This window comes from Sphingobacterium chungjuense, from assembly GCF_011316935.1.
GTDB classification, from domain to species: Bacteria; Bacteroidota; Bacteroidia; order Sphingobacteriales; family Sphingobacteriaceae; genus Sphingobacterium; species Sphingobacterium chungjuense.
Genome location: NZ_WLYS01000001.1, coordinates 230,686 through 288,356, shown reverse-complemented (window position 1 = coordinate 288,356; position 57,671 = coordinate 230,686). Strand labels below are relative to the sequence as shown.

The following is a 57,671-nucleotide window of genomic DNA, read 5'->3' as shown; positions in this document are numbered from 1 at the left end:
ATCGACTTCATGGGGCGATTGGGCGTACTATTTTTATTGTTCTATCTCGGTCTAGAATTTTCTGTAGGCCGACTCATGAAGTCGGGTAAATCCATCGTATCCGGTGGATTATTCTACGTATTGCTCAACTTTTTCTCCGGTTTATTTATCGGATGGATGATGGAGCTGCCCTTCAAAGAGATGATGGTGCTCTGCGGTATCATGACGAGCTCTTCTACCGCGATCGTAGCCAAGGTATTGACCGATCTAAAGCGTACGGCGAATCCAGAAACAGAGGTGATCATGGGCATGATTATGTTCGATGATTTGTTCATCGCCATGCACATTTCCTTTTTGTCGGGATTGATCCTGACGGGATCTACGTCGATTTTGGCGGTTGCCGGAACTTCGGCATTGGCTTTGACGTTTATTCTTACTTTTTTGGTGCTGGGGCGTAAGTTAGTGCCAGCGATCGACAAAGTTTTACAGGACAAGACTTCGGAGCTTTTTGTGTTGATCATCTTTAGCTTATTATTTGTCATTGCGGGTTTCTCCGAAACTATTCACGTGGCCGAAGCGATCGGTGCGCTGATGGCAGGTTTGGTATTGGCCGATTCGAAATACATCAAAAAGATTGAGGGCATGGTATTGCCTTACAAGGACTTTTTCGGCGCGATGTTTTTCTTCAGTTTCGGACTGTCTATTGATATGTATTCTCTGAGCGGTGCAATCGGTTGGGGCGCAATAGCGGCCTTAATTACTGTGGTCGTGAATGTGGCTTCGGGATATTTTGCGACCAAATTCTCCGGATTGAAACCGAGGAATGCCGTGGATATTGGTTTCACATTGTCGGCGCGTGGCGAGTTTTCAATCATCATGGCCAACATTGGTAAAGCCGGTGGTTTGTTGCCGGTTGTACAATCCTTTGTAGTCGTGTATGTGCTATTGCTGTCTATCATTTCTCCATTACTTACCAAAGAATCGAAAAATATCTGGAATGCTTTAAGCGGTTCGTCGAAAGACGTGAAACCGGTTCGTAAAAAGTTGAGTGACCTCGAAGCACTTTCGGAGCTCAACAAAAACGCGCAATCATAGCTGTGACTAAAAGGCTATGATTGCGCGTGGATAAATGCGTTATATCGCGCTTAGATTAATCTTCGTAGCCGAACCGTTTTAGGTAATTCTTCTTACTTCTCCAATCGGGCAATACTTTCACGAATAATTCCAAGAATACTTTTCCGTCGATAAATTCTTCAATGTCTTGACGAGCGTAGGTACCTACTTTTTTGATCATAGCACCTGCGGTGCCGATGATAATGTTTTTCTGAGAATCTCTTTCTACAATAATCTCTGCTGCGATCTTGGTAATCCGTCCTTCTTCTTTGTAAGAAGTCACGACCACTTCTGTACTGTATGGGATTTCTTTATCGTATAATTTGAAAATCTTTTCCCGGATCATTTCCGAGACAAAGAAACGAACCGATTTATCGGTAAGCTCGTCTTTCTCGTAATAAGGTGGGTGTACAGGCATTTTCTCCTTGATGTAAGCCATGACACCGTCTACATTGTATTTGTGCAATGCAGAAAGGGCAAAGACCACGTCAGGGTTTATCTTTTCTTTCCAGTACGCTGCTTTCTCTTTAACCTCCTCTTCCGAAGATTTATCTACTTTGTTAATCAATACGGCGACTGGAGATTTTGTATTACGCAGTTTCTCCAATACATCCTCTTCGTCATAGCGCTCATGAATGTCGGTCACGAAAAGAATAACATCGGCGTCGATAATCGATCCTTGTACAAAACTCATCATCGATTCCTGCAAGGAATAGTTGGGTTTGATGATTCCCGGAGTGTCCGAAAAGACAATTTGATAATCCTCTTCATTCACAATACCAATAATTCTATGCCTAGTTGTTTGTGCTTTAGGAGTGATGATAGACATCTTTTCCCCCACTAACGCATTCATTAACGTTGATTTCCCCGCGTTCGGCTTACCTATTATACTTACGAATCCAGCTTTATGAGACATTTTTCATTTTTTATTTGCTTTTCAAAAGTACAAGTTATATCTTTGTGAAACAATTCAGGAAAGCAATATCTGCGAATAACACCAAATAAGCGCAGAATCTATAAAAATATATTGCGGGGTGGAGCAGTTGGTAGCTCGTCGGGCTCATAACCCGAAGGTCGCACGTTCGAGTCGTGTCCCCGCTACTAAGAGCCGTTCAGAGATGAACGGCTTTATTTTTTGTCTTTTTTCCAACTTCCTAGTACATATCTTGTTACAATTGATAGATTCCGCTCGCGCACCGATTTTTCGTTGTCGCGGAATCAATGTTGCGAGTATTGAGCCAATCTGAAGTTATGAAAGATGTAAACCAATTTAATTAGATCGGTTTCCCACGGTGATAGTCATTGTTCACGCAATGAACGATCCATTGCATTCTATTTTTACTTTTGGTTTATTTTTTGTTGCGGTATATCATTCATGGTCATATAGCCAATTTATTATGAGAAATTTCCATCAAAAAAATGTGTTAATTACGGGAGGAGCGTCTGGAATTGGCAAAATAATGGGCGGACTATTCTTAGATCGTGGTGCTCGGGTCATTATCTGGGATATAGATCCTAAATCGATAGTGGACGAATTTGTAGAGCGGGGAGAGATCTTTGGCTATTCCGTAGATATAGCAGATCAAACAAAGGTGCAGCAAGCTTTTGAAAAAGTAAAAGCAAACCACGGAGTAATTGATGTGTTAATAAACAATGCCGGTATCGTGGTTGGAAAGTATTTTCACGAACATACTGAGTTAGACATTAGGCGTTCTATGGATATTAATGCATTAGCACCTATGTATATTACCAGTTTATTCTTGCCGGATATGATCGCACAAAATAATGGCTCCATATGCAATATTGCCTCTTCGGCATCTTACATATCTAATCCGAAGATGTCTGTATATGTGGCAAGCAAATGGTCTATATTTGGCTGGTCGGATAGCTTGCGTATTGAGATGAAGTTATTGCAGAAAAATATACGTGTAACTACCGTCACGCCCTATTACATTAATACGGGTATGTTTGATGGTGTTCGATCTTTGGTACCGATCCTCCGCCCTGAAAAAGTAGCCAAAAAAATTTTACGTGGTATAGCTTCTGGTAAACCGATTGTCAGTATGCCGTGGAGCATTCATTTCGTGCGATTTTTTCAAGGGATATTCCCCATCCGGTTTTTTGATTGGTTTGTGGGCGGTGTATTGGGTATTTATAAAACAATGGACGATTTTAAAGGACGACAAAATACGTAGCGATGAAAGATTCGATCGAAAACCTAGTAAACGCACAGCGCGATTTTTTTTGGAGTGATGCCACTAAGCCAATTGACTTTAGATTGCAACAACTTAAGAAGCTTAAAAGTGTGATAAAAGCACATGAGGATGAAATGATTGCCGGTATTGCATTGGACTTCAAGAAATCCGAATTTGACACCTATACCAACGAATTGGCCTTGTTGTACCATGATTTGGATGAGGCGATTCGAAAATTAAAATCTTGGAGTCGAATCCGTCGTGTCGGTACAAATATGATCAATTTTCCAGCACGTAGTTACATCATTCCCGAGCCACTAGGTGTTGCTCTGGTTATCGGTGCTTGGAATTATCCCTATCAGCTTTCCCTTGCACCAATTATCCCGGCAATAGCCGCCGGCTGCACTGTGATCTTGAAACCCAGCGAATTGCCTAGCAATACGAGCCGCATCATGGCCAATATGATTGCCAATAATTTTGATCCAAACTATCTGGCAGTAGTAGAAGGAGATGTAGAAACAACGACCACCTTGTTGGAGCAGCGCTTTGACAAGATTTTTTTCACGGGAAGTACCACGGTTGGTCGTATTGTATACCAAGCGGCAGCAAAACATCTTACGCCTGTCACGCTAGAGTTAGGTGGGAAAAGTCCGGCCTTTATCACCGAAAGTTGCGACATGAAAATGTCGGTAAAGCGATTGGTATGGGCAAAGTTTCTAAATTCAGGACAAACCTGCATCGCACCGGATTATATTTTGGTACACCACAAGGTTAAGCAAGCATTCTTGGATGCTTTATCAGCAGAAATGAAAAAGAATGAGTTTAGCTTCGAAGCGGGGACCTTGGTACAGATTATTAATGATAAAAATGTGGATCGGTTGGCCAAGTTAATTGACCCGACGAAAGTATATGCTGGAGGCCGTGTGGATCGGGAAAGCCGCTATGTAGAACCGACAATCTTGAATGATGTGAGCTTTGATGATCCGGTAATGCAGGAAGAGATTTTCGGACCTATTTTGCCTATTATTATTTATGATGATCTTGCTGAAGCGATCCATCAGGTGAAGCGATTGCCAAAACCGCTATCTTGCTATGTATTTACCAATGATAGCAAGATCAAGAAACGAATTCTGCAAGAATTATCATTCGGTGGCGGTGCTGTGAATGATGCGGTCATGCATATCACGAATCCCAAACTGCCTTTTGGTGGCGTGGGCAATAGTGGCATGGGAGCCTACCATGGCGAAGCGGGCTTCAAAAGCTTCACACATTACAAAAGTGTGCTCGATAAACCCACTTGGATCGAATTTGGTTTTAAATATTATCCCCGAACAGCTTCAAAACTAAATATGATTAAGAGATTTTTTGGGTGAAATAGAAGATGCCGGATCGCTAGATATTATAAAAGTCAACATGGCTACAAAACGCAAAAGTATCCAAAACTCGCCGCTGACCGTAGTGGCACAACGGTAGTGCATCCCCTTGCTATTGCCAATCCGCTAAGACGGCATTTTATGAGTTGGAAGGATGGTGCTTTAACGAAGTATTATTTCATGACTAATGGATTTTACCGCCGACCTAGCGTTCAGACTGCATCGTGCCTCGCGACGGCTAAAAGAAAGTATATTTTATATAATCCTAGCAGTATAGCGGATTGATTTTTTTGCTTTGCTCAATTCATCTAGATTGATCGCGTTTCGGAACTCGTTGTCCGTTGTTGTTTGCGCAGCATCTACTTCCGTTTTGATTTTAGAACCGGTATCCGCATTAGTTACACCAGTTGTCGTGGCCTCATCCAAAGCGACTTTTATCTTTTCGGTATATTGTTCCGTGTAGCGGTTGTGCTTGCTGTATTGAAATTCCAACTGATTGATCAAACCCACAAATTCTTCTAAACGATTATTGGCATCCTTTAGGTCATTACCTTCATCGGTGATCAACATTTGATCATAGTTTACGCGGTTTCCGGAGCGATTTTTCTGCTCAAATTGAGAAAATAAGGTCACCATATAATTCTGATCTAAACGTAGAAAGAGTTTGTTTAGATATTCATCAACACTCTCCTTATCCCCTCTAGCTTCAGGTTCCAAGCCCACTTTCTCTGCAAAATAGCGAACCTGATCATACAGATTGCGTTGTAGTAAGCCCAACTCTTGCCGTTGTATATTGAGATTGTAATCAAATTCGGTATTGGCTTCGGCCAATAAGTTATAAAAGCGAATGTAACCATTCAACTCGTTCTCCATCTTGGCAATGGTTGCTTGATCGACATCATCGGTCATGATACTGGTGCTGCGCAAGAATCCCATCACGCTACTTGTTAACTGTGCCGCAGGCGATACCACCGGAATAGCACTCACGATCGGATTTTTGGCAATTGAAGTAACGCCGTCATAGATCTTGGAAGCCATATTTTTCTTTTTAGGCTTCACATTGTCCTCTACCAAAGACACGACTTTTTGATCAAATCGAAATCCCAGTTTGTCGCTTTCAGGATTACCCAATTCCTTGACCAATGGCTCGAACGAACGGCTTGATGGATAGTTTTTCATGACTTGGATCTTAGTATGTAAGAGGCGGTAAGCGTTCGTCGCGTTTTCCAGATTTTGACGTACGATCATGTACCGATTTTGGGCATCCAGATCCTTACTCGCCATCAACATATTGATGTTCTCGGTATTGTTCTTCAGCTCCCGCGTCATGCTTTCTACCTGCTTTGTGAGAAGTGCAATGGTCTGGGCATCTTCGCTTTGTGTAATCATGTTGCTATTTTGCAACAAGGTACTATCCTGTTCCTGACTTAGAGCCGAGAAACAAAACCCGCTCATGATCACTAATAAATAAAAATTCTTCATCATATCCCCATTGATTATGGCCAAAAAGTGGCGTAATTCATTGTATGTATTCCATTTACAACAAAATAAGTAGTGTGCTGTTTTAAACAGGGGCGTTTTATGATGGAGAAGCAGACAGTTAGCTGCACTTTTGGGGATTAAATGTTATTTTTACAACATGTCTACGATATTAATAAAGAATGCACAAGTCGTCAACGAAGGCGAAATCAAGGTATTAGATATATTTATAAAAGATGGCCGCATCGAGCAGATCGCGCCAACAATTGATAAAGCCGCTGCGCAAGAAATCAATGCAGAGGGATTGCACCTCTTGCCAGGATTGATCGACGATCAGGTTCATTTTCGCGAACCAGGGCTTACTTACAAAGCAGATATCGCTACCGAAAGTCGTGCAGCGGTAGCAGGTGGAACGACATCCTTTATGGAGATGCCAAACACGGTGCCCAATGCTTTGACACAAAAGTTGTTGCAGGATAAATATGATATTGGACAAGATAGCTCATTGGCCAACTACTCCTTCTTTATGGGAGCAGGCAATGATAACTTAGAAGAAGTGCTGAAAACCAATCCACGCGATGTATGTGGTATCAAAGTATTTATGGGATCTTCTACGGGGAATATGCTGGTGGACAACGAAACGGCGTTGGCCAATATTTTCCAGAATGCACCGACTCTTGTGGCAACACATTGCGAAGACGAAACTACCATTCGTAGGAACATGGCCGTTTACAAAGAAAAGTATGGCGAAGATGTTACCATTGATATGCACCCAGCCATTCGTTCGGAAGAAGCGTGTTACCTGTCTTCCTCCAAAGCGGTCGAATTAGCGTTAAAGTACGATACCAGATTGCACATCTTGCATATTTCGACCGGAAAAGAGACCCATCTTTTTAGTAAGGATATTCCGTTAGAGAAGAAACGCATAACTGCCGAAGCCTGCGTACATCATTTATGGTTTTCGGATGCAGATTATGCTACAAAAGGAAATTTCATTAAGTGGAATCCAGCGGTGAAAACAGCAGCCGATCGCGATGAAATCTGGCGAGCCGTATTGGATGGACGGATCGATGTCATCGCTACAGATCATGCGCCACACACTTTTGAAGAGAAATCGCAACCTTATTTACAAGCGCCCTCAGGCGGACCGTTGGTACAGCATGCAATGCAGGCCTTGTTGGATAAGGTCAAAGAAGGGCGATTGACATTGGAACAATTGGTGCAAAAAACAGCGCACAATACGGCACAATGTTTTCAGATCGAGCAACGCGGATTTATCCGCGAAGGATATTGGGCAGATTTGGTATTAGTGGATCTGAATAAACCTTATACCGTGACAAGAGAAAATATTTTGTCGAAATGTAAATGGTCTCCATTTGAAGGACACACCTTTAGCGCCAGTATCGAGCATACGATCGTGTCGGGAAATGTGGCCTATTCTAATGGAAAAATACAAGAAGTAGGATCAGGACATCGGATGCTTTTTGATCGTTAACAAAACGGGGAGTAATAAGCAAGATCTGACAGGCGTGCACGTGTTAACACATTATAATCATAAAAACCATGGGTAAAGTTATTTTGTATATCTGCCTGCTTGGGCTGCTGACAGTTAGTTGCCAGCAAGTAGATAAGACCGTCACATCGTTTAAAAAAGACTATTCATCGGCCATGACACTTACGACTTCCGAATGGGATTCGCTGTTTGCGACCTATCGCGAACCGGCGATTCAGCACCGACGATTCAAACATCAGGAGGTAGATTCGCTGGTGCAGCAGCACGCGCAGAAAGGCATTTTACAAGTAGAACGAATCGGTGCATCGGCCGCAGGCCGATCTATTTCCGAATTGACCTACGGAGAGGGAGATATTAAGGTGATGCTGTGGTCGCAGATGCATGGCGACGAACCAACCGCGACGATGGCATTGCTGGATATTTTTAATTTTCTCGAAGGCCAAGAAGATGATGGAGATTCCCTGCGCAATTTGTTGAAAAACAAACTGCAGATCCATTTTATTCCCATGTTAAACCCCGATGGAGCAGAGATCTACACTCGTCGGAATGCGCAAAGTGTGGATCTGAACCGGGATGCACGCGCGCAGCAGACGGTGGAAGGCAAGCTCTTGGCAGCACGTGCCGATGCTGTAAAACCTGCTTTTGGTTTCAATCTGCACGATCAGTCTATTTATTACCACGTGCCCGAAACCCAAAACCCAGTCACGATATCATTATTAGCACCAGCTTACAATCCGGAACGCGATATCAACGAAACGCGCGGCAATGCCATGAAGTTGATTGCAGGAATCCAACAAATGGTACAACAGTATATGCCTGATGCGGTGGCAAAATACGACGATACGCACTCGCCGCGAGGCTTTGGAGATAATTTTCAAAAATGGGGAGCATCTACGGTGCTCATCGAATCGGGTGGATTAAAGGGCGATGTAGAGAAGCAGCAAATTCGTAAGCTCAACTTTATTATTATCCTCAATGCTTTGATGCAGATCGCAGAAGGTAGTTATGAGCAATATGAAATTACGCAATATGACGATATCCCGTTTAACGGCTCTTCTTTATTGCACGATGTCTTTATTCACAACCTAGAAATTGGCTCAGATTCTATTCCACTCCGCACGGATATTGCCATCCGCCGAGCCGAGAATACCATCGGTCGTGATTACTTTGTGCGCGGTTGGGTGGAAGATTTAGGCGATCTGCAAGAATCATTTGGATACGATCAAGTAGATGCTTCATCATTGCATTTTGTGCAAGGTAAAGTGTCAGATAAGATGATTTCTTCGGTGAAGGAGTTGTCTAGATCGCAGGCATTTGCTTTACTAAAACAAGGATTTATGGCTGTTCGTTTAAATCCCGCAGCTGTGGGCAGCGCCGAACAATTTCATAACCTACCCATACATGTATTTAGTCAACCAACATTTTACACCACTTCACGAATCGACTTGGGTGGGACAGCTAACTTTTATTTGGCAGATGACGCCGGAACATTGCGGTATGCCGTGTTGAATGGTTATCTCATCGACTTAAGTCAACCCCTAAAAGAAACCTTTAAAAATCGAGTGCTCTAATTACTCGTTAAGCGATTTATTTTATATCTTAGGTTAGTCAACCTGACTATTTCTAATCTCGGGAATTACCCTTTTTTAGATTAATGTGAGCGGCTTACGCTTTGCGTGAAAGCAGCATTTGGCTACATACTAGAAAACCATTATTAATGAATCGTATTATCTTCCTTTATCTGGGCTTCGTGTCCTTATGTGGTATGACCGCTCAGGCACAAGCGCCGTCAGATTACAGCAACAAGCAGCAGCTGGCACAGCGCGTGAAAGCATTGGCATCGCGTTATTCTCAATTGGTAAAATTGACTTCTATGACTAAGACTTTGGGCGGCTCCGACATTTGGATGCTATCCATAGGTACGGGAAACTTGGAGCAGAAACCTGCTGTCGCTGTGGTTGGTGGCGTATCTGGAGATCACTTATTTGGTGTGGAATTGGCGGTTGGATTTGCTGAAAAATTGTTGGCCAATGCTTCGCAAGATAGCATTCGTACTTTGCTAGATCAGCAAACGTTTTACGTTTTTCCAAACATGAGCCCGGATGCTACGGAGCAATATTTTGCCAAATTGCAGTATGAACGTACGGGCAATGCACGCCCATTGGATTATGATCGCGATGGCCAAAAAGGGGAAGACGGGTACGACGACCTAAATGGCGATGGCAAGATCACTTGGATGCGTGTGCTTGATCCAAGTGGTACCTATTTGCCTAATCCAAAAGATCCAAGATCAATGATCTTAGCCGATCCGGCAAAAAATCAGCGCGGTCAATACCTAGTGCTTTCCGAAGGACTGGACAATGATAAGGACGGACAATTTAATGAAGATGGCGAAGAGGGTGTAGCTTTTAATAAAAACAACACTTATAATTATAAAAACTTCCAACCAGGAGCTGGAGAGCATGCCGTATCGGAGCTAGAGAATAGAGCTCTGTACGATTTCCTATACGATGCATTTAATGTATATGCAGTCGTGTCTTTTGGGTCGGAGAACAATCTTTCCACACCACAGCAAGCTGGGCGTGGAGGGGAATCGGCACCTTCTGGAAGTCGCCGGCCAGGTGGTCGCATGATCAATAGCTGGTCGGAGCGCGATGCGCAAGTTAATGGGGCTGTTTCGGACTTATATAATAATATAGTACAACTCGGGGACGCGCCAAAGCAAAAAGCTGGAAATGGCAACTTTGCTGATTGGGCATATTATCATTACGGGAGATTAAGCTTTTCTACGCCGGGATGGTGGCTGCCTGATACCGAGAAAGATCCAGTGGCTTCTTATTTCAAATGGGCAGATGCGCAAGGAATAACGGGCAATTACACACCGTGGAAAACTATTTCTCATCCTGATTTCCCGAACAAAACGGTAGAAGTAGGCGGTATTCATCCATTTGTACTTCATAATCCGCCTTATCAAATGGTCGATAGCTTGGTGGCCAAGCATACGGACTTTGTAATTAAGCTGACGGATATGGCGCCCATGATTGACATCGTGGACGTGAAGACGGAGAAATTGGATGGCGGACTTACACGCGTTTCGGTGAAGGTGCTGAATAAAGGTGCCTTCCCAACTTTGACGCAGGTGGGCGAGCGTAGTTATTTTCTGAAGCATGTGGCGGTTGAAGTCAAGACTGGTAGCGGACAGAAAGTAATCAGTGGAAAGAACCGACAAACCATCAACGCACTGGAAGGACATGGATTCACCGAATTGAGCTGGTTGATCCAAGGAAGTGGAAAGCTAGCCATAGAAGCAGGCAATGCTTCCAGTGGCAAAAAAACAGTAAACGTATCACTCTAATTAGCCGCAGAAATCATGAATTTATATAAGTATACTATCGTAATAAGCTTGGCGGTACTTTGTGCTACTCAGTCATTGGCTCAGAAAGCAGAAAATATATTAGCTGCGGCAGGTTCGCCGGCCAATCCAAAGGTATCGATCAGCTGGAATCGCTACCACGACAATACCGCTTTATTGGAGATCTATCGTAAGATGGCCTCCGCACATCCTGATTTGGTAAATTTGGAATCCATCGGCAAATCTGTCGAAGGGCGCGACCTGTGGTTGTTGACTATTTCTGATAAGAAAAAAGGAGAATCTGCGACCAAGCCGGCTACTTATATTGATGGTGGAATCCATGCCAATGAAGTGCAAACGGTGGAGTTTGCCTTGTATATTGCTTGGTACGTGACCGAGATGCACGCCTCAGGGAATCCATTCTTCCAACAATTATTGGCAGATAAAACCTTTTACATTGTGCCAAGCATTAGTCCAGATTCTCGTGATAACTTTATCCACGGGCCAAACACGCAACATTCTTCGCGTACGGGGCGCAAACCTTTGGATAATGATCGGGATGGTTTGGTGGACGAAGATGATTTTGATGATTTGAATGGTGATGGGCATATCACGCAGATGCGTAGAAAGAGTGATTATGGCCGTTTCATCACCGATCCGGCAGATCCACGTCGCCTTATACCAGCACCTGAAGGACAGCAAGGTGTTTACGAATTGCTGGGTTATGAAGGTTTGGATAATGATGGCGATGGTTTGGTGAATGAGGACGGTGTGGGCGGATATGACCCGAACCGCGATTGGGGCTGGAATTGGCAGCCGAATTATGTGCAGAGTGGCGCGTACAAATATCCATTTTCTTTGCCGGAGAATCGTGCCGTAGCCGACTTTATCATGGCGCATCCAAATATCGCAGCAGGGCAAAGTTTCCACAACTATGGTGGTATGATTTTGCGTGGACCTGGTGCACAGGATGATGAAGATAATTTCAGACCGGCAGATATTGCCGTCTACGATGCCTTGGGCAAAAAGGCGGAGTTGTTAATTCCTGGTTATCGTTACATCGTCACGTATAAAGATTTGTACTCGGTGTATGGTGGCGAATTTGACTGGATGCACAGTGCGCGAGGCATTTTTGCCATGAGCAATGAGCTGTGGATGGCCAACTATTATTTCCAAAAAACCGGACAACAGCCAAATGATTACGCGAGTGCGCAAAATGAACAATACATATTTGATCAATTTCTGCTCTTTGGCGATGGCTTTGTCGAGTGGACTCCCTACGAACATCCGCAATATGGCGCGATCGAAATTGGTGGATTTAAAAAGAACTACGGCCGTATGCATCCCGGATTTCTGATGGAAAGCGATGCGCATCGCAATGCTTCTTTTGTGATTTATCATGCATACCATACTCCAAAACTGGAAGTGTCTGAAATTTCCGTGAAGGATTTGGGAGCTGGTTTATCCGAAGTAACGGCGGTCATTAGAAATCAGCGGATTATTCCGACTCATTCATCGTTGGATGTGGCCAATAAAATTGAAGTACCTGATGTAGCTTCCTTGACTGGAGGAACAGTGGTTGCAGGTATGATTGTCAATGACCGAGATTTCGGAATGACAACTGAGCAGAAACGAGATGCAGCGAATATTCAAATACCAAACATTCCTGGTAACGGCACCGTGACGGTGCGTTGGATTGTGAAGGGAAATGGGAAATATACCGTAACCGTGAATAGTAAAAAAGGTGGGAAAGCAGCTAAGACAACTTAGCCGCTTTCCACTTTATTTCTTCTTTTTCTTGTCTTTGTACGACCCAATCAGATATGCATAAGGTTTCAGGCTGGGAACATGATCGAACACGATCAATAAAATGCCCAATAGCGGTATGGCAAGTACCATGCCGCCTACACCCCAAATTAATTCCCCGACGACGAGCCCAATAATCGTAAACAGCGGATTGATGCGCACTTCATTGCCTACGACCAATGGTTCTAACAAGTAGGTTTGAATAAATTGCACCAGCAGATATACACCAATAACACCAAGAATCATTTTGCTATCGCCACCTTGCACTGCGACCGCCAATACGGTGAAGGAGGTGCCCAGTAAGTTTCCTACAAAAGGAATGATCTCCATCAGTCCGCAAAATACCGCGAAAAAGATGGCGTTTTCTACGCCTAAAATCGAAAATCCTATACCATACATAATCCAAAGCGCGACGATCATCTTAGACATGCCACCTAGGTAATGTTGTGCCACGCTAGCCGATTCATGCAATACTTTGGTGGTTTTGTCGCGTTGATCTAATGGTACAAGCAACAATACAAAATTTTTGAGCTGTCTTCGGAAAGTGATGAAGAGAAAGGTATACACCATCACCAGTATGGTATCTACGGCTATACTCATCGTGCCCGAGGCGAAATCCATGAGCACGCTGCTAGTATTCCCTCCGGAAGAGGAGGGACTTTCTACTATTTTCTGTTGCTGCTGTTGATCTATTCCTAAGCTGTTTTGTAGCCAAGCGCGAAATTGCGCTATTACTTGGGTCGCTCTTTGCTGCAGCTCGTCCATATTTTCGGAGAATCCTGCTAGCTGCCAACCCAGCAAAGTCAATACACCAGCAAAAAGGAGTACAAATCCTACTAATGCGAGCAGTGCTGCGACACCACGCGGAATCTTGAATCGTTCTAGCCATTCACATACTTTCGTCAAAAGCATGGCTAAAAGACCGCCCAAGGCAAATGGAACTAAGAAAGGTTTTCCGAAATATAGGAGCGCGATGCTCAATCCAAATAAAGCAAGGATCAGAACCGCTCGCTCTAGCTTCGTTTGTTGTCTCATCTGCAAATTGCTCTGTTTTTCGTGTAGAAAGCTGCTCTATCACGAGCAGTCACAGATGAGAACAACTAATTATAAGATTAGTTTCGGATTATTTGATAGTAAGCGCGGTGCCTTCGAATCGTACGCCTTCCCAGCCATGCAGCATAAAAGCCCGAATATTCTGATGGTCATTTCCATTAGGATCATCTAATACAGCGCGGTAATGCTCGGCAAAGAGTTGCAAAGTGTCTTCCTCGCTTAGCGATTTGATTAAGGCGAATTGCAATACCTTGGCACTTCCCTGATTTTGCGTCGCTTCATTGTGGATCTCCCCGTTCCAAAACGCTGTTGGCGTATGATTGTAAGCAGACTCTATGTAAGCGATTACATCCGTAAAAATGAGTTTTCCGTCTTTCAGGTCTTGTAATAAAGTATTTTTCATGATAAATATGAGCAGTAAAATGGAGGTAGTCGTTATAATGCGACCTCGTTTTCTTCGATCCAAAGACCGTCTCCTTTGATGATGTTGATTAACTCGTCTAGTGCGTTGGCCGAAGATACATTTCGTTTAATGACTTCTTTGCCACGATAAAGCGTGATCTTGTCGGGGCCAGCACCGACATAACCATAATCGGCATCAGCCATTTCTCCCGGGCCATTCACAATACAGCCCATTATAGCTATTTTGAGGCCTTTTAAATGATTGGTTCGCTGGCGAATCATCTGCGTAGTATCTTGCAAATCAAATAGCGTACGTCCGCAGCTCGGGCAGGAGATGTACTCGGTTTTAGAAATTCGGGAGCGTGTAGCTTGCAAAATCCCGAAGGATAGCGAAGCTAATTTATCGACTGGCGTTGCTGGAGAATCGATCCAGATGCCGGATCCTAATCCATCGATCAACAGCGCACCAAAATCCGTGGCAGCATAAAGCTGAATTTTAGAAATAGGTTCTTCGGGATTCATAATGTCGCCGACCGGACCGCTGAAATCTTCCGCCGAGTAGCTGCGTTTTAGAATCACCGGGTTTGACAAACCTAATTCCTGCATATTAGCAAAGAACTGACGTTGGTCCGCCATACCATGCGTATAATCCGTTTCCAGAATAAATACCACCGTTTCATCTAGCGCCATGTCAGCAAAGCTATCCGTTGCTAGATCGCGATTGCTGATATACACCATATTCAGCACAGGGTCTTTATGGGTACCATGATTAAATTCTGAAAGCGTATAGATGGGATGGATATTTGCTCGTTCTTGAATGTTAAGCCAAGTTTGGTAGTTGTACAACTGTTTCAAATTGCCTGGCATGGCAAACGAAGGCAAAGCGTCTCCAAGAAATACAAAATCTACCGATTGATCACCCATATGAAACTTGTCCAGTAGCGCATCATAGCGGTATCCGACTTGGGTTAAGATAAATGGATCTTTCAGGTTTTGTTGAGATAGATCAATGATGACACGTGGCACTAATGATCCACCCACAAAGGTATTTACTTCGGACGCTTCGTACGGGTTTGTACGAGATTCTTCCTTCAAATGCAGAATCTCTCGCGGCGATTCTTGCGCGATCTGAGCCTCCCTTTTGCTGTACCGATTTACCAGCGCTCGCGCGACTGGTGCTTCCTTCTCTGGCTCTTCGGTGAGCGAGACACGAACAGTATCTCCCAAACCATCTTCCAGCAAAGTGCCGATACCGACTGCCGATTTTACACGGCCATCTTCACCATCGCCTGCTTCGGTAACGCCAAGGTGCAACGGATAATTCATGTTTTCGGCGACCATTTTCTCCACGAGTAAACGGTACGCTTGCACCATGACTTGTGGATTGGAAGATTTCATCGAAATCACTAGATTATAGTATTGTAAATCTTCGCAGATGCGAATGAATTCCATGGCTGACTCCACCATACCATCTGGTGTATCGCCATAGCGGCTCATGATACGGTCGGAGAGAGAGCCATGATTTGTACCAATACGCATAGCCGTACCATACTCTTTGCAAATCCCGACCAGAGGTGCAAATTTCTTGTAAATCCGCTCCAGCTCGGCTTGATATGCCGCATCGGTGAAGTCAATTTGATCAAATTTCTTTTTGTCGGCATAGTTTCCGGGGTTCACCCGTACTTTTTCGACTATGCGAGCAGCAACTTCTGCAGCGTTTGGTGTAAAGTGTATATCTGCCACCAAAGGGACTTCATAACCTCTGGCACGTAGTTCTTTCTTGATATTTTGCAGGTTTTCGGCTTCCTTCATACTTGGCGCCGTAATACGAACATATTCACAGCCTGCATCAACCATTTTGATGGTTTGCTCAACCGATCCGATCGTATCCATGGTGTCGATCGTAGTCATACTTTGGATACGGATCGGATTATCCGCGCCCATCGGTATGTTGCCTACAAAAACCTCGCGCGTCCGAAACCGGCTGTACGCCAATTTGGTATTACAATATCCTCCAGTCAATCGAGTTGAATTTGGTGCTTCCATCTGGCACCAAAGTTAGCTATTTTTAAAACTAATAGGTGTTAATAGAACATGAATTTGCAGCGCCATTCAGTTCGATGTCGTACTTCAATGAGGCGGATTGATAATTCTCGGTTTCATAGACGCCCTTGCTCACCTTCTCTGCACCTTCATATCGCGTTGACGACATTACGTTTTTGCCAGTCACGCGGTAAGCAGCACCTTTTGGTACGCGTAAGCTTAAATTGGAGGCTCCGGTATTGATTTCTATTTTGGTATATTCTAATGAAGGTTCTCCAAAAGTAAGCCCAATATTACTTGCCCCAGCATTGATAGCCAAAGTCTGAAAACGATATATAGAAAAATCAGCTTTGAAATTGACAGCACCTACATTCAATTCTAAATCCCACACTGGCGCGGGGTTTAAATAAAACTCTACCGTATTTTTCTTTGATCGGCTATCGTTGTGCTTCGCTTCAAAAACGATCTCTTTCTCCTTAGTTCCAGATTCATCGAGTCTAAGACCAACGCTAGGGCTATCCGTCCAAGCCGCGATTAGTTTAGTGGAATCTTCGGGACTTACCAATTTGAAATTAGCAGCACCGCCATTAAGATGTAATTTTACTTGTTCTATCTCTGTGCTATAATCTAGCGCGACACGCTGGCTTTGAGCTTGCGAATCTATGCCGGCTTCGCCGCTAGAGAAGTCGTGGTCGCTATTTGTAGTACCTTGATATACTAAAAAAGAACAGATCAGAACATTGCAAACGGTACTGATCAATACGCCATGAGGTCGATTTTGCAATAAAAGTGATATACCAACCGACACAATCGCCAGCGGCCAGTACTTGATGATCGCATAGAAATTGAAATGTATAATATCCATATTGTGGAGCAATATGATTGCTCCAATAAACACGAGCCAGATTCCAGTTGCAATTTTGTTGTTCATTTTTGTGATGTTTTGGTCTAATAGGATCAAACTTACGAGCTAAAATAGTGTAATAAGCCCTATATTAGGCTATGTTATTCAAATTTTCGGTAAAGCTCCGCGTTTTGTCGGTAAAGAAATAATAAACAAATTTGTATATTAATAGTATCGTTGAAACATTTTCTGTCAAATAGAGTTAGCTATTTACAGTATAAATTGTCCAAACACGTCATTTAAACAGCTGAATATGTTTTTCTATTATTTCGGGGAATATCTCCTATTGTTGCAACAAGTGTTTCGCAGACCGGAGAAATGGAAAATCTACCGGAAAGAGATTGTGCACGAAATGAACGAGATAGGCGTAGGATCGCTTGGGTTAATCGTTATTATTTCCAGTTTTATTGGAGCGGTAATGACGATGCAGATCGCCTTCCAATTGGCTTCTGATCTGATTCCTACCTCCGTAATTGGACAAATTAATCGCGATTCAAATATCTTAGAATTAGGTCCTACTATTTCGGCGCTTGTATTAATGGGAAAAGTTGGATCTGCGATCTCTTCTCAAATCGGATCTATGCGCGTCACCGAGCAAATTGATGCGTTAGAAATCATGGGAATTAATGCTGCGGGCTATCTTATTTTACCTAAAATAGTTGCGGGTATTATTATGGTGCCCGTGCTCGTCACGATTGCTATTGTCTGCGCTTTGGTGGGTGGACTAATCGGTGGAGCTCTTTCGGGAGCGGTATCTCCAAACGATTACATTCTTGGAATTCGAGATTCCTTTAATGGATTTACCGTCTCTGTCGCGATGGTCAAAGCCGTTGTTTTTGGGTTTATCATCACTTCCGTGCCAGCGCACAAAGGTTTCCATGTGCGCGGAGGCGCTTTGGAAGTAGGGCAAGCAGGTACGCGTGCTGTTGTGATTGGTTGTATCACTATCCTTGCTTGTGATTATATGATAACGGCCTTAATGTTATAATTAATACTATGATCGAAATTCAAAATATCAATAAATCCTTTGAGGATAATCACGTGCTGAAAGGCATTGATGCCATTTTTGAGCCCGGTAAGGTGAGCTTAATTATTGGAGGTTCAGGATCCGGAAAAAGTACCCTGCTCAAGTGTATAGTAGGTTTGCACACACCAGAGTCCGGAAAAGTATTTTTTGATAAGCAAGAATTTACTAAGCTTAGTTTCGAAGAAAGAGTGCCTATTCGAAAAGAGATCGGTATGTTATTTCAGAATTCTGCCTTGTTTGATTCGATGACGGTCGAGCAGAATATCGTGTTTGCTTTAGATATGTTTACCAATATGAGCCAAGCTGAAAAGCTAGATCGCGCAAATTTCTGTTTAGAAAGAGTGAATTTGGCGGGAAGAAACGCTTTATTTCCAGCGGAACTATCGGGTGGAATGAAAAAAAGGGTAGGAATTGCGCGTGCGATTAGCATGAATCCGAAATATTTATTTTGTGATGAACCCAATTCAGGCCTGGATCCTGCTACCTCCATATTGATCGATGAACTAATTCAAGAACTTACTGAAGAGTATAATTCTACTACCGTAGTGGTTACACACGATATGAATTCCGTTATGGGAATTGGGCAATATATTTTATTCTTGCATAAGGGACAAAAGTTCTGGGAGGGCTCTAGTCAAGATATGTTACAGGCAGATATACAAGAGTTGAATGACTTTGTATTTGCAAGTCCGCTGATGCGTTCTGCAAAAGACAGTTTAACAAGTCATTAGTGTGAATTTTCAGTATTATTTAGAAGGTGGTTTATTCTTAATATAACGCTTTACGTTTCCTGTTTTAAAATATTCTAACTCACCTTCTCTACAATATGCTGTAAGATATACGGAGAATTTGTTACTCACACTCGTGTCATAATCGAGTTCTTCCAACACTTCAGAAACACGTCTTGGTGTCGTGAAAAAATCTGATTCTGAGACAAGTCTATCAAGCTTAGTACGTAGATCAATTCGACTTTTGGCTTGTGGTGATATATTATATAACGGGGTAAGATCGATGTCTTCAGAAAAAAACTTACGCGGCTGAAAATTTAATGCTCGACATACTAATAAAAAGTTATGCATGGTTGATCCTGAGCCTCTTTCCATCGCGGCGATTGTGGTCATAGTGAGCCCCGTCATGCTGGCAACATCCCGTTGCGAATAGGATAAATATTCCCGACGAGATCGGAGCAGACCCCCGAGTTTCCTTAAAATTAATTTGTTTGATTCAGTCACGTTGCAAAATGAATAAATATTCTCGCAAAATGGGAATAAACAAAATCTATAATTATTTGCTTAGTCGAATATTTTGTTTACATTTGATTTCAAATAAAGAATAATAATTAATTTTAAAGAAATTTGAATAGAATTCGTAGGATTTCATGAATGGTTCGGTGAATATTAAGCCGTAAAATTTCCTGTTTATATCGTATAAGCGTTCCGGGATAGAACCAAAAAAAATAACTTAGATACACTTAAACAAAAGTGGAGGTTTCTTGTGATGCCGCAGGGTGAGGATTTTATTCGCTCACTGAGCAATTTTCAAGAATATTAATGGTCTCTCATTGATTGATTGGATATTGTACACAACAGCGTCCGCAGATTTTGTAATTCGGATTCTAATGAGTAATGTATTGACTTTTTTTGAAAGCTCAAATTTCGAACGGCGCGGCCAAGCGCGAAATCAAATAAGTTAATGGTAATATTATGAGCATAAAGCAAACGATGTATTCTTCGCAACAATATGTAAGCTTTCTGAATAATGGTGAGGAGAGAGCATTGGATTATTTTTACAAAAACTACTATAGTGATCTATTTGCCAAAGCACGGTTAGCTACTGGGGATGTAGATGTTAGCAAAACTTTTGTTCAGGAGGCTTTTTTTCGTTTGTGGCTTTTTCGCAAACATATTGATAGTGTGGACAACATGCAAAGTTTTTTAGAAGCCGAAATTAAACGGGCTACGAGAGAATACTATGGCAGTCCATCAGAGCAGTTCAGGCGTAATTTTGTGCCATTACAGCCCTTCCATACTGAAGGTAATTGTTTGTATATGTCGTTAGATTCGGAAATTGAAGGAGTGAGCGGTAGGCAAGATCCAGAAGATCGAATTTATATTAGAAAAATTAATGCGCTCATGCCTAATTTGCGACAAGATCAACAAATGCTTATTCGCCTATGCTTAGAATATAGCTTTAATTACGATCGTATTGCAGATTACCTCGGCGGGCGGTCGTCGCAAGAAGTGAAATATAAAGCAGAACAGGCAATTGCGCAAATGCGATCAGTATTTGAGAATACCGAAAAATTACAAGAATTTGAGAGAGATAGTACGCAAGATCAAGTAGCAAATTTGAATTCTGATGAAGCATTAGTTTTGTACTTGAGATGTAATCAACAGCAGACTTTTAACGAAATTGCCACCGCCTTGGATGTTGATCTAGCTGTAGCGAATAGTTTGTTTGTCCGTGCTTATCGCAAAACCAAATCATCCGCGTCTCGAAGTGAGCTTTTAACTATGTGGTAAAATGGCGAAGAAAAAAGTCATACTTACACGCAAGATCCAAATCTTATTGGATGAATCAGATCCAGAAAAGCGACGTGTCTATCAAAATCGACTTCATCAATGGCACGATCTGATTTTCAAAGCCTCCAATATTGCGATTTCTCATCAATTTATGCAGGAGAACATCAAAGATTTGCTTTACTTGAAAGAAGAAGCAAAAGTTAAATTGTTGGATGGTAAGCAGAATGCAGCAGGAATATTGACCACATCGCGCAGAAATACCACATATCAGCTACTATCCAAATATTTTAAAGGTAAGGTACATTCAAATATTATCACCAATTTGAATACATCCATCGTTAAAGCCTTTTTTACTGATCGTCAAGCGTATGCTAAAGGAGAGCATTCGCTTCGAAATTATCAGAAGAATATGCCTATACCATTTTCTGGAAAATTGCTGAAATGGATAGGTCTAGTGGAAGATCGGGATTTTAAATTCGTGTTGTTCAAATTACCTTTTCGGACATTCTTAGGGCGAGACAGTGGTCGCAAGAAGAAATTGATCCAGCAGATAATCGCAGGTGATATTAAAATTGTGCAATGTGCCATCAAGCGCGAAAAATCTGGTCTATTCCTATTTCTATGTTTTGAAAAACCAATTGACGAAATGGAGTTGAAGCAAGGTGTGGTAGCGGAAGCATCTTTGTCTCTTGAACATCCAGTTGTTGTACAGGTCGGTCACGATCTATATCGCATCGGTAATAAAGAAGAGTTTCTATACCGACGATTAGCAATACAAGCCGCTCGGCATCGAATTGAAGCTTCTTGTAGCTATAATAGTGGTGGGCATGGCAAGAAGAAGAAACTACATCGTTTGGAAACATTCAGGCAGAAAGAAAAGAATTACGTGCAAAGTAAGTTGCACCTTTATAGTCGGCAATTAATTGATTTTTGCATCCGCCATCAGGCAGGCACTTTGATATTAGTGAATCAAACCCCTAAAAATGTCGTGGCGCACGAAGATGTATTTTTGTTGCGTAATTGGGGTTATCATGGCCTGATAGAAAAGATTCGGTACAAGGCAGAATTGGCAGGAATACATCTGATTGTGGAATAGCTTGACCTGTGCATCGTAGGATGATGTGTAAATTGTTATCTTTGCCCAATAAAAGATACAATAATTTTGACGACAACCACAGATATACAGCTGCTTACACCGAAACACTGGAAAGACTACGAACTGATCGATTGCGGAGATTTCGAAAAACTAGAGCGATTCGGCGACATGATTTTGATCCGTCCTGAGCCTCAGGCCGTCTGGCCAAAAAGTTTGTCCAACGCCGAATGGGAGAAAAGATATCATATCAAATTCAAAGGAAGGTCGGCGACCAGTGGCGAATGGTTGAAGAAAAATCCTCGACTCGCTGACCGTTGGCATATTGCGTACCGCAATGAATCGGTAGAGATTCGTTTTCGTCTAGGACTTACGTCCTTCAAGCATGTGGGGATTTTTCCGGAGCAAGCCGTAAACTGGGATTATATATCCGAATCGGTCAAAGCGATTAAAAACCCGAAACCAAAATTCTTGAATCTATTTGCCTACACGGGTGGAGCATCTCTGATTGCGCGCGCCGCTGGAGCAGAGGTCACGCATGTAGATTCTATCAAGCAAGTGGTAACTTGGGCGAATGAAAATCAAGAGTTATCCGGACTGCAAGATATTCGTTGGATGGTAGAAGACGCCTTGAAATTTGTGCAACGTGAATTAAAGCGCGGCAATACCTATCACGGCATTATATTAGATCCGCCAGCGTATGGTCACGGACCAAAAGGGGAGAAGTGGAAGCTAGAAGATAATATCCGCGATATGATGCGTGACGTGGTCCAGTTGCTTGATCCAGAAGAGCATTTCCTAATCCTGAATACCTATTCACTCGGGTTTTCTTCTGTAATTGTGGAGAATCTGATTCGCACTTCTTTTCCTGCTGTGCAGAACTTGGAAGTAGGGGAATTATATCTACAAGCCACCGCTGGCACCAAATTACCATTGGGTGTTTTTGGGAAATTCAGAAAGTTTAAATAAGATAATAGTTACGGAATCGCCTTAAGCGTTTCCGTAACTATCTAAGAATTTCTTCAACTTCGGTGCCACTACTGCTTGGCAATATTGGTTTTCCGGATTGCGATTGAAATAGTTGACGTGATAATCTTCGGCTTTCCAAAAAGTCACTGCAGGCTCTACTGCCGTTACGATAGGATCTGCAAATACGCCTTGCGATGTCAACCCCTCGATAAATTGTACCGTTTGTAAGTGCTGCTCTTCGCTATGATAAAATACCACCGAGCGATATTGAGTGCCTACGTCAGCTCCCTGACGATTTAATGTAGTCGGGTTGTGTGTTCTAAAAAAGATGCCTAATAGATCGATAAAGGAAAGTTTCGTTTCGTCGAATTCGATCTGAATCACCTCCACATGGCCAGTTGCTCCACTGCAAACTTGCTCATAAGTTGGGTTTTCACGTTGTCCGCCCATATAACCAGGCAACACGGATACAATACCCTCTAGTTGTTGGAATATAACCTCTGTGCACCAGAAACAACCTCCTCCGAATGTCGCTAACATAATCGTATGATTTTAAATGAAAAAATGCGTGATCTGCATAGGTCAAATCACGATACAAAGATACGCACTAAAAAATATGTTTACCCTTTTCGAGGATATCCTGCTGCTCATTATGACATACGGCAAACGAAAAGCCAGACTGTAAGGCATACGATCCATATTCCCCCTTTTTATTAAGTGCCAGAAATCCCACTTGAATTTCTTTGGCGATCTCCGGTTTCTTTTTAACAATACGCTCAACGGCTTCTTTACATGCCGCCTCCGGCGAATAACCTTGCCGCATCAATTCTACCACGAGAAAACTGCCGACAGTACGAATCACCTCTTCACCAACACCGGTTGAAGTAGCCGCGCCAATTTCATTATCCACATACAAACCTGCACCAATTATCGGGCTATCGCCTACACGACCACGCATTTTAAAAGCCATACCACTAGTCGTGCACGCGCCCGAAAGATTTCCTGATGCATCCAATGCTAGCATACCAATCGTGTCGTGATTATACTGATTGCCAGGCAAACGTTCTGTATTGAAGGATTTGTTCTCAATATTCATAATCGGCTTGTATTGGCGTTCTTTCAGCCATTCTTGCCAAGCTTCTTTCGAAGAAGGGATCAATAAATCTTCTTTTTTAAATCCTTTCTCTAAAGCAAATTGCAGGGCGCCTTCGCCCACCAGCATTACATGCGGTGTGTCTTCCATCACTTTGCGTGCCACAGAGATTGGATGCGCAATATGTTCTAGTGCCGCGACCGATCCACAATTCCCTTCCGCATCCATGATGCATGCATCCAACGTCACATGGCCATCGCGATCAGGATAGCCGCCTTTGCCCACCGTAGGATTCGATAGATCCGACTCAGCGACTTTTACGCCTTCTTCCACGGCGTCCAATGCTGATCCGCCCGTTTGCAAGATTTTCCATGCAGCTTGATTCGCTGCTACACCGAAATCCCAAGTTGAGATGACGATTGGTTTTTTAGATGCGGTGTTTGCTGTATGTGACATAGCCAACGAAGTTGGAAGCGCGCTGGCCGATATGGCACCTATCATCGCCTTTTTTATGAAAATGCGTCGAGAATCTATCTTTTTATTCATGAATGTTGTTCTTTTTCTGTGCCGATTTATTCGTATTTTAGCTTACATCAAGTAGTGCTTTTTGCTAAGCTGGCTATCATTCCATCAGGTCTGTTAGCGATCGAATATAGCAGGGCTTAAAAGTAAATATTTGATAGCAAAAAAGGAAAACATTCAGCACGGTCATGCACAACGCTTCGGTTCCATGCAATTGGACAACGCATCAACAAGGTAAATTCCGAATACGGTATAGACCCTACACGTTACAGATGCATCACGTATTCACGGTCGCATCATTTAGCCGAAACACTACACCGGTCGTCTTATTGGAATTAGAGTTTGACGGTACTACTGGATATGGTGAAGCATCGATGCCGCCGTACTTGGGCGAATCGCAAGAAAGTGTATTTGCTTTTCTACATCAAGTAGATCTATCTCGGTTTTCTTCTCCATTCGAAACGGCTGATATATTGGCTTATGTAGATGCGATAGCCGCGAACAATACCGCTGCCAAAGCTGCGCTAGATATCGCCTTACATGATTTGCTGGGTAAGATCATGCAGCAGCCCTTTTACAAAATATGGGGATTGAATCCGCAGAAAATTCCACCCACTTCCTTTACTATTGGGATAGATACCGAAGCGATGATTCGGCAAAAAGTATCGGAAGCGAGTGCTTATCGCATGTTGAAAGTAAAATTAGGCCTGGAAACCGATAAAATGATTATTGAAACGATCCGATCCGTGACAGATGTGCCACTGTGTGCCGATGTCAATCAGGGCTGGAAAGACAAGCATTTGGCGGTGGATATGGCCGGTTGGCTAGCCGAAAAAAATGTGGTTTTTTTGGAACAACCGATGCCCAAAGATCGGCCGGAAGACAATGCTTGGCTGACAGAAAGATCACCTATTCCTACGATTGCGGATGAAGCCTGTCAGCGTTTGTCGGATGTTGCTGCGCTGAAAGATATTTATAGCGGCATCAACATAAAATTGATGAAATGTACCGGTATGCGCGAAGCAAAGCAAATGGCGGAGTTAGCGCGCACCTTACAGATGAAAGTGATGTTGGGTTGCATGACCGAGACCTCGTGCGCGATTTCCGCAGCAGCGCAATTAGCACCATTGGCAGATTGGGCAGATTTGGATGGTGCCTTACTGATCGATAATGATTTGTTCGAAGGCATGCGCGTAGAAATGGGATTATGTATTCTACCTGATCGTCCCGGTATCGGCCTTATTAAAAAGTCTGATTAAGGCGATTGCGCGAATTTTATTATTTTTGTATTCCGACCACCAAATACCTCCATATTACAATACATAGATACGCATGAGCACATATAATGAAGATAGTATACGATCACTGGATTGGAAAGAGCATATCAGGCTCCGTCCGGGGATGTACATCGGTAAGCTGGGCGACGGTTCGGCATATGATGATGGCATCTATGTATTGCTAAAAGAGGTGATGGATAACTCCATTGATGAGTTTGTGATGGGCGCAGGCCGATCCATTGATATCACAGTAAATGAAAATAAGGTGTCCATTCGCGATTATGGCCGAGGTATTCCGATTGGTTCTGTCGTAGATGTGGTCTCCAAGATCAACACCGGTGGTAAATATGATAGCAAAGCTTTCCAAAAATCAGTCGGACTGAATGGAGTAGGTACCAAGGCAGTTAATGCACTCTCTACACAATTCACGGTACAATCTTATCGCCAGAACGTGACGCGGATAGCGCAGTTTGCGCAAGGCGAATTGGTGTCGGATGAGAAAAAGGATACCACACAACGCAACGGTACTGCGGTTACATTTTATCCAGACAATAGCATTTTTAGAAACTACAAATACCGAATGGAATTTGTAGAAAACATGATCTGGAATTATGTTTTCCTGAATTCTGGTTTGACGATCAATTTCAACGGACAAAAGTTTGTTTCGGAGAATGGCTTGAAAGATTTGCTGGAGCGTAATATAGAAACAGAATCCATGCGCTACCCAATTATTCATCTCCGCGGAGAGGATATTGAGATTGCATTAACGCATGGACAGCAATACGGTGAGGAATATTATTCTTTCGTCAACGGTCAGCATACCACGCAAGGTGGTACACACCAAGCGGCATTCCGCGAAGCGGTGGTCAAAACCATTCGGGAGTTTTATAAGAAAGATTACGATGCTTCGGATATTCGGGCTTCTATTATCGGTGCGATTGCGATCAAAGTACAGGAGCCGGTTTTTGAGTCGCAAACGAAGACGAAGTTGGGTTCGCAAAATATTGGTCCTGATGGGCCAAGCGTGAGAACCTTCATCAATGATTTTCTGAAAAAGGCGCTGGACGATTATTTGCACCGCAATCCAGATACGGCAGATGCTTTGCAAAAAAGAATTTTGCAATCCGAGCGCGAGCGTAAGGATATTGCCGGAATCAAGAAATTGGCCAATGAACGCGCCAAAAAAGCCTCGGTGCACAATCGAAAGTTGAGAGATTGTAAATTGCATTTCTCCGACAAGCACGAACGTAACCTAGAAACGACTTTGTTTATTACCGAGGGTGATTCAGCCAGCGGTTCGATTACCAAATCCCGCGATGTAATGACGCAAGCGGTATTCAGTTTGAAAGGTAAGCCGCTCAACTCGTACGGCATGTCTAAAAAGATTGTGTATGAAAATGAAGAGTTTAACTTGTTGCAACATGCGCTAAATATAGAAGATGGCTTGGATGGATTGCGCTATAATAATATTGTCGTAGCTACGGATGCCGATGTGGATGGTATGCACATTCGCCTGTTGTTGCTGACGTTTTTCTTGCAGTTCTTCCCCGATTTGGTCAAAGCGGGACATGTCTCGATCTTGCAAACACCGTTATTTCGCGTGCGCAATAAGAAGGAAACGATTTACTGTTACTCCGAAGAAGAGAAGCAACAAGCTATAAAGAAATTGGGAGCAAAGCCAGAGATTACGCGATTTAAAGGGCTGGGAGAGATCTCTCCTTCCGAATTTGGCTTATTCATCGGGAAAGATATGCGCCTAGATCCAGTCATTCTTTCCAAAGAAAACAAGCTGTCGCATTTGTTAGAATACTATATGGGTAAGAATACGCCAGATCGACAAAAACACATCGTCAATAACTTGCGCGTCGAATTGGATACAGAAGATGAATTAACCCAAGTGGCCGGTTAGAAAGGATTGGACAGCGGCTATGCCGTTTTCCACGCGTTCTTCACCGTGCCCCGATATCAGGCTGTAGTTGGCGTTGAGCTGGTTTAGTTCTTTTTTCCAAACCTCCAAAAAATGCGGGCGCTGTTCTGGGAAATCGCGCAAAGGATCATCTTCCCAAGGTAAGTCAATATCCATCAGTAGGTAGAAATCATATTGGCGAAGCTTGATTTCTTTCAAGACCTCCTCGGGCGTATGCCCAAACAGATGATCGCTCCATATCTTTATGGTCATAATCGTTGTATCTGCTATTAAAAGCCCTTTACTCGCTAAAGGTATCAACGATTCTTCTAAAGCGATCTGCCCATAATACATGTTCACTTCGTCTTGCAGCGTATATTTATTGTCGAGGTTTTGGCAGTAATAGCGCGCATATTCCGGCACGCATACGGTTTGGTAGTGTTCGGCTAACTTTTTGGCCATAGTAGATTTGCCCGTAGATTCTGGGCCGACAACAGCAATTTTAAGAAGCGGGGGTACTTGCATGTTCTAATATGTTGGCTGAATATGTTCTTTTCCAATCCCGGTAACCATTCCAGGCAATTCCAGCAAATATAACATATAAAACGGCGGTCATGGCCAATTCTTTGTGCAGATACAATGGAATATAACACAGATTGACGGCTATCCATATCACCCAACTTTGTAGTATTTTGCGTGTCATGAGGAATTGCGCTACAAAACTCATGGCGGTGCACATCCCATCGGCAAAAGGTACGTCGGTATCGGTCCAATATCGCAAGGTAAATCCCAAGCTTAATCCTAATACCACAATCGCTGCGATGGTGAGTGCTATGTGTGTTAAGGAAAGAGAACTGATTGGTTTTTCGTCGGAAAGGTCGCGCTTACGCCAATAATACCAACCGTAGATGGCGGTGAGAAGGAAGTAGATCTGCAAGATGCTATCGCCATACAAGCGATGTTGGTAAAATATGATCAGATAGCAACACACGCTCACGATGCTGATCGGCCAGTTCCAAATACGCTGCTTCGCAGCCAAATAGACACAGACTACACCAGTGACGGTTCCTATCCACTCCAGCTCCGAAGTACTCTTGAGCTGATGCAAAAAATCGAAAATAAATTGCGGCATGCGTGTCTGAGTAAGCAGGAATAAAGATACGTATTATCCCCGCAAAATCAGGCTTTGCATGAACTCTCGGTTTACTGTACGAGCTTGTTTGCGCAATTCGTACTAGCGAAGGATTCTGGTTTTGCCTTGAACATGAATCCCATTCCCATAATGTATCCCATCGCTTCTTTCAGCGCAGTATTCGATTGGAAATTTGGATTGGTGTTGATGTCCGCATGCACTTCCAGATCCACGTGATATTGCTCCAATAGCGGGCATACTTGATAAGCAATGTCGATCGAATGTTGCACTTCAATCAGCATGCGCTCTTTGATCGACATGTTGTGCGTCTTTCGGTCTTTGTGGATAAACATAAATCCACCTCGGTGCTCGCGCAGAAACACAATGACCGTCGCAAACTCGACGATGCCACGCTTTACTTGAGAGTCAGTGCCGATGTAGATTTTAAGTTTGTTTCCTAATTGATGCTCGCGAATGATGGTGTCTTCGACTGCTTGGATGATGGGTACGTGGAGTGTTTCTCCATTGAATTTTTGCCAATTCATAGTTAAGAGATTACGTATCTCTAAATTTACGAACTTGTATCTTATTTATTATTAAGTATTTATTAATTTTTTGGAATTTAACTTTTCCATCACAACTATTAATCTTTCGTGCCGTAAGACAGATCTCCTGCATCCCCCAGTCCAGGAACGATGTATGCTTTGCTCGTTAATTCTTTGTCTAGATCACCAATCCAAATCTTCGCTTCTGGCAAGAATGCACGTACGTGCTGCACGCCTACTTCCGAAGCAATAACGGTAGCGATGTGCATTTCCTTGATATTGTAGTCAGCTAATAGTTCCTTACAGCAGAGTACCAAACTTTGGCCGGTGGCCAACATGGTATCGGCCACGATGACGATTTTATCATCTAGATTGGGTGTGTTTTGGTATTTTTTATGAATCTCAAATTCCCCACTTTTTTTCGTGTGGCGATACGCACCAATAAATCCGCTATCCGCTTCGTCAAAAGCATTTAAAAAACCTTGATGAAACGGTAATCCAGCCCGAATAATGGTGATGAGCACAGGTTGTTCGGACAGCACATTCGTTTCGGCCAAGCCCAAAGGCGTATCTACTTCGGCCGGTTGATAGGGCAAGACTTTACTAATTTCGTAGGCCATCATCTCACCGATGCGTTCCAGATTACGGCGAAAACGCATACGATCCTTTTGGATATCGGTATTTCTTAATTCTACCAAGTACTGGTTCACCAGACTATTTTGCTCTGTCAAGATCGTAATCATGTTTCTCCTGTTAGTTAAGGAGCTAAACAAATAGAGGCTAGAATAGTTTACAAAAACCCTTTTTCGAACGCCTTGTTATTTTAATAATAATCGCTTACATTGCTATCACATGAAATTCGAATTAACATCAGAATACCAACCTACCGGAGATCAACCGCAAGCTATTAAAGAGCTTGTGGCGGGCGTCAATGGCGGAGAAACTTATCAAACACTGTTGGGAGTAACGGGCTCTGGGAAAACGTTTACGGTAGCCAATGTGATCCAGCAAACGCAAAAGCCGACCTTGATCCTGAGCCACAATAAGACACTTGCAGCGCAGTTATATGGCGAGTTCAAGCAGTTTTTTCCGAATAATTCGGTGCAGTATTTTGTGAGTTATTACGATTATTACCAACCGGAGGCTTTTATTGCATCTACCAGTACCTATATTGAGAAGGATTTGCAGATCAATGAAGAGATTGAAAAGCTTCGTTTGGCGACGACCTCGGCCTTGATGTCTGGCCGACGCGATGTGATTGTGGTGTCGTCTGTATCCTGTATTTATGGTATGGGTAATCCAGAAGATTTTTCTAGGTCTATCTTTCGTTTTGGTGTCGGGATGACGGTATCGCGCAATGCCTTTTTGCATCGCTTGGTCGAGATTCTCTACGCGCGTACTACGAGCGATTTCAAACGCGGAACATTTCGTGTGAAAGGCGATACCGTAGATGTGTATCCGGCCTATTTGGATACGGCTTATCGTATTTCTTTCTTTGGTGATGAGATTGAAGAGTTGAGCACCATTGATCCGATATCGGGCAGTACATTGGAAAAACACGAGGACTTGGCACTTTTCCCAGCCAATTTATTCGTGACGCCAAAAGAGAAATTTACCGAATCTATTTGGCAGATTCAGGAAGAATTGACGCAGCGAAAAGCCCAATTAGAGGGCGATGGCTTATTGCTTGAGGCCAAACGTTTGGAAGAACGCGTTAATTATGATTTGGAGATGATGCGTGAATTGGGATATTGTTCGGGTATTGAGAATTATTCTCGTTTCTTCGATGGGCGTACACCCGGAATGCGACCATTCTGTTTGCTCGATTATTTTCCAGAAGATTATTTGTTGGTGATTGATGAAAGCCACGTGACGCTGCCGCAGGTGCGTGCCATGTATGGTGGTGACCGATCACGTAAGATTTCGCTCGTAGAGCACGGATTTCGTTTGCCAGCTGCGTTGGATAACCGACCACTGAACTTTCCAGAGTTTGAATCCTTGACCAATCAAACACTGTACGTATCGGCTACGCCGGGTGATTATGAATTGCAACAAACGGAAGGCGTGGTGGTAGAACAAGTAATCCGCCCAACAGGATTGCTGGATCCAGTAATCGAGGTTCGTCCGGCCGTCAACCAAGTCGATGATTTATTAGAAGAAGTCGATAAAACGATTAAAGAAGGTGGTCGCATCTTAGCTACTACGCTGACCAAGCGCATGGCTGAAGAGTTGACCAAATACATGAATCGCCTGAACATCAAAGTGCGGTACATTCACTCGGAAGTAAAGACATTAGAACGGGTGGAAATCCTGCGTGGCTTGCGTTTGGGTGAGTTTGATGTGTTAGTCGGGGTGAATTTGTTGCGCGAAGGCTTGGATCTTCCAGAAGTAACCTTGGTGGCGATCTTGGATGCGGATAAAGAAGGATTTTTACGGTCCGAAAGATCGTTGATCCAAACCATTGGTCGCGCTGCGCGGAATGATAAAGGCCGTGTAATTATGTATGCCGATCAGATGACACAGAGTATGAATGTCACAATTGAAGAAACCAATCGTCGTCGTGACAAGCAGATCGCGTATAATTTGAAGCACGGCATCACACCCCGAACGGTTGGAAAATCTCGTGAGGAGATCATGGAACAAACTTCCGTTGCTGATCTTAAAGTGGGTGAAGCAAAAGCTTATGTAGAGCCAGAAGCAGGCAGCATGGTTGCGGCAGATCCTTTAATCGAATACATGGGCGAGAAAGATCTGAGCAAAGCCATCGAAACGGTGCGCAAGCGCATGGAGAAGGCAGCCAAGAATATGGACTTCTTGGAAGCGGCGAAGCTGCGTGATGAAATGTTTAGCTTAGAAAATGCGTATAAAGAACGCTTCGGATAGTAATTATTCAGCAAGTCGATAGGTAGCAGCGCATTTCGCCGTTTCTTCGACCTTACAAAGAATCAATTTGGTATTAGTTCCAGCCAATTGTGCTGGTCCTACTACCTCCACCAAATATTGCGCGATATTTTCAGCGGTGGGATTGAATGGTACAGCAACTAAGCTTTCGCCGCTGAGCACTTGTAATTGCGGTAGCAACTCATCTTGCTCCCAAATCAAAAACTTGTGATCGTAATGTTCTTCTAACCACATGCAGAGTTTTTCTTTGATCACTGAGAAATCTAGCACCCGACCGATTTCATCAAGCTGCTCGCCAGCTACCACAAAGTGAATACGGTAATTGTGCCCGTGTAAAAACCGGCACTTGCCTTCGTGACCAACCACTCTATGGCCACAAGATATATCGTGATATCGCTCTGCTGTAATCATGCCGCAAAGATACAGAATTTTTGAACAGGCAGATATAGCCGTATGCTGTTGCCTACCGAATTAAACGTGTCGGGAAATCGCGCACCTTTTCCAAAGTCAATTGCTGCATCACCTGATAGAGTTGCGCTTTGAACATATTGATGGCATGATCCGCCCCTTCGTCGCCGAGTGCGCCCACACCATACATAAATGGCCGACCCATAAAATTAAATTCAGATCCCACCGCATGCGCTCTTGCTAGATCCACACCCGAGCGAATACCGCCGTCCATCATGATTTTTACTCTACCCGTATATTTCGGGTTGTTGGCTAGTTTTATCAGGGAAATCAACGAAGATTCACCCGCATCGATCTGACGACCGCCATGGTTCGAAATAATGACGCCATCTACACCTAGGCTGATCGCACCTTCCATATCCTCTTCGCTCGCTACGCCCTTCAATACCAATGGTCCAGGCCAAAGATCCCGAATGGCTTTTACTTTCTCCATATTCACCTTGCCAGTGAAAGTTTTATTCATAAATTGTCCAAGCTGACTAAGATCCAGTCCTTTTTCCATGTAAGGTTTCAAGGTTGCGAAAGATGGAATACCATGTTGCAACGTTTTGATTCCCCATTCTGGACAAACCATCGCTTGGAATATATTTTCAATATTCATCTTTGGCGGCATCGATAGCCCACTTTTAATTTCGCGATAGCGTAAACCGAAAGATGGTACATCGATTAGCACTACCAAGACTGGACAGGAAACTGCTTTCAATCGGTTGAGAATATCGTCGCGTAAGCGATCTTCGGTCGGGTGATATAATTGAAACCACGCTTTACCATCCGATACTTCTGCGATGCGTTCAATACTTGACGTAGATACCGTACTTAGCGTGTATGGAATATCATGTTTTGCGGCAGCTTTTGCCAAAATTTCTGGCGCATTGGGCCACATCAATCCTTGCAATCCGATGGGCGAAATACCAAATGGTGCACTATAGGTACGACCAAATAATTCGACTGACATATCGATCTCGCCACCGGTTTTCAAATAATGTGGTTTCAGATAGATATTGTCAAAATCCGATTCATTACGCCCCAGATTAAGTTCCTCGTTACAGCCTCCTTGCAGATAGTCGAACGCAAACTTAGGAATACGCCATTTGGCACGGCGTTTTAAATCGGCTACCGAAGGATATTTTGGGTTGTATGGGAAAAGTGGTTTCTTAATCATTGCCTGAATGCGTGAGTATTTATACTGTGCACAAATTTACTATTATAACGGAGAATTGCGCGGCCTAATTCAGTGTTTGATGAAAGAAAATCAGGGATAAAAGCCGGATCTTATGGAACGCGGAAGAAAGCTAATAGTAAATCGGGAAAAAGACCAAAAACTAACAATAAAACCGTGAAAAATACCGCAATTGCATAAATAGGACCGGAAATCCGGACAGTTACATCCGTTGTAGCGCCAGAAGGCGGTTGGCGAAGAAAACCGTAAAGGGGAATCTTTAGATAATAGAATAAAGAAATGACGGATGTCAATACACCAACGATCAGTAAATACAAATACAGCGATTGATCCAACGTCTGGTAGATATCGAAGATCGAAGTAAAGACCAAAAGCTTTCCAACGAAGCCTGCAGTCGGTGGAAGACCAACGAGCGATATGCCGGCAAATGTAAGCCCTGAGAACACGATGGGAAAGCGCTTGCCTAAGCCAGCATAATCGGATAGATTAGCAGATCCGGTTTGTTTCTCTAAAATCATGATGAAGCCAAAAACAGCTAAATTCATCAAGGTGTAGGTCGCCAAATAAAAGAAGAGCACTTCGGGCTCACGATGCACATAGCTCAAGACGGCAAGTAATAAGAAACCCGTATGTCCCACAGAAGAATAGGCCAACAATCGTTTGATGTTTTGCTGCCGCAAGGCGACCAAATTACCAATTAGCATGGTCACAATAGCTATAAAGCACAAGAAGTGCAAGGTCACTTCTCCAAAATAAAATGGACTTGCTGTCCAAGCTAATATCAGTCGACTAAATAACACGATGGCACCAACCTTTGGTACGGTGGCCAAGAAAGCTGTAATCGGAGTAGGAGCACCTTCGTACACATCGGGCGTCCAAACGTGAAAAGGCACGAAACCTAATTTAAAACCTATTCCTACAAATACAAATAGCAGCGCCACGGTACTTAACACCATTGGGGCAGCAATCATGCCTTTCATCTGCGCGATGCTGGTGAAGTCTAGTGAACCTGTGAATCCATACAATAACGACAGTCCGTACAGCATAAACGCGGCACAAGTAGATCCAAACAAGACGTATTTCATGGCTGCCTCAGACTCTTTTTTATTTTGCGCAAAGTAGGCGACAAGTACGTAAGAACCTATAGAAACCATTTCCACCGCAATAAATGTCATAATCCAATGCGTGGTCAAGGTGAGCAAATGCAAACCTAAGGTCGTGGCCAACAAAATAGAGTAGATATCGCCCAAGCGTTTTTGTGACAGTTGATAACTACCATATTGCTGAATGTATACACCAATAATGGCCACAGCAAACAGAATAATTAGCCGTGCATACTGAGAAAAAGCATCCACACGCAGCATGTCGAAGAATACCGGTATGCTTTCTGTGTTTTGGACATGAGTCAAATAAGCTGCGGACAGTAATCCGATTAGGAAAACGCTAAAAGAGGCTTGTTTCCAATACCGATCAGCAAACAAGCTACAAAATATCGTGCCTATAAAAGCAATGCTTATCGTGATCTCGGGTCGGAAAGAGCGCACGGAATCTATAATGTGGTCAATGATGGGCGTAATCTGAGGAGCAAATTCATACATAGCGAATACGACCTATAGAAATGATGAAACCACAGAAACTAGACGCATCACACTTTCATTTAGTGGCGTGAATACTAAGGAAGGCATGATACCCAGAATAATAGCCAATGCTAAAGCTGGATACAAGATGATTTGTTCGCGCATCGTTACGTCATTCAATGCCGTCGCCCACTCTTCACCACCTTTAAATCGGGTTTGTCCGAAAAACATGCGCTGCAAAGTCCACAAGAAATAAACCGCACTAAGCAGGATACCGATCGAACCTCCAACGGCCATCCAACGCGGCAGTCCCGTTCCCACCGATTCACTATTGAATGCGCCGATGATCACGAAGGCTTCGCCAATGAAAGCAGAAAAACCAGGAAGACCTAGCGAGGCAAAAAAGGCAATGGCAACAAACACGGTATAACGCGGCATATGACTTGCCAGACCGCGGAAATTGTAAATATCTCGATCGTGCACCCGATCGTAGATCACACCGACTAAGAAGAATAAGGCGGCGGATAGAAAACCGTGACTAATCATTTGGAACATTGCACCAGAAATACCTTCGGTAGTAAGCGTCGCGATACCCAACAACACAAAACCCATATGCGACACGGAAGAATAGGCAATCAAACGTTTTAAATCTTTTTGTGCCAACGCATTAAATGCGCCATACAAAATAGATATTACGCCAATTAAGCCTAACCACCAGTTGCTGAGTGCTGCCATATCTGGGAATATGCCAATACAGATGCGTAGAATACCGTATCCACCCACTTTGAGTAAAATCCCTGCCAGTATAATCGAAACCGGCGTAGGAGCTTCTACGTGTGCATCCGGAAGCCAAGTGTGCAATGGTACGATAGGAACTTTGATTGCGAAGGCGATAAATAAAATAGCAAAACCGATCAGTCGAGCTGGAATACCAAATATTTCGTGAAAATTACGCACCCAACCAAAGAAAGATTCCTCCCCATAATTAGCCGGATTCATCATGTGCAACATGTTGAAGGTGTTTGCACCTGTCGCTGGATTGGTAACCGAGAAATACAAACCGACGATCACCAATAGCATAAACACTGAACCTAATAGCGTATAGATAAAAAACTTGACGGCCGCATATTCGCGTCTTACGCCACCCCAGATTCCGATTAGGAAATAAAGAGGGAGTAGCATCACCTCATAAAATACGTAAAACAGGAAGAAGTCCAATGCGCAGAACACGCCCATCACTGCCGTGTTCAACAACATCAGCAAAGCGAAATAACCTTTGACACTTTTCGTGACATTCCACGACGCGCCAATAGCCATCAGCATCACGACCGCACTTAGCACAATCAGAGGCAGAGATAGCCCGTCTAATCCTAAGAAATAGTCAATTTCTAGAAGCTTATCTGCACCGATCTGTAAGCGAATCCAGGACAACTGCTCTACGTATTGGAAGCTATTGACATCATTGATGCCCGCTTGCGCGCTATCAAAATGCACATACAAATATCCGGTTAGCAATAGTTGCCCAGCTGTCGCGGCTAAAGCCAAATACTTAGCGCTCCCTGCCGCAGATTTGGGCAGAAGTAACATGACTAATGCTGCAAGTAAGGGAAGGAATATGAGTATAGATAAAAATCCCATGTTATCTTAAAACCAAATAAAGTATGCCAAATAAAACCATCGTAAACGCAAAACCCATATAGTTTTGTAAGCGTCCATTTTGCACCCAGCGTAGCAAATGACCAGCATAATAGCTGGTTTGAGCTACTAAATTGACCAATCCATCGACCAGATTACGATCGACCCATGCCGATACACGTCCAACTGCGCGTGTCACGCTAGCTGCTCCATTGGTCAACCCGTCTACGATATAATGATCGAACCAATATAATCCTCGTGAAAGATACAACGTACTGCGCACGATGATGAACTGATAAAATTCGTTGATATAAGCTTGTTTCTGCGCGTGCTGCACCCAAGCATTGTTTTCTTGAAAAGGATATTTTCCTTGTACGTACCAGCGGTAGCCAAGCCACCAGCCAATGGCGGAGCCTGTGATGAGTACGATGGGAATAAACATATGCAGCGAATCAATCGGTTGAAATCCTGTTAGTAGTGTCAAGCCCTGCATCAGGGCTGCATTTTGGTGGGAAATTGGATTGAACGAGAAAACAAAGAAAAGCGAACACAAACCAAGAAAAGCCATCGGTATCCACATTCCCTTAGGTGCTTCATGAAATACCGTAACCTTTTCATCGCTCCACAATTTGGGTTTCCCGAAAAACACTTTGAAAATCATTCGCCCGATGTAAAATGCTGTAAGGAAACTCACCAATACCAATACAATCGGAATAATAAGGTAAGTGCCACCACGCTCGACTGCCCATTCGAAAGCTGCGATGACGATCGAATCTTTGGATAAAAATCCAGAAGTAAGCGGGAATCCGGCTAATGCTAGCGAAGCAATCACCATTAAGATGAAAGTATATGGCATAAAACGGCGTAATCCGCCCATGTTGCGCATGTCTTGAGGATCTACTTTTGCGGCAGCAGGAATCGCATGTGCCATTTCATGTATAATTGCTCCAGCACAAAGGAAAAGCAGACATTTGAAGAACGCATGCGTGACCAAATGGAAGATCGCGGCATTCCAAGCGCCAATTCCGACTGCAACCACCATAAATCCAAGCTGTGATATGGTCGAAAAGGCCAATACTTTTTTGATATCTTGTTGCGCCAGCGCAAAATACGATGCGGTAAGCGCGGTAATCGTGCCGATAATAGCGATGACTAAAAGTATACTTTCATTGAACAGCGGGAAGACGGTAGCCAATAAAAATACTCCGGCTGCGACCATTGTTGCCGCGTGAATAAGTGACGATACAGAAGTTGGTCCTTCCATCGCATCGGGCAGCCAAACGTGGAAAGGGAATTGTGCGGATTTGGCCATCGCGCCGACAAAAAAGGCCAATCCGGCATAAGTCATCCATCGCTCAGTATGCCATAGAGGAATCTGTTCAAAAAGCGGACTCTGCTTACCAAATAGTTCCGATAAGTTTAACGTTCCCATGTGTGCATACACCAAGGCAATACCAATTAAGAAGCCGATATCACCGATGCGGTTCACGATAAATGCCTTTTTATTGGCTTGGACAGCGGCATCTTTGGTAAACCAAAATCCAATGAGTAGGTAAGACGCAAAGCCTACCAATTCCCAAAATACGTACATCAATAATAAATTATTGGCTACGCAAAGTGCTAGCATCGCAAAGCAAAAAAGGCTTAGGTACATCCAATAACGATGAATGCCCGGATCGCCTTTCATGTATACGCGGGAATAAATATGTACTGGCAAGGCGATGATACAGACCAATAATTGCATCAGCACCGTCAAGTTATTCAACAGAATGCCCGCTGAGAAAGTATGTTTTCCGACCGTAAACCAAGAAGCAGTGGCTTCTACAGGCGTTTGTTGCCAAATAGGGAAAAAGACAAAAAAGGCACTTGCTGCGGTACTTAATAGTATGCCTAATAAACCTACGATGCCTGATTGATCCTGCTTGCCACGCAAAGCTTGATAAAGAAATGCCGCTAATGGGAATAGCAGCACTGCTAAACTGGCATGTATGGGCGATATGTGTAGCAAATTCATCATTAGTCGCGCAGATCGGTGATTTGGTCTGGATTAATGGTTTTATATTTTCGGTAGGTCATCAGGATAATCGACAAGCCTACAGCTACCGCCGCCGCAGCGAGCACAATCGCAAATAAGGCAAATACCTGTCCGCCATAGTCCGCTTTATCATAGCGGCCGAAGGCTACCAAATTGAGAATGGCCGCATTGATCATGAGCTCGATACCGACCAAAATCATAATCGCATTTCGTTTGGAGATCACGGCATACAAACCGATGCAGAAGATACAAGCACTTACTGCTAAGAAATGTGTAATGGGAATCACGCTTCATCCCCCTTTCTGGCAATATGCGCTGCACCGATTAAGGTCATCATCAGAAAGATGGAAATAATCTCGAAAGGCAATATGTAACGTGACATAAATAGCATGCCGAGCTGATTAATATTGTTATCTCTGGAAAGGATGATCTGTCCGGTTCTTATATTCTGTTCCATCCACGATGGGGAATACGCTTGATCCCATTGCCAGATTCCGTAGCCCATCAAGCCTAAAAAGCCGAGGGAAAGTGCGAGCGATTGCCAGTTAGGCAATTGAATAAAGGATCCGGAAAGATCCTGCAGATCGCTCAACAATTCTTTGTTGCTCAACATAAAGGCGAAGATCATCAAAATCAAAACGCCACCCACATACACCAGCACTTGGGTGATAGCCACAAAATCTGCTAAGGCAAACAAATACAAGCCCGCCATGGCGAATAGCACAATAAAAAATAAGAAAAGCGCACGGGCAGTATTTTTGAGACTCACGACCAATAAGGCGCTGGTAATCGCTAAGAAAGCAAAAGTGTAAAAAAGAAATAAGTCCATTATTTTTTAGATTTTGCCGCCTCCTTCTCAGCTTGAAAACGTGTCCACTCTTCCTTGCGTTGCACGATCTCTTGATCGCTCATCTCGCCAAAGCCGTAGATCAGATCCGTTAATTTCGTGGTGGTGCGGTCGTATTGATCGGTCATGGTAATGCATTCTGTGGGGCATACCACAGTGCATAATCCGCAGTACATGCATTTGGCCATATCGATTTCGAACTTTTCGGCGTACAGTCTTTTTACGCTACCATCAGAGGTTTTGCCAATCGCCTCCGGCGATTTAATCGATTCAATGGCAATACAATCTACCGGACAAGCTTTAGCGCAAAGATCGCAGACAATACAATCGTCGATTTCTACATCTAACTGGTAGCGCGCTACTTCTGGAATAGGGATTTTTTGCTTTGGAAACTGAATGGTGACCGTGCCATCTTGTTTATCGAAATAACCATCTTTGCGGATATCCAGATTTTCTCTTTTTTTGCCAGCGGCAAAAAAGTGTCTCACCGTCAGAAGTAATCCTTTGACAGCGGTCTTTAATCCATACAGAGTAGTTTTTAAGATCACGGGCACATTTTAAATTATACCATCACCAATATACGCCACAATCCCGAAATAGCCATACCTACAAAAGCGGCTGGAATCAAAATCTTCCAGCACAAGTTCATCAATTGGTCGGCGCGGAATCGCGGTAACGTCCAGCGAATCCACATTTGCACGCCAACAATAAGGGTTGATTTAAAGATTGTCCAGAAAATTCCCCAATACAAACCGGTAGTCCAAGTCGCTAATTGCAAGGAGCCAATATTGGGCAGCGGTGTATTCCACGCGCCTAGAAAAAGCACGACGCCTAACATGGAAACCAAAAACATCATCGCATATTCGGCCAAGAATACGAAAGCGAAGCGAATACCGCCGTACTCCGTGTGGAAACCGCCAATCAATTCACTTTCCGCTTCTGGAATGTCAAAAGGCGCACGATTACATTCGGCCAGCGTAGCAATGAAGAAAATAACGTAGACAAATAGAAGGTGCGGCGCTTGAAAAATATGCCAAGCTAATACACCACCAATCTCATTGACATTCCAAATGCCCAAAAATTTAATATTCTCTGTCGCCAAAATACCTTGATTGAACGCGATATCGTTCAGATTTAAGGTTTGCGACAGCATTACCACCGCGATCAGGGAAAGCCCGATCGGAATTTCGTAAGACAGCATCTGCGCAATCGCGCGTATAGAGCCTAACAAGGAGTATTTATTATTCGAACCCCAACCAGCCATCAAAATGCCTAATGCATCGATGGAAATCACAGCCATGATGAAGAAAAGCCCTGTATTTGTATTTGCTGGCGCAAAACCGGGTGCCCAAGGTATTACACTGAAACCAATGTAAACCGCTATAAAAATCACAATAGGAGCGAGCGCAAATAAAATCTTGTCGGCTACCGTCGGTGTGATGAATTCTTTCTGTAAAAGTTTTAGAATATCGGCAATGGTTTGCAAAGAACCATGCTTGCCGGTTTCCATTGGTCCAAGCCTATCCTGAACAAAACCCGCAATTTTACGTTCTGCATATACGGCAAACAACGTGAAGCTAGCGATAAATAGGAATATCGCTATGGGCGGGATGATATGAGCTAGAATTTCTTGCAATGGTTTTAGAACAATTCTTAATTGTATACAAACTTAGCAAAAACGCTTCGATAAAGTCGTGTAAATGTCGATAGATATTGTCGTTTTTATGTAGCAATGTCATCTGATTGTTCGTATATTTTTATTTAAAAAGAAGAACTATGAAAAATTATGTTTGGAGTACGCTAACGGTCATGCTTGTATTATTTGCATCCTGCAGTATGTCTAAGAAGAATAGCACAGCTGATTCTACTGCAAAATTAGAGGATGTGACTTGGCGCCTCACCGAGTTAGAGGGAAAAGCAGTTCGTAAAGAAATTAACGGGAAAGTACCGTCCCTAACGTTTACATCGGCCGATAAACGCTATGGAGCTATTACTGGCTGTAACGGTATAGGTGGACAGTACGAAATTAAGCAAGGGGATCAACTCCGCCTAATGATGGGGATGTCTACGAAGATGTATTGTGAAAATAATATGGAGGTAGAAGATGGGTTTGGAAAGTTATTTCCCTTGGTGCAGAGCTATGCAATCCAAAATAATCGCTTAGAATTGAAAGATGCGGACTCTAAGGTAGTAGCTACATTTGTATTGATGCCCTAATTAGGGCATCAATACATTAACATGTTAGTCTACGATCTTGAGTACTTTAATCTCAAAAATGAGTGGCGAATTCGCTGGAATAGGTCCTGAATTTCTATTTCCATACGCATAGTAAGATGGGGTAATGATACGTATGGTGTCGCCAGGCTGTAAACCGCGGGCAGTCAATCCTAGATGTTTTTGATTTCCTACAGCTCGTGGAAAAAAGGTAATTTGCCATGCTGGAATAACATTATTCAAACGGGTAGTAAAACCTTCTGGTGATTGGTTTTTATCTACTTCTGTGCCATTGAGTAATTGAAGTCTGTAGTTTACCGTGATAGTGGGAATGATCTGGGAGCCATTTTGATTGAATTTGTAATCAAATGTAGGTGTTTCGGCGGTATCTAATAACTCATACCATATCCCCGAGCTATCTTCGATTGCATTAGGATATTCTTTTGCGGCAAAAGTTCTGATCGTTTCTTTTTCCAAAGCTAATTGCGCTTCCGCATCAAAAGGTTCTAGATTCATATTATCGGAAGAGCACGAGAAAAGCGTTGTACATGCTACTAGCAACGTCGTTGCTGAATTAAAAAATTTCATAGAAGATGTTTGTTTTACTTATTATCCGGTAAACGTACAAAATGGTATTCTGCTACAGAATACCATTTCGTTTTTTAATATGTAGTATGGGCGATATTACCCCTTTATGAAATCAATTGATTGTGATCATCAGGGAAAACTAAGGCCGGCTCATGTTGCTTTGCTTCTTCCTGATTCATCCAAGCATAGGAGATAATAATTACCACATCACCTACTTGTACCAATCGTGCTGCAGCACCATTCAAGCATACAGTGCCAGAGCCACGAGCGCCTTTGATCACGTAAGTCTCAAAACGAGCACCGTTGTTATTATTTACAATCTGCACCTTCTCATTGGCTATAATATTAGCCGCATCCATCAGATCTTCATCAATAGTGATGCTGCCGACGTAGTTCAATTCGGCTTGCGTCACCTTTGCCCGGTGGATCTTGGATTTCATCACTTCGATCATCATGGCGCAAAGTTACGGCTTTTTTCCATAGGGTTGAAATAGTAAGCGGCTTGTGAAAGAGCGTATTTACACTGTATTGACGAAAACAAAATAGGATTACTGCAGGAGCATATTGTCGATCAGCCGCACACCTTCTAACCACGCAGCAACAAGCACCACATAATCTTTGTTAGGATCTATAGTGGTGCTAATTTCCAATGTAGTGGTTTCGCAAATCGCAAGATATTCCAATTCTAGTCCGTCTACATCATGGAGCAATGCAGTTGCTTCCGCTATCAGCGTGTCCACGTCTTTTTCTCCTGCATAGTGCTGGATATGGCGCAACGCTTTGGATATGGTATATGCTTTTTTTATTCCGGCAAGCGAAAGGCGCGCATTGCGGGAGCTTAATGCTAATCCATGTGCATCGCGAAGCGTCGGTACGATATGTAGTTTTACAGTTAAAGCCTTTTCCGCAATCATACGTTGGATCACCATGACCTGCTGAAAATCTTTCTGACCAAAAAAAGCAATATTCGGATTCACTAATTGAAACAATTTGTACACAATCTGCGTCACCCCTTGGAAATGACCAGGACGATGTTCGCCTTCCCAAATCTGGTCTAGATTACCTAAATCGATTTGCCAACGTGGATCATTCTCTGGGTACATGACGCTTACTTCTGGCAGGAATAAAATATCGCAATTTGCTGCGGTTAACAATGCTTTGTCATGCTCAATCGGGCGCGGATATTTTTCTAAATCTTTGGGATCGTTGAATTGGGTGGGATTCACGAAAATACTACATACGACCACATCTGTGGTGGCTTTCGCTGCCTGTATCAGCGAAATATGTCCATCGTGCAGTGCACCCATAGTCGGTACAAATCCAATCTTTTTATGTTGTTGCTGGAGGGTTGCTAAATGCTGTTGTAGTGCGCTTGCCGTAACGAAAATTTCCACGTGTGTATTGGATAAAATAGCCCGCTAAGGTGCGTATTATTTTTGGTAATATAAAACCATGAGTAGCAATAGATTGGTAGAAATGATAAAATTTCGTATCTTTGTAAACCGATTTTATTTTTCAAAACAAAAAAAGTAAGTGGAGATGGCAAAAACGAAAATATTGTTTGTAACCCATGAAATGTCGCCTTTCCTCGAAATAAGCAAAATTTCTGAAATCACACGCCAATTACCCCAAGCAATGCAAGAACGCGGATTCGAGATCCGTATCCTGATGCCACGCTTCGGATGTATCAATGAGCGCAGAAATAGGCTTCACGAGGTTATTCGTCTATCAGGTATGAACATCGTAGTGGATGGGAATGATAATCCCTTGATTATTAAAGTGGCATCTTTGCCAGCAGCACGTATGCAGGTGTATTTCTTGGATAATGAAGATTATTTCCAAAGAAAGAAGATTTTCCGCGATGACAAGGGCGAATTTTTTAACGATAACAACGAGCGTGCTTTGTTTTTCGGCAAAGGTGCGATCGAAACTGTTAAAAAATTAGGTTGGTCTCCGGATGTTATCCACTGTCATGGCTGGTTTTCTGCGATGATTCCTGCTTACATCAAAAATGTATATAATCAAGATCCTGCTTTTAAGGATACAAAGATTATCTACTCTTTATACGAAGAAGATTTTCAATCTGGAGATACATTGACGTCCAAATTAGGAGAAATGGCTGGTCAATCGGATTTATCTGCAGAAGATGCGGGTAAATATGGTGATGGATCGCAAACAGATCTATACAAAGGAGCGCTTGCCTTTACCGATGTAGTAATTAATGCTGGTTTGCCAGCAGATCATGCGATTTTGCAGCACGTGCAAGAGCAAGGTATTCGTTTGCACGCTACGCAAGGTGATGAAGATTACGAAGCATTCGCATCGCTATACGATGAGTTTGTAGGTGAGGAAGTTGTGGCTTAATTATTTTTTTGATTTAGGCACTAATACTCAAACAGTATATTATTGAAGCAAAGGCGAATTCGTCTTTGCTTTTTTTGTGCCATGTAACCACGTCATTGCGCAACCGAGGCAAAATGGTGGGGCAATTTGGTGTACGGTTTTTGATCTCATTCTTAGGTTAACAATGAGTCGGAGCACTACAGACTTCCTGAGCGCTATCAACCGTATCCACTTTCTAAACTTTATCACCCCACCCAAACAAAACAAACAAGCTCAGCACCTTTTCGATACTGAGCTCATTTATCTTTAAGATTAAGGTATAAAACCTTATTTCTTTGCATCATTTTTAGCTGCAGTGATTTCGTTACGAATGTCCTGAGCCAAAGTTTTGATTTCTTGAAGTCCTTTACGTACACGTGTTCCAGCAGCGGCATTGCCATTGTTGAAGAACTTGTCAGCGTCACCTTCGATTGAAGCAAGAAGGTCTTTTAGTTGATTGAAATTTTTCATGTTTGAATACAATAATAAATAATTAATATAAAAGTCGTTTATTACCTAGATGTAAGCCTAAGATAGGATAAATATACAAAAGGTTCTATTAAAAAGTAATTTTTTAGTTTTTTATCTCAATATGCTTTTAACGCATATTAATCTACAATTGTTAGTTCATTTATAATGTTTTTTGCTCCGGCAAACTTATCAATGATAAATAATACATAGCGAATATCAACTGATATAGTACGTTGCAATTTAGGGTCGAAGATCACATCTCCCGCCATTGCTTCAATATTACCGTCAAATGCAATGCCAATTAATTCACCTTTTGCATTTAAAACAGGAGACCCGGAGTTTCCACCGGTAATATCTTGGTCGCTAAGGAAGTTGACTGGCAAATGTCCGGCTGGGTCAGCATAGCGTCCGTAGTCTTTGTTTTTCTCCAAATCAATCAATTTTTGGGAAAGGTCAAATTCTTCATCTCCAGGTATATACTTCGCGATTGTACCTGTTAGTGTGGTGTAATTATTCACCTTAGCATCGTTGCGTTTGTCTTTTGGTAGCGCACGAATGCTACCGTAAGTTAAGCGTAAAGTAGAATTTGCATCTGGATAATATTTTCCCTGCGGATCCATCTCTAATACGCCTTTCACATACAGGCGTTGCGCCGTTTGGAATGCATCTTTCTCTTTTTCAAGCTCTGGCGAGCTCTCCCGATACTTCTGCATTAAGGCAGAAGATAGTTGAAATAAGGGATCATTTTCTACCGTTGCGGCGTCAGGATTATCTAAGAAAGCATGAAGACTTTCCATCGATTTGAAAAGACTTTTTTCTACGGCAGCATCGATATCTGCTGCAAAATTGCCTTGATTTTTGCTCGCCATTGTCGCAAAATAAGGAGCAACATCGCCTGCTTTGGCAGTATACAAGTTCAATTCGTTCGCTAATACGTCTTTCTCTAACGGCAAATACATCTTCTCATAGTTGTTCGTGATGTAAGCTTCCAAGCGAGGACGCATTTCTTGGCGCTTTGCTTGGTTCTCTTGACTGTATTGGATCAATCCATTCCCTAAAGAAGAAGGAATAGCCGCTAAAGACGAAGAACGTAATAATCCAGTCAAGTAATTATCATGGCGCGCTTTTGCATTGGTAGTGGCATAGTACGCGTTGATCGTTGGCAATACTTGGCCATACAATTCTTTATTTTCTCCACGATTAGCCCATTTCGCAAAGCGTTTTTCTTGCTTGCGTTTGGTAGCCGCAGTGCCATGTTTAGTCAATGCATCGATCATGCCTTGACGGTTTTTCCAGTAATTGGCTACGCCAGAATACGTAGAAGCATAGTTTAATTTAACCTCTTGATGCTGATCCATGTGTTTTTTCATCGCGTCCATCCCAACTTTTGAGGCTTCTACCCAAGCTGGATACGCAAATTTCACGTTTTGATCAATTCCGGCCGCATTCATCCATCTATTGGTTCTGCCAGGATAACCTAAAATCATGGAGAAGTCGCCTTCTTGGATTCCTTTAATACTTATAGGTAAAGAATACTTTGGTTTTAAAGGCACATTTTCTGTAGAATAGGCGGCTGGATTACCGTCTTTATCGCCATATACACGAAATACCGAGAAATCTCCGGTGTGGCGTGGCCATTCCCAGTTATCCGTGTCGCCACCAAACTTTCCGATGCTGTTAGGAGGCGTGCCTACTAATCGGACATCCGTGTAATCTTGGTATACGAAATAGTAATATTCATTGCCATTGTAAAACGGACGCACCGATACCACATATTTGCCGCCTTCGCTGTTCTCTTGTTCGATCTTAGCGATCTCTTTATTGATGATTTGCTCGCGTTCTTTCTCGCTCATGTCATTATTCACCAAACCCAAGATGCGTTTTGATACATCATCCATACGAACGAAGAAACGTACGTAAAGCGATTTCGGCTTCAACTCTTCTTGATAGTTTTGTGCCCAAAAGCCATTCGTTAGATAATCTTTCTCTGGCGTAGATAATTCGGCGATCGCGCCATAACCACAGTGGTGATTCGTGAAGACCAAACCCGTCTTAGACACAATCTCTGCCGTACAGCCGCCGTTGAATTGTACAATGGCATCTTTGATGCTCGAGTTGTTGATGCTGTAAATTTCTTCTGCTGTTAACTGTAGCCCTTTTTTCTGCATGTCGGCTTCATTAAGCCTTTTAAGATGCATCAAAAACCACATTCCTTCATCTGCCCAAGCAGCAAGGCTTACTACGGATAGCAGTAAGATAAACGTTATTCTTTTCATGTGTGTTGTGTTTATATAGTGTCGACAAAATTCGCGCAAATAATCCTGAAAACAAAACTCATTGATATGACCATGCCGTGAGCATCCTATTCTACGGGTTGTCGTAGGTTTTACTATCTTTGTACGATGGCATCTTTTGAAGATTTTAAACTCAACAGACAACTGTTGAATGCAATTGCGGAGGCAGGATATACTGTGCCTACCGAGATTCAGCAAAAGGCGATTACGCCTCTGCTGTCAGGACAAGATGTTATGGGGATTGCCCAAACGGGCACCGGAAAAACAGCGGCATTTGTGCTGCCCTTATTGATGGCATTAAAATACGCCCAAGGCGATCATCCACGTGCGCTGATCTTATCGCCAACCAGAGAACTGGCGATGCAGATTGAAGAGCAAATTCGTCTTTTTTCTACTTACCTCGATCTGCGTACGGTATTATTGTATGGCGGCTTAGGGCCGAAAACACAAAAAGAACAATTAGAAAAAGGTTGTGACATTATTGTCGCGACACCGGGTCGTTTCCTAGATCTTTATCTATCTCAACACATCCAAACCAAAATGATTAAATTTTTGGTGATGGACGAAGCCGATAAGATGATGGACATGGGATTTATTGGCAAAATTCACCGCATTCTAGAAGTGTTGCCACGAAAACGGCAAAATATGCTTTTCTCAGCGACCATGAGTGAGTTGGTACGCAAAATAGCCGGAGATTTTCTAGCCTTTCCTACGGTGATTGAAGTGACGGAACAAGCTACACCTGCCTCTACGGTGACGCAGGTGCTGTATAAAGCTCCTAACTTAAGAACGAAGCTTAATTTACTACAGGTTTTATTTAAAGACGACGAAGCCTTTCACCGGGTGATCGTTTTCTGTAAAACCAAGACTGTAGCCGATAATATTTTTGTCTACCTCGATCGCAAATATAGTTCGGATCAAGTGCGCGTAATACACGCCAACAAGGGGCAGAATACACGCATTAACTCCATCAATGCCTTTAAAGAAGGCGATGTGCGTATTCTCGTCGCTACGGATGTGGCGGCGCGCGGTTTGGATGTTTCCAACGTGAGTCACGTCATCAACTTTGATGTGCCCATTGTTATTGAGGATTATGTGCACCGTATTGGCCGTACCGGTCGTGCGTTTAATAATGGCGACGCCATTACATTTTGCAATCCCGCCGAAGAATATTACGTCAAGAAAATTGAGAAGCTCATTAGGCAGTCCATTCCAGTACTGGAATTGCCTGAAGGTGTGATTGTAGAACCAACGGGATTTGATGAAAGGCAAGCTATCGCACGTGAGATTGATATGCAGATGCGTAAAGAAAACCCAGACTTCAAAGGCGCGTTTCACGAGAAAAAATTCACCCCGAAACCCAAAAAGTCTAAGTCTGGCAGCGGCAACAAACGAAGCCCGAAAAAACCGGCAAAACGTCGATGAGATTGTCTCCGCTAAATATCGTTCTGGCATGCATCTTAGTATGGGCTATCTCTGAATTAGGAGAGGAGGGCAAAGCGCTGTTCTCTTGGGGTTGGCTCATTTTATTAGTCATTGTCGTGCTGGTGGTTGATATTTTGTGTAGACTGTGGGCTCGCGATACGCAAAAGCTGTGGTGGATGCAGATTACATTTATTCTATTTACGGCGGTATGTGCCGTACTCATCAAAATCCTATAATGAACACCCTTTTGACATTTTAAGGGTTAACATAAACACGTTTATACTATTAGTAAGAGATATGAAGAAAGCAGAGATAAAACTCAATGTAGAGTTAGATGATAAAAATGTTCCGGAAGTAATCCGTTGGTCTTCGTCTGATGGCGAGACATCGGACGAGATGGTGTCTAAAGCGATGTTCTTAGCGCTTTGGGATGCGCAATACAAGAATTCATTGCGTATTGACTTATGGACCAAAGATATGCCGTACGATGAGATGAAACGGTTCTTTTATGAAACGGTGCAAACGTTGGGCGATTCCTTTTTACGTGCTTCTGGTGGTGATCCTATGGCAGAGAAAGTAATCGCAGATCTGCGCGATTACTGCGCTCATTTCGCGGAGAAGATGGAAGTATTAGAGCAGCAAAGCTAAGCTATCACCTTTTAAACTATTAAATCATTCCTTGCATATGAATTACTTTTTAGTGAAATCCGAGCCCTTCAAATACAGTTGGGATCAGTTTAATAAAGACGGTCAAACTTTTTGGGATGGTGTGCGCAATTATCAAGCGCGCAATAATATGAAAGCGATGAAGAAAGGCGATCTAGTGCTTTTCTATCACAGCAATGAAGGCAAGGAAGTAGTCGGTATGGCCAAGGTCGTGAAAGAGTTCTATCAAGATCCTACGACTGATGATGAGAAATGGGTGGTCGTAGATTTGGCGCCTGTACAATCATTCGAGCGACCCGTCACGCTCGAAGCGATCAAAGCAGATAAAATGTTGGAAGATGTGGCTTTGGTAAGGCAAGGCCGCTTGTCGGTAATGCCGCTGAAGCAGGCGGAATTTGACCGTATTGTAGAAATGGGGAATAGCTAAGCATTAGCTATTCTCCTTTCTGAAATAACTTGATCAGATCTTGCAATACTTCCGCGTTCTCTGGTTTTAGTTTTCCTGATAAGATCAAACGCAGTTCCCTTCTTTGCAATGCCGAGGTATATAATGCTTTTTCGCCTTCGGTTTCCGGAATAAGCATCGGCACGGCTTTTGGCTTTCCTTCTTCATCCAACGCTACGAAAGTATAATACGCTTCATTGGATTTTTCCATCGTACCTTTTGGCAGATTTTGTGCAAATACCTCCATGCGCACTTCCAGAGAGCTATTAAAGGCGCGGGTAACTTGTGCTTTAATCGTCACGACCTCACCAAGTTTGACCGATCTTCTGAAAGAAACGTTATCTACAGATGCCGTAACCACGACATTATTGCAGTGCTTCTGCGCAGCCATGGCCGAACAGATATCCATCCAGTACAATAATTTTCCGCCCATGAGGTTTCCAAAGGTGTTGGTATCATTCGGGAGTACCAATTCGTTCATCTCCGTATAAGAGTGATTGGCTGGTTTTGCTTGCATGGTGCTCAATTGTTTAAATGCTGTTTTAATTCTTCGTCGATTCTTTTTAAGGATTCGCGAAATGGTGTGGGCGTATAGCCGAGTTCATGTTTGGCTTTATCCAGTACGAAGCCTGTTTTACGCGGTCGATTTTTATCTTGACCAATTTCCTGTGCCATGATTGGTGTGATCAGCGAGGAATCCAAATTCCAGTAATCGGCTACTTCGTGTACGATTTCTTCCACAGAGAACATCTCGTCACCACTTATATGGTAAATACCATTCGCCTGCTTCTTCGCCGCAAGATGGCAGGCTTCGACCAAATCTTCTACCCAAGTGGGCATGCGCCATTGATCAGATACAACACGAATGTTTTCCTGCTTAGATAAGGCTTCTTTTGCCCAGATCACCAGATTACGTGCACTACTGCCTTTATTGGGCGTGCCATACACTAAGATGGTTCGAAGAATCGCATGTCGGCAACCCGACGCTTGCAGAATCTTTTCCGCATCGATTTTACTTTGACCATAGGCATTGCAGGCTGACGTAACATCCGTTTCCGTGTAAGGTCCGTTCTGTCCGTCGAACACAAAGTCAGTAGAGAGAAAAGTAAGGTGAATATCTTGCTTTTTTGCCACAGTTGCTAACTCACGAACGATATCTACATTCACGGTTTGGCATTGCGCAGGATCTTTTTCGCAGACATCCACACTGCTGATGGCGGCCGTATGTATGATATGAGTCGGTCGGAAACTGGCTATGGCCTCCAATAATCGTTTAGGATCGCCGAAATCTACTTGTAAGAAGTCATGTGGAATATCTTGACTAATACGATCTGCTGAACCGGAGGTGCTAAATAGGCTGTAGCCTGATTCTGCTGCTAATCGCTTGACTAACTTTTGCCCGAGAAATCCATTAGAACCGGTAATGAGTACGCGCATAGCGAATAGAGATTAGTTGGTCCACTGAAATGGCATTTTTGCCACATGCATGGATTTGTCGATGATTTTTATTTCCAGATCGACGATGGATTGCAACGCTTTATAGTCAATTTTATCGGCATCATCGCTGGCCATATGATAGTCAGGGTGTCCGCCGGTATGGAAGAACAGCACCGGAATATCTTTTTTGTAAAACGAGGTTTGATCTGATCCACCATTGCCATCTTTGCTCGTATAAAATTTGATGTCGCTGGTAACGCCGTCAAAGATTTCGACGAATGCTGGGCTGGTACCATGTCCTATAATAGCCAAGCCATTTTCAGGTTGATAGCGGCCAATCATATCCATATTGAGCATCCAATGAATCTGATTCAAGGGAACGGTAGGGTTTTGTGTGAAATGCTTGGAACCTAATAAGCCCAGTTCTTCAGCGCCAAAGGCAATGAAAAGCAGGTTGAAGGATTCTTTCACTTCGTTCTGGCTATAGTGACGCGCTAGCTCTAGCAATCCGGCTACGCCGGATGCATTATCGTCTGCTCCATTATGGATTTCGCCAATATGTAAGGTATCGCGGGAGCCACCGATTGTGCCGTGACCCAAATGATCATAATGTGCGCCGATCACAATCGTCCTCGCTGCACCGTTATCTAAAAATCCAATAATATTCGCAGCTGCACGCAATGAATCTGTCACGGGTACACGCGTAATTTTTGCCGTGAAATCTTGGCGGTAACCATCAGTGCCTTTCGGTTGTAAACCGTAATTTTTGAATGCTGCTTCGATGTACTGCGCTGCTTGCTCTACTTGTGCACTACCTGTTTCGCGGCCTTTCATTTCGTCCGAAGCCAGATAATAAATGTGTTGTTTCAAGATCGCTTTGCTAGATTGCGCTAGTACGGCAGGTGTGCCCAACAGTACGAAGAGTGCCATCATCCAGAATGCGTAGCGAGAAAAATACATAGGATATTCTTTAGGTATTAGATGGAATTTTCAGCGGTTATGGTTTTCTTCTGTTCTTTTTGGTCGTCTTCCTCTTTGAAATATCTTTTTTGAAAGATCAAGATCAAGAAAACACCAACCGATATCGCCGAATCGGCGATATTAAATACAGGGCTAAAGAAGAGGAAATTCTCCCCGCCCCACACTGGAAACCAAGTGGGGAATGTACCCTCAAAAAGTGGAAAGTACAACATGTCTACCACTTTGCCATGAAACCACGACGCGTAGCCGCCGCCCGCAGGAAATAGTTCTGCTTTCTCGTAAAAGGTACTCTCACTAAAGATACGACCATAGAATACACTATCGATAATATTGCCCATAGCGCCTGCCATGATCAAAGCAACATTCAGGATAAATCCTTTGTGGTAATTGTTTTTGATCATATGGTGCAAACCATATCCGATACCGCAAATGGCTGCAATACGAAATAAGGTAAGCAAAAGCTTGCCGTAGTCGCCACCAAACTCCATTCCCCAGGCCATGCCATTGTTTTCGATGAAATGGATGAGAAACTTATCACCTAGCACAGGGATATCCTGCCCGATAGTCATACTCAACTTCACCCAAAATTTGGAAAGTTGGTCGATCAATAATACCCCAAATATTAACAGTAACGGACGCGAGTAGGCTTTCATGTATATGTACAAAACAGTAAAACTGTCCAAATATAGGAGTCTACTTTGATAATAAAGTACCCTCCGTCCATTTGGACAGTCTTAAATTGTAAAATTAATGTCTAGTATTGCTTGTTTTTTGCTTCGATACTCAATGTCGTATGTGGCACTGCCTTCAAACGTTCCTTTTGGATCAGCTTGCCAGTCTCACGGCATACGCCATAAGTCTTATTCTCGATGCGCACTAAGGCAGCTTCCAAGTTGTCAATGAATTTCTTTTGACGGGCAGCTAATTGATTAATCTGCTCTTTTTCTAATGTTGCAGATCCATCTTCTAAGGTTTTGTACGTACCGGCGGTATCGTCCGTACCATTCGCATTGCTATTGCTTAACGATTTGGTCAATGAGGAAAGCTCCTCTTTAGCTACACGTAGTTTTTCAAGAATTATCGCTTTAAACTCTTGAAGCTCCGCGTCGCCATAACGTGTTTTTTCAAATTTTTCCATAATTTAATTTTTTTCAACCAATAGCAATAAATTCTTTTCGTCTATCTCAACGCTGTCTCCTACAGAAATACTGCCAAAGTTGAGGGCGTCAGCTAAAATCTCGGTGCAAATATACGACAAATTATCGGTAACCGCTTCGCGGATTTCCGTATTGTCGCTGATAGTCACTTGGATACGATCGGTAACTGCAAATCCCTTATCCTTGCGAATATTTTGAATTCTATTGATTAATTCGCGTGCAAGACCCTCTTTTCGCAGTTCTGACGAGATATGCACATCCAACGCGACGGTCAATCTGCCTAAATTGGCTACTTGCCAACCTTCCACATCCTCTGCAATAATTTCTACATCTTCCAACGTGATGGTGTATGGTAGGTTGTTCAAAGCCAGCTGATTGTTGGTTTCTAGCTCCTGAATATCCTCTGCGCTGAAAGCTTGAATTGCTGTCGCAACCACCTTCATATCCTTGCCTACCTTAGCGCCAAGGGCTTTAAAATTTGGTTTAATTTTTTTCTTGATAATACCAGTGGTGTCTGTGATGAAATTTATTTGCTTGATATTTGTCTCCGACAAAATCAATTCTTGTACTTTCTCCACTTTCGCTTGGAAAGCATTATCCAGTACCGGTAGCAAAATCTTTTCTAAAGGCTGACGCACATTGATGCCCGTCTTCTTACGCAGTGACAATGTCAGTGACGAAATGTCTTGTGCCAAACGCATACGCTCTTCTAAGTCGGTATCAATGACCTCTCTATTGAATACTGGGAAATCAGCCAAGTGTACGGATTCAAATGATTCCTTTTTCGTAGCATTGTTCAGATCCAGGTATAAGTTATCCGCGAAGAATGGTGCAATCGGTGCAATCAATTTCGAAAGCGTATCCAAGCAGGTGTACAAGGTTTGATAGGCCGAGATTTTGTCTGCACTGTAATCTCCTTTCCAGAAACGACGACGACACAAACGCACGTACCAGTTGCTGAGGTTTTCATCCACAAATGTTTGAATTGCCCGCGCAGCTTTGGTCGGCTCGTATTCGTTGTAGTACGTGTCTACTTCTTGCGTCAAGCTATTTAGTAACGATAATACCCAACGATCAATCTCCGGGCGTTCGGCCAAAGCGATATCTGCTTCGCTGTAAGAGAATTGGTCAATGTTCGCATATAATGCAAAGAAAGCATAGGTATTGTAGATCGTTCCGAAGAACTTACGACGTACTTCATCCAAACCTTCCTCGTTGAACTTTAAGTTTTCCCAAGGCGATGCATTGCTGATCATGTACCAACGCGTGGCGTCGGCACTGTATTTTTCTAAAGTGCTGAATGGATCGACGGCGTTGCCCAATCGCTTGGACATCTTGTTGCCGTTTTTGTCCAGTACCAGACCGTTGGAGATCACGTTTTTAAACGCGACCGAATCTTTGACCATCGTCGAGATCGCATGCAAAGTAAAGAACCAACCACGTGTCTGATCCACGCCTTCGGCGATGAAATCTGCTGGGAAAGCATTTAAGAAGTCCGGGTGGAAAGGAAAATCTTCGCCAGCAGCCAATTTCTCCTGATCCAATCCCCATTGTGCATACGGCATCGCGCCAGAATCAAACCATACATCGATCAGATCTGGCTCGCGGAACAATTTCTGTCCACCATCAGATACCAAAACGATATCATCTACATAAGGGCGGTGCAGATCCAGTTTTTCTGTGCCGAATTTATCTAAATAAGATTGGTTCACCGCTTTCTCCTCGTCAGAAAGTGCAGCCGATTGTACGGCATCTTCCAAACGCGATTTTAGCTCTGCGATCGAACCGATACAGATCTCTTCATTCTCGTCTTCACTACGCCAGATCGGAAGCGGCGTGCCCCAATAGCGCGAGCGCGATAGATTCCAATCCACCAGGTTTTCCAACCAATTGCCAAAGCGACCCGTTCCGGTCGATTCTGGTTTCCAGTTGATGGTTTTATTTAGTTCTACCAAACGATCCTTAACTGCTGTAGTGCGGATAAACCAACTATCCAATGGATAGTACAAGATCGGTTTGTCGGTACGCCAACAGTGCGGATAAGTGTGTTCGTATTTCTTAACGTCAAACGCTTTGTTTTCTTCTTTCAGCTTGATCGCAATAAGCACATCCGTCGGGCGGAAATCTTTATCTGCGCGCTCTTCTGCACTGTAATATTCTTCTTTCACAAAGCGACCGCCAAAGTCGGTGATTTCTTTGACAAAGCGACCCGTACGATCTACCGTTGGTACGTCTTTGCCATTTTCATCTTTTACCAAGATGGCGGGTACGCCGTGCTCTTTAGCTACACGAAAGTCGTCTGCACCATAAGTAGGTGAGGCGTGTACAATACCGGTACCATCTTCTGTCGTGACGAAATCTCCCGGAATAACGCGGAAAGCTTTTTCGATCAACTCATCAGAAGTGATGTAAGGCATCAATTGATGATAGCGTAATCCTACCAGTTCCTCGCCTTTGATGTTGGCCGCTATTTCCCAAGGAATGATTTTGTCGCCTAAGGTATAGTCTTGAAATGACGCATCTTTCCCTTCGGCTTTGAAATGCTTGTTGATCAGGTTTTGTGCGAGCACAACGGATACGGGCTCGCCAGTGTATTGATTGAAAGTGCGTACTTTGACGTAGTCAATGTTTTTGCCAACGACCAAAGCCGTGTTGGAAGGCAAAGTCCATGGTGTGGTCGTCCAAGCGATGAAGGCAACATCTTCTTCCGGAGTTTCCACCAAAGTGCCGATCAACGGATGCACTTGTCCTTTGTCTACTCTGAATTGAGCGACAATAGTCGTGTCCTTCACATCCTGATAGGTGCCTGGCTGGTTGAGCTCGTGGGAGCTTAAACCTGTACCCGCTGCAGGCGAATACGGTTGTATCGTATATCCTTTGTATAAATATCCTTTTTTGTACAGTTTCTGTAATAGAAACCATAGCGTCTCAATGTAGCTATTTTTGTAAGTGATGTATGGATTTTCCAAATCAACCCAGTAGCCCATTTTCATTGTCAGGTCGTTCCACACATCGGTGTAACGCATCACTTCATTGCGGCAAGCTTCATTGTATGCCTCAACCGTGATTTTTTTGCCGATGTCTTCTTTGGTGATGCCTAATGTTTTTTCTACCGCCAATTCGATCGGTAGGCCATGCGTATCCCAGCCACCTTTGCGTTTTACCTGAAAACCTTTTAATGTCTTGTAACGGCAGAATATATCCTTAATCGCCCGAGCCATTACGTGGTGGATGCCAGGCATCCCATTCGCTGATGGAGGGCCTTCGTAGAAAGTATAAGGCTTGCTGGCAGGGCGGTTTGAAATACTTTTTTCAAAGATCTTATCCGATTCCCAGCGCTTTAATACTTCCTTCCCGATTTCAGGTAGATTCAGTTGTTTATATTCTTTGTACATGACTTGTATTATCAGTTTTTAAAGGTCGCTAATTTACATATTTTCGTCGAAAGGATGAACCTGCATTCCAGATCGTTGAAATATCATTTTTAAGTGGATTCGAGTGATGTTTTGCGAAAAAAAATAGAATTCGCGTAGTAAAGCACATCATGTATATAGATGGTGTATCCTGTGGGCGATACTGAAGGGCGCTTTACATCAATTCCATGATCGAAAAAGGCATTTATTCTCCCCTAATGCAGGTAGAATAAACGCCTTTAATCGCTAGAACACTC

Annotated in this window: 54 protein-coding genes and 1 tRNA gene (1 of these 55 running past the window's edge); 22 read left to right on the top strand and 33 right to left on the bottom strand. The window is 43.2% G+C overall.

Going from position 1 to position 57,671, the window contains the following annotated elements:
* Positions 1-1,074, top strand: the 3' portion of a protein-coding gene (locus GKO22_RS01310) for a cation:proton antiporter (RefSeq protein WP_166332328.1). Its footprint begins 186 nt before the window's first position; the window shows 1,074 of its 1,260 coding nt (coding positions 187-1,260); its start codon lies off the left edge, out of view; its stop codon occupies positions 1,072-1,074.
* Positions 1,075-1,129: 55 nt separating this feature from the next.
* On the opposite strand, the gene era is transcribed toward GKO22_RS01310, so the two are convergent.
* A complete protein-coding gene (gene era, locus GKO22_RS01305) occupies positions 1,130-2,008 on the bottom strand; it encodes a GTPase Era (RefSeq protein ID WP_116776237.1) in 879 nt (292 codons plus the stop codon).
* Between the two features lie 112 nt (positions 2,009-2,120).
* Here era and GKO22_RS01300 point away from each other — a divergent pair.
* From GKO22_RS01300 to GKO22_RS01290, 3 genes are all read left to right on the top strand, one after another.
* A tRNA-Met gene (locus GKO22_RS01300) sits at positions 2,121-2,193 on the top strand.
* Between the two features lie 296 nt (positions 2,194-2,489).
* Positions 2,490-3,287, top strand: a complete 798-nt coding sequence (locus tag GKO22_RS01295) for an SDR family oxidoreductase (RefSeq protein WP_166332327.1) — start codon at positions 2,490-2,492, stop codon at positions 3,285-3,287.
* A gap of 2 nt (positions 3,288-3,289) precedes the next feature.
* A complete protein-coding gene (locus GKO22_RS01290; RefSeq protein WP_166332326.1) occupies positions 3,290-4,660 on the top strand; it encodes an aldehyde dehydrogenase in 1,371 nt (456 codons plus the stop codon).
* A gap of 255 nt (positions 4,661-4,915) precedes the next feature.
* Here GKO22_RS01290 and GKO22_RS01285 read toward each other — a convergent pair whose 3' ends face one another.
* Positions 4,916-6,145 (bottom strand): hypothetical protein, encoded by a 1,230-nt coding sequence (locus GKO22_RS01285; protein WP_166332325.1) that lies wholly within the window; start codon positions 6,143-6,145, stop codon positions 4,916-4,918.
* Positions 6,146-6,299: 154 nt separating this feature from the next.
* Between GKO22_RS01285 and GKO22_RS01280 the strand changes: the two genes are divergently transcribed.
* The 4 genes from GKO22_RS01280 to GKO22_RS01265 all read left to right on the top strand — a co-directional run bounded on the left by GKO22_RS01280 (position 6,300) and on the right by GKO22_RS01265 (position 12,774).
* Positions 6,300-7,634 carry a dihydroorotase gene (locus tag GKO22_RS01280; protein WP_166332324.1) on the top strand — a complete coding sequence of 445 codons (1,335 nt, stop codon included), beginning with the start codon at positions 6,300-6,302 and terminating at the stop codon, positions 7,632-7,634.
* A 68-nt stretch (positions 7,635-7,702) separates the two neighbouring features.
* A complete protein-coding gene (locus GKO22_RS01275) occupies positions 7,703-9,223 on the top strand; it encodes a M14 family zinc carboxypeptidase (RefSeq protein ID WP_166332323.1) in 1,521 nt (506 codons plus the stop codon).
* Between the two features lie 146 nt (positions 9,224-9,369).
* Positions 9,370-11,007 carry a M14 family metallopeptidase gene (locus GKO22_RS01270; RefSeq protein WP_166332322.1) on the top strand — a complete coding sequence of 546 codons (1,638 nt, stop codon included), beginning with the start codon at positions 9,370-9,372 and terminating at the stop codon, positions 11,005-11,007.
* A 15-nt stretch (positions 11,008-11,022) separates the two neighbouring features.
* Positions 11,023-12,774, top strand: coding sequence for a M14 family metallopeptidase (locus GKO22_RS01265; protein ID WP_166332321.1), 1,752 nt, complete (start codon positions 11,023-11,025; stop codon positions 12,772-12,774).
* Between the two features lie 12 nt (positions 12,775-12,786).
* Here the strand turns inward: GKO22_RS01265 and GKO22_RS01260 are convergent, their stop codons facing one another.
* The 4 genes from GKO22_RS01260 to GKO22_RS01245 form a co-directional block, all read right to left on the bottom strand.
* Entirely contained in the window at positions 12,787-13,845 is a 1,059-nt protein-coding gene (locus tag GKO22_RS01260) for an AI-2E family transporter (protein WP_166332320.1), read from the bottom strand.
* An 88-nt stretch (positions 13,846-13,933) separates the two neighbouring features.
* A complete protein-coding gene (locus GKO22_RS01255) occupies positions 13,934-14,266 on the bottom strand; it encodes a HopJ type III effector protein (protein WP_166332319.1) in 333 nt (110 codons plus the stop codon).
* A gap of 32 nt (positions 14,267-14,298) precedes the next feature.
* Positions 14,299-16,311, bottom strand: a complete 2,013-nt coding sequence (gene ispG / locus GKO22_RS01250) for a (E)-4-hydroxy-3-methylbut-2-enyl-diphosphate synthase (RefSeq protein WP_166332318.1) — start codon at positions 16,309-16,311, stop codon at positions 14,299-14,301.
* A 28-nt stretch (positions 16,312-16,339) separates the two neighbouring features.
* On the bottom strand, positions 16,340-17,239 hold the full coding sequence (locus GKO22_RS01245) for a LiaI-LiaF-like domain-containing protein (protein WP_166332317.1): 900 nt from the start codon (positions 17,237-17,239) through the stop codon (positions 16,340-16,342).
* A 226-nt stretch (positions 17,240-17,465) separates the two neighbouring features.
* Here GKO22_RS01245 and GKO22_RS01240 point away from each other — a divergent pair, with 226 nt between their 5' ends.
* Positions 17,466-18,200 (top strand): MlaE family ABC transporter permease, encoded by a 735-nt coding sequence (locus GKO22_RS01240; RefSeq protein WP_166332316.1) that lies wholly within the window; start codon positions 17,466-17,468, stop codon positions 18,198-18,200.
* Between the two features lie 8 nt (positions 18,201-18,208).
* Complete coding sequence (locus GKO22_RS01235) at positions 18,209-18,970, top strand: ABC transporter ATP-binding protein (RefSeq protein ID WP_166332315.1); 762 nt, start codon at positions 18,209-18,211, stop codon at positions 18,968-18,970.
* A gap of 15 nt (positions 18,971-18,985) precedes the next feature.
* Here GKO22_RS01235 and GKO22_RS01230 read toward each other — a convergent pair whose 3' ends face one another.
* On the bottom strand, positions 18,986-19,471 hold the full coding sequence (locus tag GKO22_RS01230; protein ID WP_166332314.1) for a helix-turn-helix domain-containing protein: 486 nt from the start codon (positions 19,469-19,471) through the stop codon (positions 18,986-18,988).
* A 471-nt stretch (positions 19,472-19,942) separates the two neighbouring features.
* Here GKO22_RS01230 and GKO22_RS01225 point away from each other — a divergent pair, with 471 nt between their 5' ends.
* From GKO22_RS01225 to GKO22_RS01215, 3 genes are all read left to right on the top strand, one after another.
* The gene (locus GKO22_RS01225; protein WP_166332313.1) at positions 19,943-20,761 is read left to right on the top strand and encodes an RNA polymerase sigma factor; all 819 of its coding nucleotides are present in this window, start codon (positions 19,943-19,945) and stop codon (positions 20,759-20,761) included.
* Position 20,762: 1 nt separating this feature from the next.
* On the top strand, positions 20,763-21,857 hold the full coding sequence (locus GKO22_RS01220) for a hypothetical protein (protein WP_166332312.1): 1,095 nt from the start codon (positions 20,763-20,765) through the stop codon (positions 21,855-21,857).
* Between the two features lie 66 nt (positions 21,858-21,923).
* Positions 21,924-22,823, top strand: a complete 900-nt coding sequence (locus GKO22_RS01215) for a class I SAM-dependent methyltransferase (protein ID WP_206367773.1) — start codon at positions 21,924-21,926, stop codon at positions 22,821-22,823.
* Between the two features lie 21 nt (positions 22,824-22,844).
* Here GKO22_RS01215 and msrA read toward each other — a convergent pair whose 3' ends face one another.
* Complete coding sequence (msrA, locus tag GKO22_RS01210) at positions 22,845-23,363, bottom strand: peptide-methionine (S)-S-oxide reductase MsrA (RefSeq protein ID WP_166332311.1); 519 nt, start codon at positions 23,361-23,363, stop codon at positions 22,845-22,847.
* Positions 23,364-23,430: 67 nt separating this feature from the next.
* On the bottom strand, positions 23,431-24,462 hold the full coding sequence (locus GKO22_RS01205) for a N(4)-(beta-N-acetylglucosaminyl)-L-asparaginase (protein ID WP_206367772.1): 1,032 nt from the start codon (positions 24,460-24,462) through the stop codon (positions 23,431-23,433).
* Positions 24,463-24,626: 164 nt separating this feature from the next.
* Between GKO22_RS01205 and GKO22_RS01200 the strand changes: the two genes are divergently transcribed.
* Both GKO22_RS01200 and GKO22_RS01195 read left to right on the top strand, forming a co-directional pair.
* A complete protein-coding gene (locus tag GKO22_RS01200; protein ID WP_166332310.1) occupies positions 24,627-25,697 on the top strand; it encodes a dipeptide epimerase in 1,071 nt (356 codons plus the stop codon).
* Positions 25,698-25,770: 73 nt separating this feature from the next.
* On the top strand, positions 25,771-27,624 hold the full coding sequence (locus GKO22_RS01195) for a DNA topoisomerase IV subunit B (protein WP_166332309.1): 1,854 nt from the start codon (positions 25,771-25,773) through the stop codon (positions 27,622-27,624).
* Here GKO22_RS01195 and GKO22_RS01190 read toward each other — a convergent pair.
* The 4 genes from GKO22_RS01190 to upp all read right to left on the bottom strand — a co-directional run bounded on the left by GKO22_RS01190 (position 27,604) and on the right by upp (position 30,041).
* Complete coding sequence (locus GKO22_RS01190) at positions 27,604-28,146, bottom strand: AAA family ATPase (protein ID WP_166332308.1); 543 nt, start codon at positions 28,144-28,146, stop codon at positions 27,604-27,606. The genes GKO22_RS01195 and GKO22_RS01190 overlap by 21 nt on opposite strands.
* On the bottom strand, positions 28,124-28,753 hold the full coding sequence (gene pnuC / locus GKO22_RS01185) for a nicotinamide riboside transporter PnuC (protein ID WP_166332307.1): 630 nt from the start codon (positions 28,751-28,753) through the stop codon (positions 28,124-28,126). Before pnuC ends, GKO22_RS01190 begins: the two co-directional genes overlap by 23 nt.
* A gap of 71 nt (positions 28,754-28,824) precedes the next feature.
* Complete coding sequence (locus tag GKO22_RS01180; RefSeq protein WP_166332306.1) at positions 28,825-29,298, bottom strand: ribonuclease H-like YkuK family protein; 474 nt, start codon at positions 29,296-29,298, stop codon at positions 28,825-28,827.
* 98 nt (positions 29,299-29,396) lie between these two features.
* Positions 29,397-30,041 (bottom strand): uracil phosphoribosyltransferase, encoded by a 645-nt coding sequence (upp, locus tag GKO22_RS01175; protein WP_166332305.1) that lies wholly within the window; start codon positions 30,039-30,041, stop codon positions 29,397-29,399.
* 109 nt (positions 30,042-30,150) lie between these two features.
* On the opposite strand from upp, the gene uvrB reads away from it, so the two are divergent.
* Positions 30,151-32,181 carry an excinuclease ABC subunit UvrB gene (gene uvrB / locus GKO22_RS01170; protein WP_166332304.1) on the top strand — a complete coding sequence of 677 codons (2,031 nt, stop codon included), beginning with the start codon at positions 30,151-30,153 and terminating at the stop codon, positions 32,179-32,181.
* Positions 32,182-32,184: 3 nt separating this feature from the next.
* Here uvrB and GKO22_RS01165 read toward each other — a convergent pair whose 3' ends face one another.
* From GKO22_RS01165 to GKO22_RS01125, 9 genes are all read right to left on the bottom strand, one after another.
* Complete coding sequence (locus GKO22_RS01165) at positions 32,185-32,610, bottom strand: 6-pyruvoyl trahydropterin synthase family protein (RefSeq protein ID WP_166332303.1); 426 nt, start codon at positions 32,608-32,610, stop codon at positions 32,185-32,187.
* Positions 32,611-32,662: 52 nt separating this feature from the next.
* Positions 32,663-33,829, bottom strand: a complete 1,167-nt coding sequence (locus tag GKO22_RS01160; protein WP_166332302.1) for an alpha-hydroxy acid oxidase — start codon at positions 33,827-33,829, stop codon at positions 32,663-32,665.
* A gap of 110 nt (positions 33,830-33,939) precedes the next feature.
* Positions 33,940-35,445: an NADH-quinone oxidoreductase subunit N gene (locus GKO22_RS01155; RefSeq protein WP_166332301.1), complete on the bottom strand. Its 1,506-nt coding sequence runs from the start codon at positions 35,443-35,445 to the stop codon at positions 33,940-33,942.
* A 12-nt stretch (positions 35,446-35,457) separates the two neighbouring features.
* The gene (locus tag GKO22_RS01150) at positions 35,458-37,062 is read right to left on the bottom strand and encodes a complex I subunit 4 family protein (RefSeq protein ID WP_166332300.1); all 1,605 of its coding nucleotides are present in this window, start codon (positions 37,060-37,062) and stop codon (positions 35,458-35,460) included.
* Position 37,063: 1 nt separating this feature from the next.
* Complete coding sequence (gene nuoL, locus GKO22_RS01145) at positions 37,064-39,076, bottom strand: NADH-quinone oxidoreductase subunit L (RefSeq protein ID WP_166332299.1); 2,013 nt, start codon at positions 39,074-39,076, stop codon at positions 37,064-37,066.
* Complete coding sequence (gene nuoK, locus GKO22_RS01140; protein ID WP_166332298.1) at positions 39,076-39,381, bottom strand: NADH-quinone oxidoreductase subunit NuoK; 306 nt, start codon at positions 39,379-39,381, stop codon at positions 39,076-39,078. Before nuoK ends, nuoL begins: the two co-directional genes overlap by 1 nt.
* Positions 39,378-39,923 (bottom strand): NADH-quinone oxidoreductase subunit J family protein, encoded by a 546-nt coding sequence (locus GKO22_RS01135; protein WP_166332297.1) that lies wholly within the window; start codon positions 39,921-39,923, stop codon positions 39,378-39,380. The genes nuoK and GKO22_RS01135 overlap by 4 nt, the downstream gene beginning before the upstream one ends.
* Positions 39,923-40,486 carry a 4Fe-4S binding protein gene (locus GKO22_RS01130; RefSeq protein WP_317165697.1) on the bottom strand — a complete coding sequence of 188 codons (564 nt, stop codon included), beginning with the start codon at positions 40,484-40,486 and terminating at the stop codon, positions 39,923-39,925. Before GKO22_RS01130 ends, GKO22_RS01135 begins: the two co-directional genes overlap by 1 nt.
* Positions 40,487-40,503: 17 nt before the next feature.
* Entirely contained in the window at positions 40,504-41,577 is a 1,074-nt protein-coding gene (locus GKO22_RS01125) for a complex I subunit 1/NuoH family protein (protein WP_166332295.1), read from the bottom strand.
* 140 nt (positions 41,578-41,717) lie between these two features.
* Between GKO22_RS01125 and GKO22_RS01120 the strand changes: the two genes are divergently transcribed.
* Positions 41,718-42,158 carry an META domain-containing protein gene (locus tag GKO22_RS01120; protein WP_166332294.1) on the top strand — a complete coding sequence of 147 codons (441 nt, stop codon included), beginning with the start codon at positions 41,718-41,720 and terminating at the stop codon, positions 42,156-42,158.
* Positions 42,159-42,182: 24 nt separating this feature from the next.
* On the opposite strand, the gene GKO22_RS01115 is transcribed toward GKO22_RS01120, so the two are convergent.
* The 3 genes from GKO22_RS01115 to panC form a co-directional block, all read right to left on the bottom strand.
* Positions 42,183-42,743, bottom strand: a complete 561-nt coding sequence (locus GKO22_RS01115; RefSeq protein WP_166332293.1) for an FKBP-type peptidyl-prolyl cis-trans isomerase — start codon at positions 42,741-42,743, stop codon at positions 42,183-42,185.
* A 104-nt stretch (positions 42,744-42,847) separates the two neighbouring features.
* Positions 42,848-43,198 carry an aspartate 1-decarboxylase gene (gene panD, locus GKO22_RS01110; RefSeq protein ID WP_066755040.1) on the bottom strand — a complete coding sequence of 117 codons (351 nt, stop codon included), beginning with the start codon at positions 43,196-43,198 and terminating at the stop codon, positions 42,848-42,850.
* Positions 43,199-43,291: 93 nt separating this feature from the next.
* Positions 43,292-44,137: a pantoate--beta-alanine ligase gene (panC, locus tag GKO22_RS01105; protein ID WP_166332292.1), complete on the bottom strand. Its 846-nt coding sequence runs from the start codon at positions 44,135-44,137 to the stop codon at positions 43,292-43,294.
* A 145-nt stretch (positions 44,138-44,282) separates the two neighbouring features.
* Between panC and GKO22_RS01100 the strand changes: the two genes are divergently transcribed.
* On the top strand, positions 44,283-45,107 hold the full coding sequence (locus GKO22_RS01100; RefSeq protein WP_166332291.1) for a glycogen/starch synthase: 825 nt from the start codon (positions 44,283-44,285) through the stop codon (positions 45,105-45,107).
* Between the two features lie 306 nt (positions 45,108-45,413).
* Here GKO22_RS01100 and GKO22_RS01095 read toward each other — a convergent pair whose 3' ends face one another.
* Positions 45,414-45,596 carry a histone H1 gene (locus tag GKO22_RS01095; protein WP_116776189.1) on the bottom strand — a complete coding sequence of 61 codons (183 nt, stop codon included), beginning with the start codon at positions 45,594-45,596 and terminating at the stop codon, positions 45,414-45,416.
* A 137-nt stretch (positions 45,597-45,733) separates the two neighbouring features.
* Positions 45,734-47,872, bottom strand: coding sequence for a S46 family peptidase (locus GKO22_RS01090; RefSeq protein ID WP_166332290.1), 2,139 nt, complete (start codon positions 47,870-47,872; stop codon positions 45,734-45,736).
* Between the two features lie 126 nt (positions 47,873-47,998).
* Here GKO22_RS01090 and GKO22_RS01085 point away from each other — a divergent pair, with 126 nt between their 5' ends.
* The 4 genes from GKO22_RS01085 (at position 47,999) to GKO22_RS01070 (ending at position 50,408) form a co-directional block, all read left to right on the top strand.
* Positions 47,999-49,315, top strand: coding sequence for a DEAD/DEAH box helicase (locus tag GKO22_RS01085; protein WP_166332289.1), 1,317 nt, complete (start codon positions 47,999-48,001; stop codon positions 49,313-49,315).
* Positions 49,312-49,551, top strand: a complete 240-nt coding sequence (locus GKO22_RS01080) for a hypothetical protein (RefSeq protein WP_116776186.1) — start codon at positions 49,312-49,314, stop codon at positions 49,549-49,551. The genes GKO22_RS01085 and GKO22_RS01080 overlap by 4 nt, the downstream gene beginning before the upstream one ends.
* A gap of 61 nt (positions 49,552-49,612) precedes the next feature.
* Positions 49,613-49,963 carry a gliding motility protein GldC gene (gldC, locus tag GKO22_RS01075; protein WP_166332288.1) on the top strand — a complete coding sequence of 117 codons (351 nt, stop codon included), beginning with the start codon at positions 49,613-49,615 and terminating at the stop codon, positions 49,961-49,963.
* Positions 49,964-50,000: 37 nt separating this feature from the next.
* Complete coding sequence (locus GKO22_RS01070) at positions 50,001-50,408, top strand: EVE domain-containing protein (RefSeq protein WP_166332287.1); 408 nt, start codon at positions 50,001-50,003, stop codon at positions 50,406-50,408.
* Between the two features lie 7 nt (positions 50,409-50,415).
* Here the strand turns inward: GKO22_RS01070 and GKO22_RS01065 are convergent, their stop codons facing one another.
* The 6 genes from GKO22_RS01065 to ileS form a co-directional block, all read right to left on the bottom strand.
* The gene (locus tag GKO22_RS01065) at positions 50,416-50,943 is read right to left on the bottom strand and encodes an acyl-CoA thioesterase (protein WP_166332286.1); all 528 of its coding nucleotides are present in this window, start codon (positions 50,941-50,943) and stop codon (positions 50,416-50,418) included.
* A gap of 5 nt (positions 50,944-50,948) precedes the next feature.
* Positions 50,949-51,863, bottom strand: coding sequence for an SDR family oxidoreductase (locus GKO22_RS01060; protein ID WP_166332285.1), 915 nt, complete (start codon positions 51,861-51,863; stop codon positions 50,949-50,951).
* 12 nt (positions 51,864-51,875) lie between these two features.
* Positions 51,876-52,823 (bottom strand): M20/M25/M40 family metallo-hydrolase, encoded by a 948-nt coding sequence (locus tag GKO22_RS01055; protein ID WP_206367771.1) that lies wholly within the window; start codon positions 52,821-52,823, stop codon positions 51,876-51,878.
* 17 nt (positions 52,824-52,840) lie between these two features.
* The gene (locus GKO22_RS01050) at positions 52,841-53,497 is read right to left on the bottom strand and encodes a lipoprotein signal peptidase (RefSeq protein ID WP_116776180.1); all 657 of its coding nucleotides are present in this window, start codon (positions 53,495-53,497) and stop codon (positions 52,841-52,843) included.
* Positions 53,498-53,598: 101 nt separating this feature from the next.
* Positions 53,599-53,982, bottom strand: a complete 384-nt coding sequence (locus GKO22_RS01045) for a TraR/DksA family transcriptional regulator (protein ID WP_206367770.1) — start codon at positions 53,980-53,982, stop codon at positions 53,599-53,601.
* Positions 53,983-53,985: 3 nt separating this feature from the next.
* A complete protein-coding gene (gene ileS, locus GKO22_RS01040) occupies positions 53,986-57,396 on the bottom strand; it encodes an isoleucine--tRNA ligase (protein ID WP_166332284.1) in 3,411 nt (1,136 codons plus the stop codon).
* Positions 57,397-57,671: the final 275 nt, after the last annotated feature.

Coding starts and splice junctions, on each gene's coding strand:
- ispG (WP_166332318.1), bottom strand. CDS start 16,311: ATGGAAGCACCAAATTCAACTCGATTGACTGGAGGATATTGTAATACC.
- era (WP_116776237.1), bottom strand. CDS start 2,008: ATGTCTCATAAAGCTGGATTCGTAAGTATAATAGGTAAGCCGAACGCG.
- GKO22_RS01055 (WP_206367771.1), bottom strand. CDS start 52,823: ATGTATTTTTCTCGCTACGCATTCTGGATGATGGCACTCTTCGTACTG.
- GKO22_RS01200 (WP_166332310.1), top strand. CDS start 24,627: ATGCACAACGCTTCGGTTCCATGCAATTGGACAACGCATCAACAAGGT.
- GKO22_RS01275 (WP_166332323.1), top strand. CDS start 7,703: ATGGGTAAAGTTATTTTGTATATCTGCCTGCTTGGGCTGCTGACAGTT.
- GKO22_RS01225 (WP_166332313.1), top strand. CDS start 19,943: ATGAGCATAAAGCAAACGATGTATTCTTCGCAACAATATGTAAGCTTT.
- GKO22_RS01295 (WP_166332327.1), top strand. CDS start 2,490: ATGAGAAATTTCCATCAAAAAAATGTGTTAATTACGGGAGGAGCGTCT.
- GKO22_RS01070 (WP_166332287.1), top strand. CDS start 50,001: ATGAATTACTTTTTAGTGAAATCCGAGCCCTTCAAATACAGTTGGGAT.
- GKO22_RS01100 (WP_166332291.1), top strand. CDS start 44,283: ATGGCAAAAACGAAAATATTGTTTGTAACCCATGAAATGTCGCCTTTC.
- GKO22_RS01235 (WP_166332315.1), top strand. CDS start 18,209: ATGATCGAAATTCAAAATATCAATAAATCCTTTGAGGATAATCACGTG.
- GKO22_RS01240 (WP_166332316.1), top strand. CDS start 17,466: ATGTTTTTCTATTATTTCGGGGAATATCTCCTATTGTTGCAACAAGTG.
- GKO22_RS01220 (WP_166332312.1), top strand. CDS start 20,763: ATGGCGAAGAAAAAAGTCATACTTACACGCAAGATCCAAATCTTATTG.
- GKO22_RS01085 (WP_166332289.1), top strand. CDS start 47,999: ATGGCATCTTTTGAAGATTTTAAACTCAACAGACAACTGTTGAATGCA.
- GKO22_RS01180 (WP_166332306.1), bottom strand. CDS start 29,298: ATGAATTGGCAAAAATTCAATGGAGAAACACTCCACGTACCCATCATC.
- GKO22_RS01115 (WP_166332293.1), bottom strand. CDS start 42,743: ATGAAATTTTTTAATTCAGCAACGACGTTGCTAGTAGCATGTACAACG.
- GKO22_RS01265 (WP_166332321.1), top strand. CDS start 11,023: ATGAATTTATATAAGTATACTATCGTAATAAGCTTGGCGGTACTTTGT.
- GKO22_RS01045 (WP_206367770.1), bottom strand. CDS start 53,982: ATGGAAAAATTTGAAAAAACACGTTATGGCGACGCGGAGCTTCAAGAG.
- GKO22_RS01080 (WP_116776186.1), top strand. CDS start 49,312: ATGAGATTGTCTCCGCTAAATATCGTTCTGGCATGCATCTTAGTATGG.
- upp (WP_166332305.1), bottom strand. CDS start 30,041: ATGATTACGATCTTGACAGAGCAAAATAGTCTGGTGAACCAGTACTTG.
- GKO22_RS01090 (WP_166332290.1), bottom strand. CDS start 47,872: ATGAAAAGAATAACGTTTATCTTACTGCTATCCGTAGTAAGCCTTGCT.
- nuoL (WP_166332299.1), bottom strand. CDS start 39,076: ATGATGAATTTGCTACACATATCGCCCATACATGCCAGTTTAGCAGTG.
- msrA (WP_166332311.1), bottom strand. CDS start 23,363: ATGTTAGCGACATTCGGAGGAGGTTGTTTCTGGTGCACAGAGGTTATA.
- GKO22_RS01065 (WP_166332286.1), bottom strand. CDS start 50,943: ATGCAAGCAAAACCAGCCAATCACTCTTATACGGAGATGAACGAATTG.
- ileS (WP_166332284.1), bottom strand. CDS start 57,396: ATGTACAAAGAATATAAACAACTGAATCTACCTGAAATCGGGAAGGAA.
- GKO22_RS01160 (WP_166332302.1), bottom strand. CDS start 33,829: ATGATTAAGAAACCACTTTTCCCATACAACCCAAAATATCCTTCGGTA.
- GKO22_RS01190 (WP_166332308.1), bottom strand. CDS start 28,146: ATGCAAGTACCCCCGCTTCTTAAAATTGCTGTTGTCGGCCCAGAATCT.
- GKO22_RS01155 (WP_166332301.1), bottom strand. CDS start 35,445: ATGTATGAATTTGCTCCTCAGATTACGCCCATCATTGACCACATTATA.
- GKO22_RS01165 (WP_166332303.1), bottom strand. CDS start 32,610: ATGATTACAGCAGAGCGATATCACGATATATCTTGTGGCCATAGAGTG.
- GKO22_RS01255 (WP_166332319.1), bottom strand. CDS start 14,266: ATGAAAAATACTTTATTACAAGACCTGAAAGACGGAAAACTCATTTTT.
- GKO22_RS01290 (WP_166332326.1), top strand. CDS start 3,290: ATGAAAGATTCGATCGAAAACCTAGTAAACGCACAGCGCGATTTTTTT.
- uvrB (WP_166332304.1), top strand. CDS start 30,151: ATGAAATTCGAATTAACATCAGAATACCAACCTACCGGAGATCAACCG.
- pnuC (WP_166332307.1), bottom strand. CDS start 28,753: ATGCCGCAATTTATTTTCGATTTTTTGCATCAGCTCAAGAGTACTTCG.
- GKO22_RS01120 (WP_166332294.1), top strand. CDS start 41,718: ATGAAAAATTATGTTTGGAGTACGCTAACGGTCATGCTTGTATTATTT.
- GKO22_RS01135 (WP_166332297.1), bottom strand. CDS start 39,923: ATGGACTTATTTCTTTTTTACACTTTTGCTTTCTTAGCGATTACCAGC.
- GKO22_RS01245 (WP_166332317.1), bottom strand. CDS start 17,239: ATGAACAACAAAATTGCAACTGGAATCTGGCTCGTGTTTATTGGAGCA.
- GKO22_RS01050 (WP_116776180.1), bottom strand. CDS start 53,497: ATGAAAGCCTACTCGCGTCCGTTACTGTTAATATTTGGGGTATTATTG.
- panD (WP_066755040.1), bottom strand. CDS start 43,198: ATGATGATCGAAGTGATGAAATCCAAGATCCACCGGGCAAAGGTGACG.
- GKO22_RS01150 (WP_166332300.1), bottom strand. CDS start 37,062: ATGGGATTTTTATCTATACTCATATTCCTTCCCTTACTTGCAGCATTA.
- GKO22_RS01260 (WP_166332320.1), bottom strand. CDS start 13,845: ATGAGACAACAAACGAAGCTAGAGCGAGCGGTTCTGATCCTTGCTTTA.
- GKO22_RS01195 (WP_166332309.1), top strand. CDS start 25,771: ATGAGCACATATAATGAAGATAGTATACGATCACTGGATTGGAAAGAG.
- GKO22_RS01285 (WP_166332325.1), bottom strand. CDS start 6,145: ATGATGAAGAATTTTTATTTATTAGTGATCATGAGCGGGTTTTGTTTC.
- GKO22_RS01095 (WP_116776189.1), bottom strand. CDS start 45,596: ATGAAAAATTTCAATCAACTAAAAGACCTTCTTGCTTCAATCGAAGGT.
- GKO22_RS01060 (WP_166332285.1), bottom strand. CDS start 51,863: ATGCGCGTACTCATTACCGGTTCTAATGGATTTCTCGGGCAAAAGTTA.
- GKO22_RS01270 (WP_166332322.1), top strand. CDS start 9,370: ATGAATCGTATTATCTTCCTTTATCTGGGCTTCGTGTCCTTATGTGGT.
- GKO22_RS01205 (WP_206367772.1), bottom strand. CDS start 24,462: ATGAATAAAAAGATAGATTCTCGACGCATTTTCATAAAAAAGGCGATG.
- gldC (WP_166332288.1), top strand. CDS start 49,613: ATGAAGAAAGCAGAGATAAAACTCAATGTAGAGTTAGATGATAAAAAT.
- GKO22_RS01280 (WP_166332324.1), top strand. CDS start 6,300: ATGTCTACGATATTAATAAAGAATGCACAAGTCGTCAACGAAGGCGAA.